General features: G+C 73.9%; 48 protein-coding genes and 1 pseudogene (1 of these 49 cut by a window edge). 24 read left to right on the top strand and 25 right to left on the bottom strand.

The genetic code is table 11. The features are described 5' to 3' along the window. Positions 1 to 1,079, bottom strand: the 5' portion of a protein-coding gene (locus ACFCY1_RS23395; RefSeq protein WP_375875927.1) for a cytochrome P450. The gene continues 2,242 nt to the left of window position 1, outside the view; only the first 1,079 of its 3,321 coding nucleotides appear in the window; the start codon lies at positions 1,077 to 1,079; its stop codon lies beyond the left edge, outside the window. 162 nt (positions 1,080 to 1,241) lie between these two features. Between ACFCY1_RS23395 and ACFCY1_RS23390 the strand changes: the two genes are divergently transcribed. Continuing rightward, entirely contained in the window at positions 1,242 to 1,913 is a 672-nt protein-coding gene (locus ACFCY1_RS23390; RefSeq protein ID WP_375875926.1) for a helix-turn-helix transcriptional regulator, read from the top strand. Positions 1,914 to 1,933: 20 nt separating this feature from the next. Here the strand turns inward: ACFCY1_RS23390 and ACFCY1_RS23385 are convergent, their stop codons facing one another. Beyond that, positions 1,934 to 2,746 carry an SAM-dependent methyltransferase gene (locus tag ACFCY1_RS23385; RefSeq protein WP_049651750.1) on the bottom strand — a complete coding sequence of 271 codons (813 nt, stop codon included), beginning with the start codon at positions 2,744 to 2,746 and terminating at the stop codon, positions 1,934 to 1,936. A gap of 82 nt (positions 2,747 to 2,828) precedes the next feature. Here ACFCY1_RS23385 and ACFCY1_RS23380 point away from each other — a divergent pair, with 82 nt between their 5' ends. Both ACFCY1_RS23380 and ACFCY1_RS23375 read left to right on the top strand, forming a co-directional pair. Then, the gene (locus tag ACFCY1_RS23380; RefSeq protein WP_375875925.1) at positions 2,829 to 3,242 is read left to right on the top strand and encodes a MarR family winged helix-turn-helix transcriptional regulator; all 414 of its coding nucleotides are present in this window, start codon (positions 2,829 to 2,831) and stop codon (positions 3,240 to 3,242) included. Positions 3,243 to 3,503: 261 nt separating this feature from the next. Next, complete coding sequence (locus ACFCY1_RS23375) at positions 3,504 to 4,247, top strand: hypothetical protein (protein ID WP_375875924.1); 744 nt, start codon at positions 3,504 to 3,506, stop codon at positions 4,245 to 4,247. 24 nt (positions 4,248 to 4,271) lie between these two features. On the opposite strand, the gene ACFCY1_RS23370 is transcribed toward ACFCY1_RS23375, so the two are convergent. The 4 genes from ACFCY1_RS23370 to ACFCY1_RS23355 all read right to left on the bottom strand — a co-directional run bounded on the left by ACFCY1_RS23370 (position 4,272) and on the right by ACFCY1_RS23355 (position 10,308). Next, positions 4,272 to 5,600, bottom strand: a complete 1,329-nt coding sequence (locus ACFCY1_RS23370) for an aldehyde dehydrogenase family protein (protein WP_375875923.1) — start codon at positions 5,598 to 5,600, stop codon at positions 4,272 to 4,274. 11 nt (positions 5,601 to 5,611) lie between these two features. Continuing rightward, positions 5,612 to 7,009 (bottom strand): carotenoid oxygenase family protein, encoded by a 1,398-nt coding sequence (locus tag ACFCY1_RS23365; protein WP_375875922.1) that lies wholly within the window; start codon positions 7,007 to 7,009, stop codon positions 5,612 to 5,614. Positions 7,010 to 7,156: 147 nt separating this feature from the next. Then, positions 7,157 to 8,197 (bottom strand): ferritin-like domain-containing protein, encoded by a 1,041-nt coding sequence (locus tag ACFCY1_RS23360; protein WP_375875921.1) that lies wholly within the window; start codon positions 8,195 to 8,197, stop codon positions 7,157 to 7,159. Continuing rightward, the gene (locus tag ACFCY1_RS23355) at positions 8,194 to 10,308 is read right to left on the bottom strand and encodes a hypothetical protein (RefSeq protein WP_375875920.1); all 2,115 of its coding nucleotides are present in this window, start codon (positions 10,306 to 10,308) and stop codon (positions 8,194 to 8,196) included. Before ACFCY1_RS23355 ends, ACFCY1_RS23360 begins: the two co-directional genes overlap by 4 nt. 334 nt (positions 10,309 to 10,642) lie before the next feature. Here ACFCY1_RS23355 and ACFCY1_RS23350 point away from each other — a divergent pair, with 334 nt between their 5' ends. From ACFCY1_RS23350 to ACFCY1_RS23320, 7 genes are read left to right on the top strand one after another with little or no spacing between them, the layout of a single operon-like run. After that, on the top strand, positions 10,643 to 11,839 hold the full coding sequence (locus ACFCY1_RS23350; RefSeq protein WP_375875919.1) for an inositol-3-phosphate synthase: 1,197 nt from the start codon (positions 10,643 to 10,645) through the stop codon (positions 11,837 to 11,839). Further along, positions 11,836 to 12,708: an SCO3242 family prenyltransferase gene (locus ACFCY1_RS23345; protein WP_375875917.1), complete on the top strand. Its 873-nt coding sequence runs from the start codon at positions 11,836 to 11,838 to the stop codon at positions 12,706 to 12,708. The genes ACFCY1_RS23350 and ACFCY1_RS23345 overlap by 4 nt, the downstream gene beginning before the upstream one ends. Then, complete coding sequence (locus ACFCY1_RS23340; RefSeq protein ID WP_375875915.1) at positions 12,705 to 13,649, top strand: sugar phosphate isomerase/epimerase family protein; 945 nt, start codon at positions 12,705 to 12,707, stop codon at positions 13,647 to 13,649. The genes ACFCY1_RS23345 and ACFCY1_RS23340 overlap by 4 nt, the downstream gene beginning before the upstream one ends. Next, positions 13,646 to 14,386 (top strand): EboA domain-containing protein, encoded by a 741-nt coding sequence (locus ACFCY1_RS23335; protein WP_375875913.1) that lies wholly within the window; start codon positions 13,646 to 13,648, stop codon positions 14,384 to 14,386. Before ACFCY1_RS23340 ends, ACFCY1_RS23335 begins: the two co-directional genes overlap by 4 nt. Next, positions 14,386 to 15,273, top strand: coding sequence for a TatD family hydrolase (locus tag ACFCY1_RS23330; RefSeq protein WP_375875912.1), 888 nt, complete (start codon positions 14,386 to 14,388; stop codon positions 15,271 to 15,273). Before ACFCY1_RS23335 ends, ACFCY1_RS23330 begins: the two co-directional genes overlap by 1 nt. Before the next feature lie 29 nt (positions 15,274 to 15,302). Further along, positions 15,303 to 16,481 carry a metabolite traffic protein EboE gene (gene eboE / locus ACFCY1_RS23325; RefSeq protein WP_375875911.1) on the top strand — a complete coding sequence of 393 codons (1,179 nt, stop codon included), beginning with the start codon at positions 15,303 to 15,305 and terminating at the stop codon, positions 16,479 to 16,481. After that, positions 16,478 to 17,944, top strand: coding sequence for an alkaline phosphatase family protein (locus tag ACFCY1_RS23320; protein ID WP_375875910.1), 1,467 nt, complete (start codon positions 16,478 to 16,480; stop codon positions 17,942 to 17,944). Before eboE ends, ACFCY1_RS23320 begins: the two co-directional genes overlap by 4 nt. A gap of 165 nt (positions 17,945 to 18,109) precedes the next feature. Here ACFCY1_RS23320 and ACFCY1_RS23315 read toward each other — a convergent pair whose 3' ends face one another. The 3 genes from ACFCY1_RS23315 to ACFCY1_RS23305 all read right to left on the bottom strand — a co-directional run bounded on the left by ACFCY1_RS23315 (position 18,110) and on the right by ACFCY1_RS23305 (position 22,473). After that, positions 18,110 to 18,232: a hypothetical protein gene (locus ACFCY1_RS23315; RefSeq protein WP_375875909.1), complete on the bottom strand. Its 123-nt coding sequence runs from the start codon at positions 18,230 to 18,232 to the stop codon at positions 18,110 to 18,112. A gap of 191 nt (positions 18,233 to 18,423) precedes the next feature. After that, complete coding sequence (locus ACFCY1_RS23310) at positions 18,424 to 20,595, bottom strand: NACHT domain-containing protein (RefSeq protein ID WP_375875908.1); 2,172 nt, start codon at positions 20,593 to 20,595, stop codon at positions 18,424 to 18,426. Between the two features lie 261 nt (positions 20,596 to 20,856). Beyond that, positions 20,857 to 22,473 carry an SMI1/KNR4 family protein gene (locus ACFCY1_RS23305; protein WP_375875907.1) on the bottom strand — a complete coding sequence of 539 codons (1,617 nt, stop codon included), beginning with the start codon at positions 22,471 to 22,473 and terminating at the stop codon, positions 20,857 to 20,859. Between the two features lie 238 nt (positions 22,474 to 22,711). On the opposite strand from ACFCY1_RS23305, the gene ACFCY1_RS23300 reads away from it, so the two are divergent. Next, the gene (locus tag ACFCY1_RS23300) at positions 22,712 to 25,369 is read left to right on the top strand and encodes an NACHT domain-containing protein (RefSeq protein WP_375875906.1); all 2,658 of its coding nucleotides are present in this window, start codon (positions 22,712 to 22,714) and stop codon (positions 25,367 to 25,369) included. Between the two features lie 33 nt (positions 25,370 to 25,402). Here ACFCY1_RS23300 and ACFCY1_RS23295 read toward each other — a convergent pair whose 3' ends face one another. Next, positions 25,403 to 26,317, bottom strand: coding sequence for a hypothetical protein (locus ACFCY1_RS23295; protein WP_375875905.1), 915 nt, complete (start codon positions 26,315 to 26,317; stop codon positions 25,403 to 25,405). 120 nt (positions 26,318 to 26,437) lie between these two features. Between ACFCY1_RS23295 and ACFCY1_RS23290 the strand changes: the two genes are divergently transcribed. Both ACFCY1_RS23290 and ACFCY1_RS23285 read left to right on the top strand, forming a co-directional pair. Further along, complete coding sequence (locus ACFCY1_RS23290) at positions 26,438 to 27,661, top strand: glycosyltransferase (protein ID WP_375875904.1); 1,224 nt, start codon at positions 26,438 to 26,440, stop codon at positions 27,659 to 27,661. Positions 27,662 to 27,756: 95 nt separating this feature from the next. Beyond that, a complete protein-coding gene (locus ACFCY1_RS23285) occupies positions 27,757 to 28,371 on the top strand; it encodes a TetR/AcrR family transcriptional regulator (protein WP_375875903.1) in 615 nt (204 codons plus the stop codon). Positions 28,372 to 28,429: 58 nt separating this feature from the next. On the opposite strand, the gene ACFCY1_RS23280 is transcribed toward ACFCY1_RS23285, so the two are convergent. Further along, on the bottom strand, positions 28,430 to 28,663 hold the full coding sequence (locus tag ACFCY1_RS23280; protein WP_259316337.1) for a ferredoxin: 234 nt from the start codon (positions 28,661 to 28,663) through the stop codon (positions 28,430 to 28,432). Next, positions 28,657 to 29,865, bottom strand: a complete 1,209-nt coding sequence (locus ACFCY1_RS23275) for a cytochrome P450 (protein ID WP_375875902.1) — start codon at positions 29,863 to 29,865, stop codon at positions 28,657 to 28,659. Before ACFCY1_RS23275 ends, ACFCY1_RS23280 begins: the two co-directional genes overlap by 7 nt. Positions 29,866 to 30,124: 259 nt before the next feature. On the opposite strand from ACFCY1_RS23275, the gene ACFCY1_RS23270 reads away from it, so the two are divergent. Together ACFCY1_RS23270 and ACFCY1_RS23265 are read left to right on the top strand one after the other, a co-directional pair. Continuing rightward, positions 30,125 to 30,751: a class I SAM-dependent methyltransferase gene (locus ACFCY1_RS23270; protein ID WP_375875901.1), complete on the top strand. Its 627-nt coding sequence runs from the start codon at positions 30,125 to 30,127 to the stop codon at positions 30,749 to 30,751. Positions 30,752 to 30,841: 90 nt separating this feature from the next. After that, the gene (locus ACFCY1_RS23265; RefSeq protein ID WP_375875900.1) at positions 30,842 to 31,483 is read left to right on the top strand and encodes a nucleotidyltransferase domain-containing protein; all 642 of its coding nucleotides are present in this window, start codon (positions 30,842 to 30,844) and stop codon (positions 31,481 to 31,483) included. 35 nt (positions 31,484 to 31,518) lie between these two features. Here ACFCY1_RS23265 and ACFCY1_RS23260 read toward each other — a convergent pair whose 3' ends face one another. From ACFCY1_RS23260 to ACFCY1_RS23235, 6 genes are all read right to left on the bottom strand, one after another. Next, positions 31,519 to 32,880, bottom strand: a complete 1,362-nt coding sequence (locus ACFCY1_RS23260) for a Fic family protein (RefSeq protein ID WP_375875898.1) — start codon at positions 32,878 to 32,880, stop codon at positions 31,519 to 31,521. Positions 32,881 to 33,060: 180 nt separating this feature from the next. Then, complete coding sequence (locus ACFCY1_RS23255) at positions 33,061 to 35,709, bottom strand: PKD domain-containing protein (protein WP_375875897.1); 2,649 nt, start codon at positions 35,707 to 35,709, stop codon at positions 33,061 to 33,063. Positions 35,710 to 35,971: 262 nt separating this feature from the next. Then, the gene (locus tag ACFCY1_RS23250; RefSeq protein WP_375875896.1) at positions 35,972 to 36,874 is read right to left on the bottom strand and encodes an NADP-dependent oxidoreductase; all 903 of its coding nucleotides are present in this window, start codon (positions 36,872 to 36,874) and stop codon (positions 35,972 to 35,974) included. Positions 36,875 to 36,943: 69 nt separating this feature from the next. Next, a complete protein-coding gene (locus ACFCY1_RS23245; protein ID WP_375875895.1) occupies positions 36,944 to 37,126 on the bottom strand; it encodes a hypothetical protein in 183 nt (60 codons plus the stop codon). After that, entirely contained in the window at positions 37,123 to 37,350 is a 228-nt protein-coding gene (locus ACFCY1_RS23240) for a hypothetical protein (protein WP_375875894.1), read from the bottom strand. The genes ACFCY1_RS23245 and ACFCY1_RS23240 overlap by 4 nt, the downstream gene beginning before the upstream one ends. A gap of 152 nt (positions 37,351 to 37,502) precedes the next feature. Continuing rightward, complete coding sequence (locus ACFCY1_RS23235; protein WP_375875893.1) at positions 37,503 to 38,267, bottom strand: CHAP domain-containing protein; 765 nt, start codon at positions 38,265 to 38,267, stop codon at positions 37,503 to 37,505. Positions 38,268 to 38,501: 234 nt separating this feature from the next. On the opposite strand from ACFCY1_RS23235, the gene ACFCY1_RS23230 reads away from it, so the two are divergent. Next, on the top strand, positions 38,502 to 39,398 hold the full coding sequence (locus ACFCY1_RS23230) for a DUF2690 domain-containing protein (RefSeq protein WP_375875892.1): 897 nt from the start codon (positions 38,502 to 38,504) through the stop codon (positions 39,396 to 39,398). A 162-nt stretch (positions 39,399 to 39,560) separates the two neighbouring features. Here the strand turns inward: ACFCY1_RS23230 and ACFCY1_RS23225 are convergent, their stop codons facing one another. The 3 genes from ACFCY1_RS23225 to ACFCY1_RS23215 form a co-directional block, all read right to left on the bottom strand. Beyond that, positions 39,561 to 40,052 (bottom strand): glycosyltransferase, encoded by a 492-nt coding sequence (locus ACFCY1_RS23225; RefSeq protein ID WP_375875891.1) that lies wholly within the window; start codon positions 40,050 to 40,052, stop codon positions 39,561 to 39,563. A 236-nt stretch (positions 40,053 to 40,288) separates the two neighbouring features. After that, a complete protein-coding gene (locus ACFCY1_RS23220) occupies positions 40,289 to 40,429 on the bottom strand; it encodes a hypothetical protein (protein WP_375875890.1) in 141 nt (46 codons plus the stop codon). A gap of 74 nt (positions 40,430 to 40,503) precedes the next feature. Next, entirely contained in the window at positions 40,504 to 41,235 is a 732-nt protein-coding gene (locus ACFCY1_RS23215) for a DUF4232 domain-containing protein (RefSeq protein ID WP_375875889.1), read from the bottom strand. A gap of 278 nt (positions 41,236 to 41,513) precedes the next feature. On the opposite strand from ACFCY1_RS23215, the gene ACFCY1_RS23210 reads away from it, so the two are divergent. Then, positions 41,514 to 42,065, top strand: coding sequence for a hypothetical protein (locus tag ACFCY1_RS23210; RefSeq protein ID WP_375875888.1), 552 nt, complete (start codon positions 41,514 to 41,516; stop codon positions 42,063 to 42,065). Positions 42,066 to 42,155: 90 nt separating this feature from the next. On the opposite strand, the gene ACFCY1_RS23205 is transcribed toward ACFCY1_RS23210, so the two are convergent. Continuing rightward, positions 42,156 to 43,100, bottom strand: coding sequence for a hypothetical protein (locus ACFCY1_RS23205; protein WP_375875887.1), 945 nt, complete (start codon positions 43,098 to 43,100; stop codon positions 42,156 to 42,158). Between the two features lie 307 nt (positions 43,101 to 43,407). Further along, positions 43,408 to 46,221, bottom strand: coding sequence for a hypothetical protein (locus tag ACFCY1_RS23200; RefSeq protein ID WP_375875886.1), 2,814 nt, complete (start codon positions 46,219 to 46,221; stop codon positions 43,408 to 43,410). Positions 46,222 to 46,857: 636 nt separating this feature from the next. On the opposite strand from ACFCY1_RS23200, the gene tgmA reads away from it, so the two are divergent. The 4 genes and pseudogenes from tgmA to ACFCY1_RS23180 all read left to right on the top strand — a co-directional run. Next, positions 46,858 to 47,133: a putative ATP-grasp-modified RiPP gene (gene tgmA / locus ACFCY1_RS23195; protein WP_049649147.1), complete on the top strand. Its 276-nt coding sequence runs from the start codon at positions 46,858 to 46,860 to the stop codon at positions 47,131 to 47,133. Then, complete coding sequence (gene tgmB / locus ACFCY1_RS23190) at positions 47,130 to 48,092, top strand: ATP-grasp ribosomal peptide maturase (RefSeq protein ID WP_375875885.1); 963 nt, start codon at positions 47,130 to 47,132, stop codon at positions 48,090 to 48,092. The genes tgmA and tgmB overlap by 4 nt, the downstream gene beginning before the upstream one ends. Further along, positions 48,089 to 49,231 (top strand): ATP-grasp peptide maturase system methyltransferase, encoded by a 1,143-nt coding sequence (gene tgmC / locus ACFCY1_RS23185; RefSeq protein ID WP_375875884.1) that lies wholly within the window; start codon positions 48,089 to 48,091, stop codon positions 49,229 to 49,231. Before tgmB ends, tgmC begins: the two co-directional genes overlap by 4 nt. Before the next feature lie 129 nt (positions 49,232 to 49,360). Further along, positions 49,361 to 50,131, top strand: a pseudogene (locus tag ACFCY1_RS23180) (LysR family transcriptional regulator); the annotation flags it as partial. A gap of 75 nt (positions 50,132 to 50,206) precedes the next feature. On the opposite strand, the gene ACFCY1_RS23175 reads toward ACFCY1_RS23180, so the two are convergent. Further along, complete coding sequence (locus ACFCY1_RS23175; RefSeq protein ID WP_375875883.1) at positions 50,207 to 51,181, bottom strand: DMT family transporter; 975 nt, start codon at positions 51,179 to 51,181, stop codon at positions 50,207 to 50,209. Between the two features lie 69 nt (positions 51,182 to 51,250). Between ACFCY1_RS23175 and ACFCY1_RS23170 the strand changes: the two genes are divergently transcribed. The 3 genes from ACFCY1_RS23170 to ACFCY1_RS23160 all read left to right on the top strand — a co-directional run bounded on the left by ACFCY1_RS23170 (position 51,251) and on the right by ACFCY1_RS23160 (position 55,437). Next, positions 51,251 to 52,216 carry a LysR family transcriptional regulator gene (locus ACFCY1_RS23170; protein ID WP_375875882.1) on the top strand — a complete coding sequence of 322 codons (966 nt, stop codon included), beginning with the start codon at positions 51,251 to 51,253 and terminating at the stop codon, positions 52,214 to 52,216. A 270-nt stretch (positions 52,217 to 52,486) separates the two neighbouring features. Beyond that, positions 52,487 to 53,677 carry an alpha/beta hydrolase family protein gene (locus ACFCY1_RS23165; RefSeq protein WP_375875881.1) on the top strand — a complete coding sequence of 397 codons (1,191 nt, stop codon included), beginning with the start codon at positions 52,487 to 52,489 and terminating at the stop codon, positions 53,675 to 53,677. Positions 53,678 to 53,922: 245 nt separating this feature from the next. Further along, complete coding sequence (locus ACFCY1_RS23160; RefSeq protein ID WP_375875880.1) at positions 53,923 to 55,437, top strand: hypothetical protein; 1,515 nt, start codon at positions 53,923 to 53,925, stop codon at positions 55,435 to 55,437. Positions 55,438 to 55,525: 88 nt separating this feature from the next. Here the strand turns inward: ACFCY1_RS23160 and ACFCY1_RS23155 are convergent. Further along, a partial coding sequence (locus tag ACFCY1_RS23155) for a WD40 repeat domain-containing protein (protein ID WP_375875879.1) occupies positions 55,526 to 57,077 on the bottom strand: 1,552 nt, incomplete at its 5' end.

The raw sequence follows: 57,077 nt of genomic DNA, 5'->3' as shown, positions 1-57,077 counted from the left end.
AGCGCCTCGTTGAGCACCTGGCGGGTGTGGCGCAGCCGTCCGACGTCCTCGTAGGAGGGCTCCGGGTCGGCCTGGTCGCCCCAGAGCCCGTCCACCTCCCGCTGCACCTGGCGCAGCACCGTCGGGTGCTTGACCAGGTAGTACATCGCGAAGGAGAGCGCGCCCGAGGTGGTCTCGTGGCCGGCGATCAGGAAGGTGATCACCTGGTTGCGGATGTTCTCGGCGTCCAGCCGGGTCCCGTCCGAGGGGCGGACCGCGCCGAGCATCAGGCCCAGCAGGTCCTCGGCCGGAGCCTGCTCGCCCTCCCCAACAGCTCCCTCCCCGGCGGTTCCCTCCGCGGAGCGGGCGGCGATCACCTCGTCCACCACAGCGGCCAGGTAGTCGGCGTCGGCCCGGAAGGCGGTGTCGCGCTCGCGGTGGTCGGCCTCCGGGTCGCGCGTGAGCCTGTTCATCGCCCAGCCCAGACAGCGCACCATCGCCTCGACGAAGGGGTGCGGCTCGTCCCGCTCGAAGGAGCCGAAGTCGAAGCCGAAGCCGGCCAGTCCGATGGTGTCCAGGGTCATCCGGGTCATGTCGCCGGGCACGTCCACCGGCAGTCCGGCGGCCTCCCGGCGGTCCCAGGAGTCGACCAGCCGGCGGGCCACCCGCAGCATCACCGGGTGGTAGGTGCGCATCGAGCCGAGCGCGAAGGCGGGCATCAGGATGTCGTGCGCCCGGGCCCAGTTGGGCTCGTCGTTGTAGGCGGTGAACAGGCCGTCGCCGGTGAACTGGCGGACGTTCTCCAGGCCCGGGCCGATCGACTTGGTGAACCGGGTCTCGTCGGCGAGCTCCTCGACCAGCTCCAGCCCGCTGACGATCAGGCTGTCCCGGCCGTGCAGCCGCTGGACGAAGGCCGGGCCGTGCTCTCTGGCCAGTTCCATGGTGCGCAGCATCGGGGCGGCGATCGGCGGCGCCGACGAGATGTCCACCAGGGGGACGGCCCGACCACTCCCGACCCCGTCCGCCCGCTCGCCGCCGTCCGTCCACCCGTCCTCGGCCGTCCACTGGCCCTCGGTCGTGCTCTCCACGGTCTCGGTCATCGCTGTGGCCCCTCCCACGGCAGGAAAACTTCGGTCTTCCACCACTGTGCGCCCACCGGGCGGAAGGTCAGACCCCGATCACTACATGATTGTGTAGTACCAGGGGCTCCGACGGGCTTGCCCACGAACCGTCAGCCCTGGCCCCGGAGAGGAGAACCACCGATGCGATCGACCGAGGACTGCGCCCCCCTGCCGGGCGGCCGCCTGGACCCGGCGGTGATCTGGCGCAACCGGGCGCTGCGGCTGATGGACCACGTGCCGATGCCCATCGCGGTGTGCGAGTTCGGCGGGCAGATCCTGATCGTCAACCGCGCGATGGCAGCCGAATTCGGCTGCTTGCCGGGCCAGTTGCGCCACCGTAGGATTCTGGAGTTCTTCACCCTGCGGGACACCGGCACCCTGGAGGCGCTCACCGAGGCCGTCCGGCTGCACCGCCGCTCGCAGTACCCGGCCCGGGTCTCCTGGACGCCCGCCGGCGGCACCGAGCGGCACGGCGAGATGACCGTCGACCTGGTCAGCGACACCCCGGAGCAGACCCCGAACCTCCTGCTGTCGCTGCAGGCGGCGGAGCCCCCGGCCGAGGCCCCGCCGTCCGGCCCCCGGGCCGAGGCCAGCCCGGTCGAGGCCCGCATCCTCGCCGCCGCGGCCCGGGGCGACACCACCGCGCAGATCGCCCGGGCCCTCGGCATCACTCCGGACGGCGTCAACTACCACCTGGCCCGGCTCTCCCGCCGCTGGCGCGTCCCCAACCGCACCGCCCTGGTCGCCCGCGCCTACACCACCGGCGTCCTGGCCCCGGACACCTGGCCGCCCCAGCCCGCCGACCGGGAGTGATGGTCCGTCAGGCCCCGGCTTCAGTCCGCGGTACGCCGCTCCGCCTCGATGAACGCCCTCGTGGTCGACGGGTCCGGGAGCGGGCGCCCGTACGTCTCCGCGAGCCGGGTCAGGGCGGTGGTCTCCACCGTCCAGCCGTGCCCGGCCAGCCAATCGCCGGTGCCCGGGCCGAGCCCGCCGCGCCACAGCCCGGTGAGGTGGGTGAGCGCCGGGTCCTGCGGCGTGCGGCTCACGTCCCCGCCCTGCTCCAGCAGGAGGCGGCTGCCCGGGGCCGCCAGCCCGGCCACCGCCGTGAGCAGCCCGGCCGCCTCGTCCGGGGCGAGGTAGACCAGCAGGCCCTCGGCGAGCCAGACCGAGCGCCGGGCCGGGTCGAAGCCGGCGGCGACCAGCCGCTCGGGCCACCGCGGGTCGACCAGGTCGACGGGCAGGGCGGTGCGCCGGGCCTTCGGCACGGCGCCGAGGCCGTCCAGGACCTGCTGCTTGAAGTCCAGCACCGGGCCGAGGTCGAGCTCGAACACCCGGGTACCGGACGGCCAGTCCAGCCGGTAGGCACGGGTGTCCAGGCCCGCCGCCAGCACCACCACCTGGTCGGCGCCGGCGGCCGGCAGCCGGTCGTCGTAGAAGCGGGTGCGCAGGATGCCGTGGGCGACGAGGGCCTTGGCGAGGCTGCTGACCGGTCCGGAGAGGGCGGGTTCGAGGCCGGCGGCGTCCACGAAGGCGAGGGCGTACGGGTCGACGAAGAGCGGGTCGGGTCGGGAGCTCTCGTAGGCCCGCACCCGGGCGACGGACAGGGCGGTGCGGGAGACCGGGCTGAGCGGTTCGGAGGTCGTCATGCCCGGCAATCTACATCGGCGCCGATGCATCAGTGAAGATGTATTGGTGGAGATATATCGGTGAAGATGTATTCTTGCGGGCATGGACGGCGTGCAACTCCTCAGACTCGGCAAGCGGCTGACGGAACTCGGCCGCGCGATGATCACCGACCCGGCCGCCGAGCACCTCAGCGCCGGGGAGATCGCCGTGGTCTCCGACGTGTACCGCCACCCCGCCACCTCCGTCCAGGAGATCCGGGTCCGCACCGGCTTCGCCCAGAGCCACGTCTCGGTCTCCGTCGCCCGGCTGCGCGAACGCGGCCTGCTCGACGCCGCCGCCGACCCGGCCGACGGGCGCCGCACCCTGCTGACCGTCTCCGAACCGGCCCGGCACGCCATCCGCGCCCACGTCGCCCGGCCCGCCGAGCCCGTCATCACCAAGGCCGTCCCGGACCCGGAGAAGGCCCGCAGGGTCACCGAACTGCTGGACGAACTCGCCGGCCTGCTGCTGCCCTGACCCACCGCCGGGCACGCCACCAGCCCCACGCCCCGGCCGAGTTCCACAAGTCGGTCACAAGCTCGCCAGGCCACTCCCCCGCCACCGCCGGCCCCTGCCATCATCCCGACTGAACCCGGGAGGCGCCCGGGCGAGGCCGAGGGAGTGCGATGGACGCGCGGATCAGGGTCGCCGGCGGCGACGGGCTGCGGGAGACGGCGGAGCTCCGGGACCGGCTGCACCGGGAGCGCGAGCTGGCGGGGCCGGCGCTGAGCGACGACGATGAGTGAGCCGCCGACCGACCGCGTCCCGACTCCGCCGACCGACCGGACAGCCTCCCCGCCAACCCTCCGCCCCCGACAGCACAGCCGGCGGTCCGCCGCCCCGGCCGCCCGCATCGTGGCCCAGGCCCTGCTGGTCGTCATCGGCCTGTCCACCGTCGCCCTCGGCTTCTCCTGGTTCGTCGACACCTACGACGAGGCGCTCGCCTACCGCGGCGCCCCGGTCTGCGGCGCCCCCGCCACCGCACCCGGCGCGGACTGCACCAAGCAGGAGACCGGCCGGGTGACGGCCAAGAAGACCGACTCGAACGGAGACTCCACCACCTACGGCCTGACCGTCTCCCGCGAGACGGTGCCCACCGCCACCTACAGCGTCACCGAGGGCCTCTACGACAGCCTGGAGAACGGCGTCAACGTGGACCTGACCCTCTGGCGGGGCCGCGTGGTCGAGCTCTCCCACCAGGGCCACCGCTCCACCGTCCAGAGCACCCCCTGGCTCACCGCCCTCAAGCTCGCCCTCCTGGTCGGCACGGGAACCGTCCTCGCCGTCTACGGCCTCCTCCTGCGCCGCCTCGTCAGCTGGGCGCTCCCGCTCGCCGTCCTCCCCTTCCTGGTCCTCTTCACCGTCCTCGGCAGCATCATCCTCATCACCGCCCAGTGGCCCTTCGCCCTCACCATCGCCCTCCCCCTCATCGGCTGGCTGGTCCTGACCGCCATCACCGCCACGATGTCCTGGGACTACTAGCCGGGGAGATCCGGACCCGGCCGGTCACACCAGGGGCGCGTCCAGGCAGGCCCGGCGGTGGCTGAAGGTGTCGAGGGACCAGCGGCCGTGGTAGCGGCCGGAGCCGCTCTCCCCCACGCCGCCGAAGGGGAGTTCCGGGATGCCCAGGTGGGCCACCGGGAGGCCGAAGTTGAGGGCGCCGGAGGCGGTCTCCTCGGCCAGGCGGCGGCGTGCGTGCCCGTCCTCGGTGAAGGCGTAGAGGGCGAGGGGGTGGTCCCGGTCGTTGATGAAGGCGATGGCCTCGTCGAGGCCGGCGACCTCGACGACGGGCAGGACGGGGCCGAAGACCTCCTCCCGCATGACCGGGGCGTCCGGCTCCACCTCGGCCAGCAGGGTGGGCGCGATGTAGCGGTCCGCGCGGTCGTGCTGCCCGCCGAAGACCGTACGGCCCGAGTCGAGGAGGGCGACGACCCGGTCGAAGTGCCGCTCGTCGACGATGCGCCCGTACGCCGGTGACCGCGCCGGGTCGGGCCCGTACAGCTCGGTGACGGCGCGCGCCAGGGCGCCTTCCAGCGCGCGGGCCGTGGCCGGGTCGGTCAGCAGGTAGTCGGGGGCCACGCAGGTCTGCCCCGCGTTGGCGAACTTGGCACGGGCCAGCCGGGCGGCGACCGCCCCGGGGTCGACGCCGCGGTCCACGAACACCGGTGACTTGCCGCCCAGTTCGAGGGTGACCGGGGTCAAGTGCTCGGCGGCGGCCCGCAGCACCGTCCGGCCGAAGCGGGCGTTGCCGGTGTAGAGGATGTGGTCGAAGCGCTCGGCCAGCAGGGCGGTGGTCGTCTCCCCGCCGCCCTCCACCACGGCGATCGCCGCCGGGTCGACGTACCGGGGCAGCAGCCGCGCCAGCAGGGCCGAGCAGGCCGGGGCCAGTTCGCTCGGCTTGGCGAGCACCGTGTTGCCGGCGGCGATCGCGCCCACCACCGGCACCAGCAGCAGCTGCACCGGGTAGTTCCAGGGCGCGATCACCAGGACGGTCCCGAGCGGGGCGTGGCCGGTGTGGGCGCTCGTCCCCGGCGGCAGCCGGGTGAGCGTGGCGGCGGGCACCGGCTCGGGGCGCAGCCACTGCTCCAGGTTCTGCAGGGTGTGGTCGATCTCCCGTACGGTGAAGTCGACTTCGGCGACATCGGTCTCGGCGCGCGGCTTGCGCAGGTCGGCGTGGAGGGCCTCGGCGATCTCCTCGCGGTGGCCGGTCAGCAGGGCGCGCAGCCCGGCCAGCTGCTCGGTGCGCCAGGCGAGCGGCCGGGTGCGGCCGGTGCGGAAGGCCGCGCGCAGCCGGGCGACGATCTCGGCCGGCGCGGACACGGAGGGCTCGGTCACAGCCGGAGTGTTCACTGGGAGTCCTCTCGGACGGGGTCGGGGATCCAGCTGCCGTGGAAGCCGGCCGGCACCCGCACCGGCAGGTGGACGGTGGCGAGCGGGGCGCCGGCGAAGTCCTCGGCGGAGAGGACGACCAGGTCGCTCGCGCCCCGCTCGGGGTCGTGGACGTAGGTCAGCAGGTAGCCGTCGTCCTCGCCGCGGGCGCCCTCCCTCGGCACGAAGGAGACCTCACCGGTGTACCGTCCCGCGCCGAACTGCCGTACGGTGCTGGACTGCTGTCGCAGGTCGTGCTTGATCAGCGCGTCCCCGGCGGCCTCCGGGGGCAGCGCGTCCAGGTCGTCGGCCGTCGCGGCGAGGTGGCGCAGCAGCTGGGTGGCCACGGTGGAGTAGCCGTAGCGGTGGGCGCCGCCGAGCACCGCCGGGTTGACCGCCGGGAACTCCTGCGGCCGGTCGTCCAGCCGGGTCTCGGTGACCGTGCCGGAGACGGTGTCGACCGTCCAGCGGTCCAGGGTGGGGCTGCTCTGCCCGTCCACCGCGCCGCCGGCGAACATCCTCGGGTAGCGGACCACGTCGACGACGACCCGGTCGCCGTCCTCGTGGGCGTTGAGGGTGTGGAAGACGAAGCAGGGCTCGACCTCGAACCAGCGGACCTCGGTGCCGTCGCGGGGCAGCAGCCCGACCCGCGCGCCGCGGGTCTCGTCCCAGACCGCCGGATACGTCTTGCGTGCCAGGTTGTCGGGCATGCTGACGCGCCCCGCGAGGTCGAGGACGACGGCGAAGTTCCGGGTCAGCGCCATGTCGTGCACCACCGGCCGGTGCGGGACCGGGATGTCCACGGCGCGTACGACGACGCCCTCCGGGGAGACCACCAGGTGGCGCAGCCGCTCGCTGTCGTCCCGCTGCCAGGTGATCGCGTGCAGCTCGCCGGTGACCGGATCGAGCTTGGGGTGGGCGGCGAACCCGTCGGGCAGCGTGCCGCAGAAGTCGCCGGCCCCCACCGTCTCGATCTCGTAGGAGAGTTCGTACGGGCGGAAGCCGCCCTCGACCAGCGCGAGGGTGCGGTCGGCGTGCCCGATCACGTGGGTGTTGGGCGCGACGTCGGCGATCCGCGGCACGGCGCCGGGGCGCGGCCGCTCCCCCAGCGCCTCGGCCACGGCGGCGCTGCGGACCAGCCGGTTGCGGTACCACCGGGCCCGCCCGTCGAGCAGCCGCACCCCGTGCACCATGGCGTACCCGGCGAACAGGTGCCGCGGCCGCGGGTCCTCCGGCCGCATCCCGTTGGGCCCGTTGCGCAGGTACCGGCCGTTGAGCTCGGCCGGGATCGTCCCCGTGACCGGCAGGTCGAAGGCCGTGACTTCCTCCTCCACCGGGGCGTAGCCACCGGTGAACGGGTTGGTGACGGTGGACACCGCAGACTCCCTCAGGCCGCTTCCGACTACCACTGCGCACGCGGGGCGGCGCACCCGGCTCAACGAGCCACCCACCGGCGGGTGACGGCCCGCCGGGCAACGGCGGGAGGGAGCCTGGAGGAGCCGGGGGTCCGCCGCACCGCCGGCTCACTGGTCGGGCAGCTCGAAGGTCGGGGCCGCGTAGTAGTCCATGCCCTTCAGCTTGCAGACCAGCACCTCGTCGGCGCGGGCCAGGAGCTGGCGCATCCGTCCGATCGCCACGTCGATCAGGGCCGGGCGTCCTCGGAACCCGGCATCCAGGTCTGTGATCATCTTCTGGTAGAGCTCCGTGAAGCCGAGGGCGGCCTTGAGGGCGTCCGGGCTCTCCTCGTAATTCGCCAGCTTGGGGTTCACGAGTGTGTTCACGACCTCGTCCCCTTTCGGGACGTGGAAGCCGTCGCCGGTGGGGTCGAGCGGTTTGTCGTCCTGCCGGTAGAACCTTCCGACGCTCAGCTCGTGGAACGTGAAGTAGTGCGACAGGTCGCGGTTGGAGTCCAGGATTCCTCCGCCGTCCCCTTCACCCTCCCAAATGATGTCCTGCATGAGCGTCAGCGCGTCGTCCAGGCCTTCCACGGTGATGCAGTCCTGCCCGAAGTAGGCGTACTGGCGGTCGAGGCGCCCGGCCGGGAACACGGCCTTCTCCCCGTACAGGTGGACGCAGTCCTTCAGGTGCTGCATGAGGTCCCGGTAGAACTGCCCGATCGTCTCACCCGGGTCGGGGAGGATCGGGGTGTGCAACCGCGGGTCGAACTCGGCGGTGACCGGCAGTGCGGCCCTGAGCCCCTCCGGCAGGGTCCCTTCGTCGACGGGCCCCGGGGACTCGATGCACATGCCCATGGCCAGGAAGGAGTCCCCGAAGGGCTGGAGTTGGATCTCCATGGGGCCGGGGGCACTGAAGAAGCGCGGATAGGGGAGGGAGGCGACGGCCTTGATGTCGGGGTCCGCGCCAGTGGCGATCAGGACGTTCGCGGCGATCGACAGGTGCCGCATCTCGACGGTCACCAGCTCCCGGATGAGTTTGGCCGCGGTGCTCCGGCGGTCCTTGATCGACCACCAGCCCGTCAGGTAGGCGGGGATGGTGGAGAACTCGACCAGGCAGGCGCTCTGCAGCATCTCCCGCAGTTTCTTGATGTCGTCCTCGAAGCTCATGAGGTGACCTCCTTCGGCTTTCCGGTCCTGAGCAGGGTGCGGTACATCTCCAGCACCTTGCGCTTGCCGCTGGACAGGTCCCTGGTGACGGGCATGTAGAGCGAGGAGTTCGCCATGGAGACCGAGGACAGTTCCAGGATCTGGTCGATGTTCCGTTCGACGGCCGTCCGGTCCCCCAGGTCGAGCGCGGCGTAGTACTTCATGACCGGGAAGATCATGTCGTACACGTAGAGAACCCGCTTGTAGACGTAGTCCCAGGCGGCGGCCGGGTCGTTGTGGTGCTCCTCGCAGTACTTCCGGAAGTCCGCGGGGAGCAGGTCGTCGAAGGGCAGCATCCGCACACAGCAGTAGAACGCCGAGACGAAGGACCAGGGCGCTCCCGTGTACCCCACCTTTTCCGGCGGAACGGCCGGACTCCCGTCGAGGTAGTAGGGAAAGAAGGCGATGACCGGGAGGTTGGGGGCTTCGAGACCGCCCACCACGGTGAACCCGATCTCCGCGCGGCCGTTCACCACCGGCCCGACCTTGGTGATGGTGAGGACTTCCTCCTCCTTCTTCTCCGGTTTCTTCCAGGAGGAGCCGTTCTGCATGGGTGGCGGCGGGTCCGGCAGGTACTGCTGGACGACCAGCCCGACCTCGCGGGTGGGGATCGCACCCCGGTCCCGGACCTCGACCACCACCACCCGGTCCTTGTCGCTCTGGTCGACGTAGATCGATCGCAATTCGGTCTGGGCCGTGAGCACCTTCTCCGTCAGCATCGTGACCTGCTCGGCATTCGGCTTGCACCGGATGCCCAGGACCCCGTCGGCCAGGTCCGCGTCGGTCACCTTGCCGTCGACCGGCACGTCGATGATGCCGGAGGTCAGCTCGTAGCCGCTCCTGTCGTAGAGATCGGGCTTGATCTCCGCCACGGTCTCGATGGTGGCGGCGCCGGCGACGACGAGCTCCAGAGTTCCGAAGGACGTCTCCTTGTCACCGCTGGCGTCCTTCTCCGGGATCGTGGCCCCCAGGTCGAGGCTGACGTAGCGGGTGCCCCCGGCATTCCGGTGGATCTCCGCCACCGCCGGCCCGAACCAGGCGTCCACCGGATTCTTCTCCGAATCGAGGACCTTCACCGAGTTCGCCGGCGCCAGGAACCGCCCGCCGGGTACCGAAGCCGGCTCGCTCTCGTGCCACAGGCCGATCGTGCCGACCACCCGGGAAAGGCAGGTGTTCCGACGTGGCGGATTCCCCGCTTTTCGGTCCTGCTCCCACAGGTCCAGTAGTTTCTCGAACCGCTCCTTCTGGGTCTTGCAGCCGGCGAACTCGGGTGCGTTGAAGTAGTGGGTCAGATAGACGGAGTACCGCATCATGATTCCGCGGGCCTTCTGGGAATCCATCTCCTTCTTGAGCGCGTTCAGCAGTGGCGATTTGTCGGAGGTGAAGTGGAGATTGTCCCGGCCCACGCACGCCTGGACGACGGTGGCGCCGACCCCGTCGCGGTAGACGTCCCCCTTCAGATTCAGGTTGCGGCTGAAATTCTGCCAGCGCGCCGGCAGCTGGAGGCCGTCCTCGATGTCGCCGTAGAAGAATTCCTCCGGGCTGGTTCTGCTGCCGATCTGGATGCGCCTGGCGAAGAAGCAGGGGCTCCAGACCGAATCCGGGTTGTTGTCCGCCATGCTCGCGCTGGTGTGGAACGCGGCCCTGGGGAAGTGGCCGTCGCCGGTCTGCTCCTCCGGGGTGAGGTCGGCGATCGGGAACGAGTCCCCGGCCAGGTTGACGACGGCGCCGAGCAGCGGGTCGCCCGGGATCGACGGATCCGCTCCGTACGCGGTCTGCCCCCCGGTCACGGTCGTGAGGACGCCCTTGCCGTCCGGCGCGTCGCGGGGCTGCACGTGGAGCCACCAGTCGTTGCCGCCGTAGGCGCTCCACCCCGAAGGGGGCTCCTCCGTCTCCTTCCCGTCCGGGCCTTGGCCCGTCTGCATACTGAACGCCCATTTCGGAAAGGCCTCCCGGAAATTGTCCGGGGTGATTTTCTTGTCCTTGAGATAATTCCAGTTCAGCTCCGCCGTCCGGAAGTCGTACGTCGGGAACAGGCCGTTGTTGTTCATGGTCGCCGGATTGAAGGTCATCTGACCGCGGAAGAAAACCCGGGGAACGGAAAGGACGCTCACAGCACCTCCTAGGGGGTTGGCGGGAAGCCGCCAGCGATGTACCACCGCACCTTGATCCCTAGCCCGCCTCGACCCGGACAGCCGAGGGTGTTCACTCGGCGTCAGTCACCCCGCGATCGCATGATTCCGGCCCAGGCCGATTCGGGTGATTCCTGCCGCACCGATGTGAGTGGAACGTCCGCCGTCGGCATAGATGGATCGTTGACGACGTGACAACGGATAGGGTCCTGCGGCATTTCCGCCGAATCGACGGAGAGTGACCGCGGACCGGCGAGCGGAAGGAGCCTGGCACATGTCGGAACCGGGAGCGGGGCCCCGGACGGGGGTCTGGCTGGTGGGGGCGCGCGGCTCGGTGGCCACCACCACCGTGGTGGGCGCGGCGGCGGTCGGTGCGGGGCTGGCCGAGCCGACGGGGTGCGTCACCGCGAGCGAGGACTTCCCCGGGGCCCGGCTGCCGCCACTCGGCGCCCTGGTCTTCGGCGGGCACGACACCGGCTCCGTCCCCCTGCCCGTCCGGGCCGCCGAGCTGGCCGAGTCCGGGGTGGTGCCGCAGCGGCTGCTCGAACCGCTGGAGAAGGCCGTCGTCGCCGCCGACCAGGAGATCCGCCCGGGCTACGCCACCGGTCGGAGCGGACTGCCCCAGGCGGTGGCGGCCCGGGCGCTCGCCGTCGACATCGAGGGCTTCCGGCGGCGTCTGGGCCTGGACCGCGTCGTGGTCGTCAACGTGGCCTCCACCGAGGCGCCGGTGCCGGACCGCCCCGAACACCACGACCTCGACCTGCTGGAGGCGGCCCTGCGCGGCCCGGCCGACGTCCTGCCGGCCAGCTCGCTCTACGCCTACGCGGCCTTCACCGCCGACTGCCCCTACGTGGACTTCACCCCCTCCACCGGTGCCCGGCTGCCCGCGCTGGACGCCCTGGCCCGCGCGCGCGGCCTGCCGTACGCGGGCAGCGACGCCAAGACCGGCGAGACGCTGGTGCAGTCGGTCCTGGCACCGATGTTCGCCGTCCGCGCGTTGAAGGTGCGGGCCTGGTCCGGCACGAACCTGCTGGGCGGCGGGGACGGCGCCACCCTGGCCGATCCGGGCGCCGCCGCCAGCAAGACGGCGTCCAAGCGGCGGGGCCTGGGCCGCATGCTGGGGCACCCGGTGGAGGGCTCAGTGCACATCGACTGCGTACCGGCGCTCGGCGAATGGAAGACCGCCTGGGACCACGTGGCCTTCGAAGGGTTCCTCGGGGCGCGGATGAGCCTCCAGTTCACCTGGCAGGGCTGCGACTCGGCACTGGCCGCACCGCTCGTGCTGGATCTCGTCCGGCTCACCGCCACCGCGCACGCGGCGGGCGTCTCGGGCCCGCTCGGGGCCCTGGGCTTCTTCTTCAAGGACCCGGTCGGCTCGGGTGGTTACGCCCTGACCGACCAGTACCAGGCCTTGCGGGCGTTCGCGGCGGAGACCGCGGCGGCGACCGCGGGCGGCGGGCCGCGCACATGAGGATCCCGGCCCTCGGCACCGTCGCCGAACTCGTCCGGGCACCGGCCGCGATCACCGTGCCCGGCGACCCCCTGGTCGGGGCGACGCTGGCCGGCCGCCCGCTCGGACCGGCCACCGGACTGCTGGCCCTGTCCTCGGTCTGTCTCTACTGGGCGGGCATGGCCCTCAACGACTACGCCGACCGGCACACCGACGCGGTCGAGCGTCCGCACCGTCCGATCCCCTCCGGCCGGGTGGAGCCTTCGGTCGCCCTGTCGCTGGCCGCCGGCCTCACCGGGACGGGGCTCGCCTTCGCCGCGGCGGGCGGTGGGCGTGGGGCCCTGTCCGTCGCGGTGCCGTTGGCGGCCGTGGTCTGGAGCTACGACCTGGGCCTCAAGGGCCGTCCCGTCGCCGGGCCCGTCACCATGGCCGCCGCCCGCGGCCTCGACGTCCTCCTGGGCGCCGGGGGCCGCGGGCTGCGCGCGGCCGCGCCCGCCGCCGCGGTGGTCGGCGCGCACACCCTGGTGGTCTGCGCGCTCAGCCGCCACGAAGTCCGGGGCGCGGACGGCCTGCTCCTCCCCGCCACCGCGGCCGCCACCTGCGCCGTCGCCGCCGTGGCCGCCGCCCCGGGTGCAGGCGGCGCCCCGGGTCGCCGGGCGGTCCGCCTCGCCGCCCTCGCCGTGTACGTCGCCGGCTTCGGCGGCGCCCAGGCCGCGGCGGGCCGGCTCGACCCGCGACGCCTCCAACAGGCCGTCACCGCCGGCATCGCCGCCGTCCTCCCCCTCCAGGCCGCGTGCGCCTGCCGCGCCGACGCCCTGCCCGTGGCCCTGTCCCTGCTCGCCGCGGCGCCGGTGGCCCGCCGCCTGTTCCGAAAGCTGTCCCCCACATGACCGGCACGGTCACCGACCAGGGCCACGCGCAGCCCGGCCCCGTACGAACGGACGCCGTACGGACGGACGCCGTACGCGCGGACACGGGGCTGCGGTTCGGCTACGGCACCAACGGGTTCGCCGGGCACCGCCTGACCGAGGCCATCGCCGTGCTGGCGGACCTCGGCTACGACGGGATCGCCCTCACCCTGGACCACTGCCACCTCGACCCGTTCGCCCCCGGGCTGTCCCGGCGGGTCGCGCGGGTCGCCCGGCGACTCGCCGAGACGGGCCTGGAGACCGTGGTGGAGACCGGCGCCCGCTACCTGCTCGACCCGTGGACCAAGCACGCCCCCACGCTCGTCGACGAGGATCCGAGCCGTCGGCTGGAGTACCTGGGACTGGCGATGCGGGTGGCCGCCGATCTGAACGCGGGGGCCGTGTCGCTGTGGAGCGGCGTGCCCGCCCCGGGCGTGCCGTCCCGGGTGGCGTGGGAACGACTGGTCCACGGCTGCGGGTGGGCGGTGGCGGAGGCGGACCGCCACGGCGTCGTCCTGGGCTTCGAGCCGGAACCGGGCATGCTCGTCGACACCCTGGACGCCTACGAGCTGCTGCGCCGCCGCCTCGGCGATCCGCCCGCTCTCGGGCTGACCCTCGACATCGGCCACTGCCGCTGCCTGGAGTCCGCCCCGGTGCCCGACTGCGTCGTACGGGCCGGGCCGCACCTGGTCAACGTCCAGATCGAGGACATGCGCAGGGGCGTGCACGAGCACCTGGAGTTCGGGCAGGGCGAGATCGACTTCCCGCCCGTGCTGGACGCGCTGCGCCGCACCGGCTTCCCGGGACTGGTCAGCGTCGAACTGCCGCGGCACAGCCACGCCGCGCCGCAGCTCGCCGCGCGCTCGCTGGCCTTCCTGCGAGCCGCCGCCGACGCGGCGCACGGCACCCGGACACCGCGATGAGCTTCGGCAACGCCGCCCGGGTGACCGTCCGCGACCTGCGCGCCGCCCTCGACCGGCAGCTCACACCGGACGCCGCCCGCTGGCTGGCCACGGCCCTGACCGAGGTGGCCGCCGAACCCGACCAGGCCCTGCCCCGGCGCTTCGCCGAGGCGGGCCGCCGGGGCGGCCGGGCACTGCTGGCGGCGGCCCCCGCACCGCATCAGGACCCGGCGCCCGCGGTCCCCGCGGAAGCCCTGGCCTGGACCGTGGACGACGCCGTACGGGCCCTGCTGCTGGCCGCTGCCCCGGCCCCCGCCGACGGCCCCGCCGTCCGGGCGTCCGCCGTCTACCGCCACGGGGACGCCGCGGAACGGCGCGGCGTGCTCCGCGCCCTCGGCCCGCTCGACCTGCTGGCCCCGTACGGCCTGCGGGACGACGCCGTCCCTCTGGTGGCCGACGCGCTGCGCACCAACGACCCCCGGCTGCTGGCCGCCGCACTGGGCCCCTACGGGGCGCGGCACCTGCCGGCGCCCGCCTACCGGGAGGCCGTCCTGAAGTGCCTGCACTGCTCCGTCCCCCTGCGGGCCGTGGCCGGGCTGCCCCACCGGACCGACGCCGAACTGGCCCGGATGGCCGCGACGCACGCCCGTGAACTCACCGGCGCCGGACGCCCCGTACCGGGCGACGTGCGCGCGCTGGCCGGCCCCCGACCGGCCGCGACCGACCCCCTTCCGCCCCCTCACCCTGCCGGGACCTGATGCGCATCTTCGACCCCCACATCCACATGACCTCGCGGACGACCGACGACTACCAGACGATGCGGGACGCCGGCATCCGGGCCGTCGTGGAACCGGCGTTCTGGCTGGGCCAGCCCCGCACGGACGTCGCCAGCTTCGTCGACTACTTCGACTCCCTGATCGGCTGGGAACCCTTCCGGGCGGCCCAGTTCGGTATCCGCCACCACTGCGCCCTGGCCCTCAACCCGAAGGAGGCCAACGACCCCCGCTGCACCGCCGTCCTCGACGTGCTGCCCCGCTACCTGGACAAGGACGCGGTGGTGGCGGTGGGCGAGGTCGGCTACGACTCCGTCACCCCGGAGGAGGACCACGCGCTCGCCACCCAGGTCCGGCTCGCCATGGACCACGAACTGCCCGTCCTGGTGCACACCCCGCACCGGGACAAGGCCGTCGGGACCAGGCGCACGCTCGCCGTGCTCCGCGAGTGCGGGATCGCTCCCGACCTGGTCCTGGTCGACCACCTGACCGAGCTGACCGTGACGGAGGTCGCCGACACCGGCTGCTGGACGGGGTTCTCCGTCTACCCGCACACCAAGATGGACCCCCACCGCCTGGTGCAGCTCCTCAAGCGCCACGGAACCCACCGGGTGCTGGTCAACTCCGCGGCCGACTGGGGCCGCAGCGACCCGCTGGCGACCCGGCGCACGGCGGAGGCGATGCTCGAAGCCGGCTTCACCGCCGACCAGGTCGACGAGGTGATGTGGCGCAACCCGGTCGCCTTCTACGGCCAGAGCGGACGCCTGACCCTGCCGGTGGACGGTCCCGACACGCCGGACCACCGCGAGGAGCCCCACGAGCGGGCCGGCGACGCCGTGTACCTGGGGAACTCCATCGCCCGCGGCGAGTAGCCCTTCCCGGAGCAAGGAGACCGCCCCCGATGCGCCTGCGCCACCCCGACGGCAGCACCGTCCACCTCGCCTACTGCACCAACGTCCACCCCGCGGAGGACCTCGACGGCGTCCTGGCTCAACTCGCGGTCCACGCCGAGCCCGTCCGCGAACGGCTCGCGGCGCCGTCCCTGGGCCTGGGCCTGTGGCTCGCCCACGACGTGGCGCGCACCCTGGCGACGGACGCGACGGCCCTGGACCGGCTGCGCCGTGAACTGTCCACCCGGGGGCTCGAAGTCGTCACCCTCAACGGCTTCCCCTACCGCGGCTTCCACGAGCCGGTCGTCAAACGGGCCGTCTACCGGCCGGACTGGAGCGACCCGGCCCGCCTGGCGTACACCCTCGACCTGGCCCGGGTGCTGTCCGCACTGCTGCCCGAGGACGCGGCCCGCGGGAGCATCTCCACGCTCCCCCTGGGCTGGCGGGTCGGCTGGACGACCGGACACCAGGACCGCGCCCGCCGCGGCCTGGAGGAACTGGCCGAAGGGCTCGCCAAGTCGGAGTTCGACTCCGGCCGCCGCGTCCGGGTCGGCCTGGAACCCGAACCGGGCTGCGTGGTCTCCACCGTGAGCGACGCCTGCGCACGGCTCACCGGGCTCGACACCGAGCGCATCGGCGTCTGCCTGGACGTCTGCCACCTCGCCGTCGACTTCGAGGACCCGCCGTCCGCCCTCCGCGGCCTGGCCGACGCCGGCCTGCCCGTCGTCAAGGCCCAGCTCTCCAGCGCCCTCCAGGCCGACGATCCCTCCGACCCCGCCGTACGGCGGGCGCTCGCGCGCTTCGCCGAGCCGCGGTTCCTGCACCAGACCCGCGCCGAGCCCGCCGGCCCCCGCCCGGAGCGGTGGGACGACCTCGACCTCGCCCTCCGCTCCCCGGCCGACGGCACCGATCCGCGCCCGTGGCGGGTGCACTTCCACGTCCCCGTGCACGCCGACCCGGAGCCGCCGCTCACCGCGACCGGACCGGTGCTGACCGACGCCATCCGCGCCCTCGTCCACGGCCCGCACCCCGTCACCGACCACCTGGAGGTCGAGACGTACACCTGGTCGGTGCTCCCGGGCCGGGACCGGCCGTCCGACGACGAGGCACTGGTCGCGGGCATCGCCGCCGAACTCGCCTGGACCCGCCAGCAGTTGCTCGCCGCCGGACTGCGGGAGCACACCTCGTGACCACCGGCCGCCCCACGCCCCTGCTGGTGCTGAACGTCGCCGCGCTCACCCCCCGCCTCCTGCGCCACATGCCGCACCTGCGGGCCGTCGCCGAACCCAACGGCGACACCCAGGGGCACGGCGCCCGGCTGGAACCGGTCTTCCCCGCGGTCACCTGCTCCGTCCAGGCCAGCCTGCTGACCGGGCTCCCCCCGAGCCGACACGGGATCGTCGGGAACGGCTGGTACTTCCGCGACCTCGGCGAGGTGCTCCTGTGGCGCCAGCACAACCTGCTGGTGGAGGGCGAGAAGGTGTGGGACACCGCCAGGCGGCGCCACCCGGGCTACCGCGTCGCCAACATCTGCTGGTGGTACGCCATGGGCGCCGGCACCGACATCACCGTCACCCCGCGCCCCGTCTACCACGCGGACGGCCACAAGTCCCCCGACTGCTACACCGTCCCACCGGGCCTGCGCGACGAACTGACCGACGCCCTCGGACCGTTCCCGCTCTTCGACTACTGGGGGCCCCGCGCCTCCATCGCCTCCAGCAGGTGGATCGCGCGGGCCACCGAGCACGTCATCCGCACCGCCGCACCCGACCTGACCCTCGCCTACCTGCCGCACCTCGACTACGACCTCCAGCGCTTCGGCCCCGCCGCACCCCAGGCCGCCGCCGCGGCCAGGGCCCTCGACACCGTCCTCGCGCCCCTGCTCCACCTGGCCCGGGAGCACGGGACCACCGTCGTGGCGCTGTCCGAGTACGGCATCACCGCGGTCGACCACCCCGTCCACATCAACCGCGCGCTGCGCGCGGCCGGCCTCCTCACGGTGTACACCCAGGCCGGGATGGAGTACCTCGACCCGTACACGTCCCGGGCGTTCGCCGTCGCCGACCACCAAGTGGCCCACCTCTACGTGCCCGACCCCGCCGACCTGCCGCGCGTCGCGGAGCTCGTCCGAGCGCTACCCGGAGTGGAACGCGTCCTCGACAGCGCGGGCAAGGCCGCGTACGGAATCGACCACGCCCGCGCGGGCGAACTCGTCGCCGTCGCCACCACCAACGCCTGGTTCACGTACTACTACTGGCTGGACGACACCCGCGCCCCGGACTTCGCCCGCTGTGTCGAGATCCACCGCAAACCCGGCTACGACCCCGCCGAACTCCTCCTCGACCCCGCCGACCGCCTCGTCCGACTCCGGGCCGCTGCCGCCCTCGCCCGCCGCCGGCTCGGCCTTCGCTCCACCCTGTCCGTCGTCCCGCTCGACGCCACCCACATCCGCGGCAGCCACGGCCGCCTCCCCGACGACCCGGACGACGGCCCCGTCCTCCTCCTCTCCGACACCACCCGCCTCCCCCGCGTCCACCCGCGCTACGCCGCCACCGACCTGCCCGACCTCCTCCTCCGACTCGCGGGCGGCACGGGCCGGGAGGGGCACATCGCACCCCGCGTCCGCTCCGGCGCCCGACTCACGGACGAGTAGTCCGCGTTCCCGGACGCCGAGCCGATCGACGTCTCCGACTTCCTCCAGTACACCGCCACCCCGGACGTCCTGACCGACGTGCGCGAGGGCACCCCCAACCTCCTGCTGTTCACCGACGACCTGTAGCACCACCAGGCCGGACCGGCGGGGTCGAGGCGCCGCCGGTCAGACCTTCGCGTCGCGTGCCTGGTAGAAGCGTTCCAGGACGAGCTCGACCAGCTCCGGCGCGTCGACCAGCGGTTGGGAGACGCCAACCACGCCGGCCGCGGTCGAGGCCTCGACTGTCACACGGAACAGCAGGCCGGCGGCGAAGCAGTAGGACGCGACCGCGATCCGCCGGGCCCCGGTCAGGACGGAGTATGCAGCTGTTCCTGGTGACGTCGTAGGTGGTGAGGGCGGTCCCGTGGACCGCGACGACCGTGCCGTACCCGTCCGTCCGCCAGACGCCCTCCAGCCGGTTGACACCCGGGCGCTTCGGCCTACCGGTGGCGGCGGCCAGGTGTCCGGGCGAAGTGCTCCAGGAGCCGGACGTGGCGGAACTCGTAGACCGCGCCGACCTTGCGCAGCACGCCCCGCTGATGGGCGTCCTCCAGGAAGGTCATCGCCGCCTGGGGCAGTTGTCCGGTCAGCGGCAGCCAGATCCGCGCGAGGAGGGTCCACTGACCCCACGCGGTCAGGCTGAGCATGGTTCCGAGCCCGGCTCCGAACGTCGTGAGGAGTCCGAACCTGAGCGCGATCTCGGCGTTCCAGGCCAGCGTGAGACCCCAGAGCCGGTGGTCGAAGAGGGCGATGACGGGTTTGCTCCCGATCGCGACCAGGCATCCGAACACCGGCGCGAACATGAACCACTGCAGGAGTACGGTCCTGCGGTTCATGACCAGCAGGTCGCGGGGGTCGGGGGCGGACGCGATGGCGACGCGGGCTTCGAACCAGGCCATCAGCGCCCCGGTGAGCCCGGCCGAGAGGCCGAACACGACCCCGTAGACCACCCCGGACACCAGTCCGTACGTGTACCAGTCCGGGTCCCCCGAGCGCAGGGTGCTGCCGACCCCCTGCAGGAGGCCGATCCCGGCCCCGCCCACCAACCCTGCCGCGAGCCCGACCCCGGCGCGCGCGAGGATCTCGGAACCGGATCTGGCACCCCCTCCGGCCCTTCCGCCGAGGCGTATCCGCACCTGCGACGGTTCCAGGGCCGCGCCCCGGAACACGAAGCCGATCCCGTGCACGAGCGCGAAGGCCAGGAAGGCCGGGAGGCCGTTGATCAGTCCGTCCAGCACCGCCATGGTGAACCCGTGGTGGAGCCTCGCCGTGAGGCCGCGCGGGGGCCCGGCGTCGTCGAAGACGGCGAAGGCCCCGTCCATGGCGCCGATGACGAGGGCGACACAGGCCCCGGTTACGAACCCGGTGAGGAGCATGCGCGGCACCAGCCGCATGGCGGTGCCCAGTTTCCACCAGGCGAGGTCAGGGTGCTCCTGCCGTTCGAGGTGCCGGGCGAGGAAGCCCAGCCAGCGGGACACCCGCTCCGGATCCCGGTTCCGCTCCTCCCGCGACCACCGGCCCGACGCCTTCCGGCCGGGTTGGGCCGACGGCAGCGGACCGGCGGGATAGACCGACGGGACCAGGGAGTCCAGCAGGTGCCTCTCGATCGCCTCCGGGGTGGGAAAGCAGCGCCGCTTGGCGAGGTCTCCGGGACCCCCGCCCGAGGTCGGGCGCTGGTAGGCGGTCCGGCACAGCCACAGCATCAGCGGAACCGTCAGGACCTCGGCCGCCGGGCAGGACGGATCCTCCGTCAGCGCGTCCGTGAGCGGGCGCCAGCGGTCCTGGTGCTGGGGTGTGGCACTCCTGAGCAGGTACCGCGAGGCCTCCTCGGCGGTCAGCGGTTCGGCCTCGACGACGGCGGCCGAGCGGAGCACCTGGGCGGCGTCGATCGCCTCGACGTAGTCCTCGGTCCGGCAGGTCAGGACCAGGGGGGTTCCGTCCTCGAGGGCGTTGAGCTTCTCCAGGGCCACCGGCCGTTCGTCGGCGGGCAGTTCGTCCAGACCGTCGAGCACCGGCATGATGCGCCGGTCGCGGCGCAGCAGCCGGACCGTCTCGAGGCCCAGGTAGGGGTACTCGCGCAGCAGTTGCCGGTCCAGCCACTCGGTCAGGTGGTCCACGCGCGGCCGCCAGGAGGCGATCGACAGCAGGACGGGGACCGGCTCTTCCTCGCGCATCCGCCGCAGCAGTTCGATCACCAGCAGCACGGCCAGGGTCGTCTTTCCGCTGCCGGGCCCGCCCAGCACGACCAGCCGGCGCTGCGGCAGGCGCAGGAACGCGCCGGCGAAGGAGGCCAGGTCCGCGGCGCTCCCCTCGACGGGGTCCGCCGTCAGGTCGGGGTGGTCGCCGAACGCGCCACCGGATCGAGCGCACCACCGGACCGGGATCGGCTCCGGCCCGTGGAGGCCGCGCAGCGCGGCCTCCTGCCGCCACTGCGCGAGCACCACGTTGCCCAGCTGCTGCGCCGCCGTCTCCACCGGGTCGGGGAAGCGCAGGGTGAAGTAGTTGTTCTGGACGCCGTTGGGGCCCGACAGGATCGCGGTCGGGCCGTAGAAGACGATGGTCGGCTCGCCGCCCGGCTCCGCACCGGTCGTGCCCGGCTCCGTAGCGGTCATGAGGCCCCGAAGCGGTTCTCCTGGTGGCCGTGGTCACCGACCACGATCGCCGTGGACCCGTGGAAGGTGTTCCCGGTCATCGTGTTTCCGCCGCGGCCCGGATCGAGTCCCGCTCAGGTTCCTCCGGCCGGCGCACCCTTTCCCGCCCCGCGCGCGGACCGTTGCCAGGCGAACGGTACCTCCTCGTACGGGACGGTAAACCGTGGGACGGCGCGGGACGTCGACGGAGCAGCCTGCGGCGGCCGTCGGTCGCGGCCGTTCTCACCCGCCGTCAGGAGCGAGGGTCCCGGCGACGGTGAACGGCTCCCCGACGAACCGGCCGAGTCGTTCGGCCCAGGCCAGCGCCACGTCATCGGGCACCTCCGCTCCGGCCAGGCGGGCGGCGGCCAGGGTGGCCGGGAGTGCGCCCTGGTCCAGCAGGACGGCCCACTGGCCGGCGGTGAGGGCCAGGTAGCGCAGGTCGGGGCACTCGGCGAGCGCGGTGAGGTTCCGGACCTCCGCCCGGGAGAGGTCCAGGCCGCGGAGGTTCGGGACGGTGCGCAGTGGGGCGATGTCGACGGGCCCGGATGTGGCGAGGTCGAGGGCGGTCAGGTGCCGGTGGCCCGCGAGCGGCGCGAGGTCGCCGCCGTGCAGGGTGACGCCCAGGAACTCGACGGGCAGCTCCCGAAGCGGGGACAGGTCGTCGACAGGGCGGCGGTGGAGTTCGAGGCTCCGCAGGTGGGGAGCGGCGGTGAGCGGGGTGAGGTCCATGAGCCCACTGGGGGCGTTGCAGTGGATCAGGACGGTCTGAACGCCGGGTGGGACGTCCTGAGGAATTCCGTCCGCCACCAGCTCGGGGCTGGAGCCGAATTCACGTGGGCCTTCCACGAACTCGATGTAGTCGACTTCGTCCTCCTCCACTTCGTAGGCGTCCCGCTCCAGCAGGTCCAGGTAGCGGGCGAGAAGTGAGGTGACGGAGTCGCAGACGTAGAGCGGCCCGTCGTAGTAGTCGCGGCCGATCTGGATCACCTGGCCGGGACGTCCGGCCCGGGCCGGGGACATGTCGACCGCCAGGTAGTTGCCGTCGTCGGCGGTCGCGAACGGCAGCCAGCCCGGGTGCTCGTGGCAGCGCCGGACGGTGTCGAGCGGCTCGGCGTCGAGGACGACCGAGTCCCAGGAGGTCTCCCAACCGGACCACACCGGCTCCCACAGGTTCGCGTTGACGGCGACCAGGCGTGCCAGGGGCATCCAGGCGAGGCTGCCGAAGAGGCCGAGCGCCTCGTCCCCGCTGCCGTCGGCGATCAGGTAGAGCGCTCGCAGGTCGGCGGGCAGCGGCCGGCCGAGCCGGCGCTCGGCGTCGTCGAGTGCCGTGGTGGTCACCGGCGGTGGCAGCTTCTCGGCGTGTCCCAGGATGTCGGCACGCCGCTCCAGGTAGGCCCGCAGTCGGGTGACCGCGAGATCCGGATCGCCCGCCGGGGCGGCGCCGCTCTCCTCCTGGGCGAAACCCGGCTGGGACAGCCGACAGTCGTGGTCCAGGACGGCCAGGAACCCGGGACGGGCGTCGTGCAGGCGGGAGACGACCTGCCGGGACGCCGTCAGGGCGAACTCGCCGGACGGCCGGCACCGTATCTCCAGATTCGTGCGCTCCCAACCGCGGGCCGCTCCCACCGCCGCCGTCACGTCGTCCAGGCCCTGGAAGATCGCGACCCCGTGGATCGGCCGCGGCTTCTCACCGGCGATGGTGTACCGACCGGAGACGCCCAGGCCGAACAGGCCTTGACGGCTGGCCAGCACCGCCTCCGTCCAACCCTCGGGTGCGTTCGCCGCGATGCTCTCGGCCACCCGCGCGACGCCCTGCTCCACCTGCTCGGCCATGCTCTGCTCCGGTTCTGTCGACACTGCCGGTGATCATCGCAGGGGGCTCTGACAGACCCGTGGGCCGGAGTGCCGGGCGCACGGGCTCGGTGAAACCAGTCGGCCTGGTGCTCTTCCGGCCGAGTACCGGTTCGGGCCGGGCCCGTCCGCCCGGCCTGAACCGGAACCGCCAGAGAACCGACGGTCCGTCGAACAGGTCGGGCGGGCGCTGGTAGAAAGGGAGTTCGCGCGGCAGCGGTCGACACAGGGGCGGAGCCGGGGAGTGGTGGAATTCGAAGACGGCCACGGGCCCACGAACATCCGGAACGTCGTCACCGACAGTACGGTCCACTACCTGGTGCAGATCGGTGTGCTCAACGGGGAGCTGCACCTCACCGTGCCGCCCCGGGCCGTGGCGGCGGAGACACCGCTCGGCCTCGCCGAGGAGCGGCTCGCCCGCAGCCTGCTGTACCAGTGGCGGGCCGAGGCCGACGCCTGGGACATGGCCGACCCCGAACCGTTGGCCGTCCGCTGGGTGCACAGCCGCACCGCGCTCGCGCCGGGGGCCGAACTCGGCGGGCGCGGCGACCGGGTCGGCACGATGGCGGAGGCTCTGCTGGGACTCGACCACCGCCGCCTGCTGATCCTCGGCGGGGCCGGCGCGGGCAAGACGACCCTCGCCGTGCTGCTCACCCTGGAGCTGCTCGCCCGCCGGCTCACCCGCGGCGAGGACGTCCCGGTGCCCGTCATGCTCTCGCTGGAGTCCTGGGACGCCGAGCGGGTCAACTTCCACGACTGGCTGGCCGGCCGGATCACCGAGGAGCACCCCGGTCTGCCCCGGGTGGACGGGCTCCACCCCGCCCGCCGACTGGTGAGCGAGCGCCGCCTGCTGCCCGTCCTGGACAGCCTCGACGAGCTGCCCGAGCACCGGAGGACCGCCGTGCTCGGCGCCCTCGGGCGCCAACTGGGCCAGGAGGGCGGGGTGGTGCTGATCTGCCGGACCGAGCCCTACCGCGAACTGGTGGCCACCCAGCGGGACGTGCTCCGGGTGGACTCGGCGATCGAGGCGCTGCCGCTGGCCCCCGGCGACGTCGCCTCCTACCTGCACCGGGCCCGGCAGCCCTCGCGCGCCGCGCAGTGGGCGCCGCTGCTCGCCGAACTCCGCACGGCGCCCGGCAGCCCGGTGAGCCGGGCGCTGTCGACGCCGCTGATGGTCTGGCTGCTGCGGCGCGGGTACGAGCGGGCCCCGGCGGACCCGGGCGAGCTGCTGGACCGCGGGCGCTTCGCGACCGCCTGGCAGGTGGAGCAGCACCTGCTCGACCGGATCGTGCCCGCCTCGTTCCCGCCGCTGCCGCCGGCGCCCGACCGCCTGCACCCGCCCCGGCGGTGGGAACCGGACCGGGCCCGGGCCTGGCTGTCCTTCCTGGCCCGGCTGATGAACCGCCAGGAGACCGCCGAGCTGGCCTGGTGGCGGCTGTTCGGCGCACCACTGCCGCGGGCGTTGGCGGCGCCCGCGCTGATCGTGGTGGGGATCGCCCTGTCGGTGCTGATCGACCTGGGGCTCGGGGCCGTCGGGGGCTCCGGCCACCCCTTCGGCTTCGGCACCGCCGTGGGCCTCGGTGTCGCCCTCGCGGGCTTGGTCCGCACGGCCGGACAGGGCTGGTTCGGGGACGAGACCTCGACGCCCCGACGGCGGGTCAACCCGCTGCGCTTCGCCGGGGCCCTGCGCTCGGCCGGCCGCAACGGGAGGCTGGGCCGGGCCTGGCGGCTCACGGTGGTGATCGGCGGGCCGCCGGTGATCCTCGCCCTGGTCGTGCTCCAGCTCCTGGCACCGGCGGCGGAGGGTCTCGCACTGGTGGCGGCGGTGCTGCTGTCCGCCTATCTGATGGTCGCGTTGGCGGCCCCCTCGGACACCGTGGACGCCGCGACCCCCGACGCGCTGCTGCGCTCGGAGCGGACCTCGGTCCTGGTGACGCTGCTCGTCCTCGCACCACTGCTCGCCGCCGGGATCGGGCTGATGGACTGGTCGCGGGCCCATCTCTACCGGTACAGCCAGGTGGACTGGTCCTACCCGCTGGCGACCTGGTGCGGGGCCGGCGCGACGTTCCTGCTGCTCAGCCCGTGGAGCCGGTGGCTGCTGGCCCGGTGCTCGCTGGCCCTCGTCGGCCGGCTGCCCTGGCCGCTGATGACCTTCCTGCGGGACGCCCACCGGGCCGGCCTGCTCCAGCGCACCGCCGGGACGTACCGCTTCCGCAACCTGCGGCTCCAGCAGCACCTGGCCGCCAAGGCCGGGCCCCGCTCGGGAGGCCAGGGAGGCTCGGGGACTGCGGGGGTCCCCGCGCCCCGGGCGACGCCGGACGGAGCGACGACGGTCGCGACCGGTCCCCTCGCCGACCTGACCCTGCCCCCGGCCTCGACCTGGCGCGGCCTCACCGTACGGCGCGACCCGGACTCGTACCTGCTCACCGGCCGCGTCCGCGCCGTCATGCTCGCGCACTGGGGCCCGCTCGGCGCCCTGCTGGGCCTGCACCTGGTCCGGATCACGGTGAGCGGCACCTGGGACCGACTCGACTCCTGGAAGCCGATCGTCGGCGTGCCCGCCCTCGGCCTGCTGGTGATGCTGATCAGCCTCCTGCGCCGACGGCACATCGAACTGCACATCACCGACACCTTCATCGCCGCCCGGACGGGCCGGCACCGCTGCCGCTACGAGTGGCGCGACGTGGACGAGGTCGCCGTCCGCCGGGTGCACCTCCGCGGCCGTGACACCCCCGTCCACGGCATCCACGTCCGGCCGCGGACGGGAGCGCCCCTGCCCCCGGCCCGCTGGCGGGGGCGGGACGGGTGGTACCTGGTGCAGCCGATGAACGTCGTCCGAACCCTGCCTCCCGACCTCACCGAGGCGCTCGCCGAGCTCTCCGGCGGGCGCTGGCGGCCGTGACGCGGACCAAGGGCCGGAGCGGGCACTGCCCGGCTACCGATGGCAGGGGCTCTGGCCGAGCACGTAGCAGCGCAGGTCGACGTCCTCGGGCAGGACGGGCACGGCGCCGGGAAGGGCGACGGCGCCGACCGTGACGATGAACGTCCTGGTCACGGCGTCGCTTCCCTTCTTGTTCTGTGGGGCCTGGAAGAGCAGGTAGCGGGCTGACAGGTAGTCCTCGACGGTGAGGTGGGGGCGGGCGAGGAGGTCGAGGGCAGCGGAGTGCAGGACGGCGCTGTCCCGTGGCGTGGGGGTGGCCGAGTAGACCGGCCTGCCGCCGGTCTCGATCCGGGAGGCGTCCAGGCCCCGGGCCGCGTAACGGGCGACGAGTTCGGCGTCGGCGCGGTGCGCGGCCTCACCCCGCAGGAGGCGGTTGCCGGCGATCCGCCGCCCGTCCGGCAGGAGCACCCAGTTCTGGAGGGTGTCGCCCTCGACGCCCTCGGCGGCGAAGCGCCGCTCGGCGAGACGGCCGTAGCGAAGCATCGCTTCCGAGGCCGGGGTCGCCAGGCCCCCGGTGTAGGCGCGCGTGGCCTGGTCCCACTCCGCGCCCTCGCGAAGACGGCCGACCTCGCCGAGCCGGTCGAAGTTGGTGTCGCCCTCCCGGATCGGGGTACGGAAGCGCTCCGGATTGAAGAAGGCACCGGCAGGACCGGGAGGCGGGCCCATCGCGACGGCGAGACGGTAGCGCCAGTCGACCAGCCGCTCGTGAACGGCGGCCAGCGCGGCCGCCCGGGCCGGCCGACCCGGGGCGGTGTCCCACAACTGGGCCAGCAGGTCCGCCGCTTCGGTGGCGGCGGCCGCCTGCTCGGAGGCAAAGGCGCGGGCCTTGGCCTGCCGGGCCGGGTCGGCGAAGCGCAGCGCGAGCGGGCTGGTGGGGAAGTCGCCGGGGGTGATCGGTGCGGTGGGCATGGCTCTCTCCTGATACGCCCTCTTGGGCCGGGCTCGGACGAACCGGCCCCACGTGGACGGAGGCTCCCCCTCCGGGGCCAAGCCTGGATCAACACCGGCCCCGGCGTGGAGAATTGCCCCATGCGTATTCTGATCGTCACCACCGGCTCCCGCGGGGACGTCGCACCGTTCACGGGCCTGGGCCGGCGTCTGGTGGACGCCGGGCACCGGGTGGCCGTGGTCGCCCATCCGACCTTCGCGGCGCTGCTCGAGTCCTGCGGCCTGGAGCACCGGCCGCTGCCGGGGGATCCGGAGGAGCTCATCCGGGCCAGGGCCCGCGCGACCTCCCCGGAGGAGACCCGCGCGCTGATGACCGCGTTCGTGGACGGGCTCGCCAACGGCGTGGCGGACGCCGTCGCGGGCGGGGCCGACCTGCTGCTCACCGCCTTCGCCCCGTCGCCGCTCAGCCTGACGGCGGGGGACGCGTACGGTGTGCCCGTCCTCGGCACGTACCTCACGCCCGCCTTCGCCACCACGGAGTTCCCGCTGCCCGGCCCCGCCGGCGGCGCGGACCTGGGACCGGAGGGCAATCTCGCCGCCGGCCAGGAGCGGCTCCGGGGCGCGGACCGAATGTTCTCGAGTGCCGTGGACCGGATGCGCGAGCGCCTCGGCCTTCCCGGCACGACGTCGCCGGAACCGCTCGGGCACACCCGTCCGGTCGTCCACGGTTACAGCCCCGTGCTGCTGCCGCGCCCGGCGGACTGGCCGGCCCCGGTCGACGTGGCGGGCTTCTGGTGGCCCGCGCGGCCGCTGGGCTGGCAGCCTCCGGGCGACCTGGTCGACTTCCTCCAGGCCGGTCCGGCCCCGGTGTTCATCGGCTTCGGCAGCATGGCCCCCGGGGAGGGCGAGCGGCTCGGCGAGCTGGTGACGGCCGCGGTACGGCAGGCGGGGGTGCGCGCGGTGGTCCAGGCGGGCTGGGCCGGGCTGGAGGCGGCGGGTGACGGCGTGTTCTGCGTCGGCGACGTGCCCCATGATTGGCTGTTCCCCCGCACGGCCGCCGTCGTCCACCACGCCGGGGCGGGCACCACGGGCGCCGCGCTGCGCGCCGGAGTCCCCGCCGTACCGGTGCCCGTGATGGCCGACCAGCCGTTCTGGGCGGCACGGCTGCACCGGCTGGGAGTGGCCCCGCAGCCCGTGCCGTTCGCCGACCTCACCGCCGAGCGCCTCGCCGCCGCGATCACGGCCGCTCTGGCCGAGCCGGTCCGCCGCCGTGCGGCCGCCGTCGCCGGGCTCATGGCGGGCGAGGACGGCACCGGTGCCGTCCTGGCCCACGTCGCCCGGATCGCCGAGGCCCCCGGACGGTGACCCCGGCCGCTGAGCCTGGACGGTCCGACACCCGGCCAGGGCACGCGCCCCGGACGGCCGGCGGCGGTCCACCCACTCTTGGATAGGCTGCCGGGATGATCCCCGACGCCCCCCGGCTGCTGCGCGCCGACGCCGCCCGCAACGCGGAAAAGATCATCCGGGCCGCCCGGGAGGTCTTCACCGAACAGGGCCCCGACGCCCACCTCGACGACGTGGCGCGCCGGGCCGGCGTCGGGGCCGCCACGCTGTTCCGCCGCTTCCCCGACAAGGCCGCGCTCCTGCGGGCCGTACTGGACCAGGGCTTCGGCGAGCGCGTCCGGCCCGTCATCCAGGCCGCCGCCGACGACCCCGACCCCGCGTCCGGGCTGGCCCGCGTGCTGGCGGCGGCCCTGGAGTCGGTGGCCGGCGACTACAACGTCCTGGCCGCCGCCCGCGCCGCCGGCGTCCTGACCCCGGCGACCGGCGAGGAGTTCTTCGCCGCCCTGGACGCCCTCCTGGCGCGCGGTCAGAGCGCGGGCGTGATCCGCGCCGACCTCGTGCCCGACGACCTGCACCGCATCGTCGTCATGCTGGTCTCGGTGCTGTGGACGATGGACCCCCGCGAGGACGGCTGGCGCCGGTACTTGGCCCTGGTCCTCGACGGCCTCTCCCCCGCCGGGGCCCGCCCACTGCCCTGCCCCGCCCCCGCACTGCACTCCCGCACGCCTTGACGCCCTGACGCCCAGCCTGGTGTCGGCGACCCCGCCGGGCCGCCGACACCACCGGCCGTCAGCGCGCCGGATCCAGCCGGAGCGCCGAGGCCGGGCACCTGGCGGCCGCCTCCCGGGCCTCTTCCGCCGCCCGTCCGACGGGCTCGGCGGCGAGCACGACGACCTGCCCGGCCTCGTCCTGGTCGAACACCGACGGCGCGGTCACCGCGCACTGCCCCGACGACACGCACCGCGAGGTGTCCGCCACCACCCGCGCGGCGGGCCGCTCGCGCTGCCGCTCCCCGTTCACCACAGGACCGGGACCTCGCCGAGGCCGCCCGCCAGCCGTTCGGAGTGGTCGCGCAGGCTGTGCGCGTCCACCGCCAGCCGCAGGCCGGGGAAGCGCCGGAACAGCGCGGTCAGCGCGATCTGCATCTCGGTGCGGGCCAGCGCGTTGCCGATGCAGTAGTGGCCGCCGTGCCCGAAGGCGAGGTGCGCGTTGGGGGAACGCGACGGGTCGAAGGCGTCCGGCTCCTCGAACGCCCGCCCGTCCCGGTTCGCGGCGTTGATCGCCACCAGCACCGCCTCGCCCGTCGCGATCGCCGTCCCCGCGAGGGTGACGTCCTCGCGGGCGTAGCGGGTCAGGCCCAGGGCGCCGGGCGCGGCCATCCGCAGGACCTCCTCCACGGTGGCGCGGGCCGACCCCTCGGGGTCGCCGGCGAAGCGGTCCCGCCGACCGGTGTCGCTCAGCAGGAACAGGACCCCCAGGTCGATCCGGGCCGAGGTCGTCTCGTGGCCCGCGAACAGCAGCCCCACCGCCAGGCGGGCCATCTCCTCCTCGGTGAACGAGGGGTCCTGCGCCTGTACGGCCAGGATGTCGCTGATCACGTCCTGGCCCGGCCGCTTGCGCTTCTCCTCGGCGATGGCGGACACGTACGCCTCGAACTCGGCCATGGCGGCGGCCCCGTCGGCCCCGCCGTACAGCGCGGCGATCCGCTCGGACCAGCCGCGCAGCAGGCCACGGTCCTCGACCGGCACGCCCAGCAGCTCGCAGATCACCATCACCGGCAGCGGGAACGACAGGTGGTCGTGCAGGTTGACGGCGCGTCGCGGATCTCCCGAACGCTCCTCGTCCATCGCGTCCAGGCAGGACGCGGCGAGTTCCCCGATCCGCTCGCCCAGCCGGCGCATCCGCGGCGCGCTGAACGCGGGCGCCAGCATCCGGCGCATCCGCGTGTGCTCCCGGTCCTCCTCCTCGGGCGAGGGGGCGGGGCGCGTGTGCAGCGCCGAGGACGAGATCCTCGGGGCGCCCTCGGTGTCGGGGCGCAGCCGGGAGAACCGGGTGTCGCTCAGGATCTCCCGGGCTTCCTCGTAGCGGGTCACCAGCCAGGCCGGGTCGCCGGCGGGTGTCGTCACCCGGGCGATCGGGCCTTCCTCGCGCAGGCGCGCGAGCAGCGGCGCCAGGTCCAGGGCGTTGGGGCGCTCGAAGGGTAACTGCGGTGCTGGGGCGGTCATGGTCTCTCCTCGCCGGCCGAAGGGCCACAAGAGCAGTGAACGCTTGACGGAGCCGTGCTCTCCTTGCCCGTCCGGACCAGGGCGGACGAGTGCCCTTCCGGTCAACAAGTGAGAGTCGACTCTCTCTTACTGGGAGCGTAACACCGCCGGCACGCACAGTCAGCCTCCAGAACGCTGCCGGGAGGAGGGCACCCGTCGAGGCCGGCGGCAGCCGAAATGCTGTCGCTCCGCCGGTCAGGGACGGCTACGGTGCGCCGTTGTGGATGACGAAGACCCGAAGGACCTGGTCCGGCGTGGATACGACCTGCTGTCCGCGCATTACGAACGCGCGTTCAACAGCGAGACGAAGTACGGATCGTGGATCGAGGAGTTACTCGGGCGGCTCCCGGAGGCGGGCACGGTCCTGGACGTGGGGTGCGGGACCGGAGTCCCCGTGGCCCGCTCCCTCGCCGCAACAGGGCGCCGTGTCACGGGCGTCGACATCAGCGACGTCCAGATCCGGCGGGCACGGGAGCTGGTGCCGGAGGCCGAGTTCATCCGGGCGGACGCCACGACCCTGGCGTTCCCGCCGGGGACCTTCGACGCCGTGGTCTGCCTGTACGCGCTGATCCACATTCCGGTCGGGGAGCAGCCGGCCCTGCTGGGGCGGATCGCCTCGTGGCTGCGGCCGGGAGGCTGGCTCCTCGTCACCACCGGGCACCAGGCCTGGACCGGCACCGACGAGAACTGGCTCGGCGGCGGGGCCGCGATGTGGTGGAGTCACGCGGACGCGGCGACCAACCGGTCCTGGCTGCTGTGCGCCGGCCTGGAGGTGGCGCACGAGGAGTTCGTCCCCGAGGGCGACAGCGGCCACGTCCTGTTCTGGGCGCGGCGGCCCGTGAGCTGACGGGCCGTGCGGGGCCGTGGCCGAGCGGAGCGGTCGCGGGACGTACGCCGCCCACGGCCACGGCGGGCCCTCCGCTGATAGGTTCCAGCGATGAGCGAGCAACTGCCCGACGGCGGCGTCGAACTGTCCCCCGACGAGATCGAGGCCCTCCCCGCCAGGTGGTCGTCCTGCTGGACTCCGGGTGAGGTCGCGCAGCGGTTGGCCGGGATCGGCACGCCCTGGTACGTGGCCGCGGGGTGGGCGCTGGACCTGTTCCGCGGCAGGCGGACGCGCGCCCACGGGGACATCGAGATCGGGATTCCGGCCGCGGGCTTCCCCGAGGTCCGCGACCGCTTCCCCGGGTACGCCTTCGACGCGGCGGGCAGCGGCCGGATCTGGGCGGACGCCGCGCCGGAGGCACTGGCCGCCGTCCACCAGACCTGGCTCCGCGATCAGGCCACCGGCGACTACCTGCTCGACGTGTTCCGCGAACCGCACGACGGCGACACCTGGATCTGCCGACGCGACGAGACGATCCGGCTCCCCTACCGCGAGATCATCCACCACACCCGGGACGGCATCCCGTATCTGGCCCCCGAACTGGTCCTGCTGTTCAAGGCCAAGCACGTCCGCGAAAAGGACCAGTCGGACTTCGACGCGACCGTCCCGCACCTGACCCCGGCTCAGCGCGAGACCCTGACCGGCCTGCTCACCCGCGTACACCCGGGGCACCCCTGGCTCGCGGACCTGTAGCCGCCCCCACTGCGCCCCGTGTCAACTGCCGCCGGTCACTGAGCGGCGGCGCGGCTCTGCCTGAGGTGGATCTCGACGGAGCGGCACAGGCTCAGCGCGTCGTGCGGGTCGTCGGCCCGGTAGCCGAACCGGCGGATGAGCAGCACCGAGTCGAGGGTGACGCCTGCGCGGGCCAGCACGAACAGCAGGGTGAGCAAGGCGGCGCGGGCGTTGCCGTCGTCGAACGGGTGGAAGAAGCAGACATCCAGGTAGACCCGGGCCGCCCTCGCGGCCAGCGGGATCCGGCCGTCGGCGGCCTGCGCCAGGCACGCGTCGAGGCGGGCGCGGGTGTCCGGGCCGATCCCGTAGCGCTCTTCGCCGCCTTTGGCGAAGGCGGGGCGGGTGCGCAGCGGCGGCGGCTCGGGGGTGCCCAGCACGTGCTGCTGCCAGCCGCGCAGCAGCTCGAAGTCGAGCACGGCACCACGCGCCGCGTCGGCCCGCACCAGCTCCAGTGCGGTGAGCAGGCCGGCGGCGCGGGCGGGGTCCACGGCGGCGTCGAAGAAGCGGAAGTCCTCCGCCGCTCCGTCGCGGGCGGGGGTCACCGGCCCGCTGTCCGTGCCGTCCTCGCCGTCGGCGCCGTCCGACCACGGCACGCTCGCGCGCACGGCGAGCCAGCGTTCCAGGTGGTCCGGGAGCTCGCCCGGGTCCGGCGACCAGTAAACGTCCTGCGGACGCAGTGGGCCGACGAGTCGCTCCGCGACCTCATCGGCCAGGACGGTGTCGGGTGCGGTCCAGCTCTTGAACCGGCCGCCGACCGCCTGTCGAACCAGTCGCTCGGCCGGCTCGGGGGCGACGCCCCAGTAGCCGAGGAACCACTCCAGGACCTGCCGGCAGTGCCCGTACCAGCCGCTCTCGGCGCCCGTCCGGTCGGCCACCTGCAGGATCAGGTTGCGGGCGGCGCGCTCCCAGAGGATCCGGTCCGCGTCCAGGGTCTCCGGGTCCAGGGGGTAGGCCTCGAACCACTCCGCGAGCCGCTCCAGCCAGTCACGCCACTCGCACAGAGCCGCCACGACCCGGTCGAGGGTCTGCTCCGGGGTGGTGATCGAGTGCGATCCGCAGCACCAGTTCCCGACCGGCCCGCCGTCGACGTCCCCCTCGCCGAGCGACCAGCGCCACCCGGCCGCCCAGCGGCCGTAGCGCTCCATCAGCACGTGCGTCATGGCGTCGGACCAGGGTTTGGCCACCTCCCAGGCCCAGTTGACCCTGGTCAGATCGATGGCCGGGTCAAGCCGGGAGGGCACCCGCCGCGCCGGCCCGAGGGAGCGGATCACCCCCGCCACCGAGGCGGGGTCGAAGGGGTGGTTGGTGGGGTCGACGTCGTCCCAGGTCAGGTCTGTGGGGTGGAGCGTGTTGAGCACCGGGTCAGGGTGCCACGGGGCCCGGGGGCGCGAGCAACACCTTTTCCGGCAGTCCACAGGGCAGGGCACCACGCTCGTCGCCGCTGCTCGCCCTGACCGTCACCCGTCTGACGGCGGAACGCCGGTGGGTCCGCACCCGGGCTCGGGTGCGGACCCACCAGCGGTCAGGGGGCTACGGCGTCAGGACTGCGGCCAGGCGTCCGTGAAGTAGCCGAACAGGTCGGCGATGATGTCGGTGCTGCCGACGTGGTTGTAGATGTCGACCTTGCCGTCCGCGCCGACCGGCGTGGTGACGTGGTTGGGCACGGTCTGGCCGGCCAGCAGGTTGAGGTTGCTGGTGCCGGGGCGCGGGGCGCCGTGGGCGTGCACGGTGAGGTAGCTGTCCTCGGTGGTGTTGGTGGACGTCACGTTGAGGACGGCCGCCCGGGCGCCGGCCGGGATGCCGCCGACGACGGTGGTGCTGTCCGGGCCCGGCTTGGCGAACGGGCCGGTACGGGTGTCGGTCAGGCGGACGGGCACGGTCGGCGTGTACGTGGCCTTGCCGTTCGGGGAGTAGTACCCGAAGACGTCGAGGATCACGTGGGTGGAACCGTTGTGGTTGTACACGTTGACGGTGCCGTCCGGGCCGACCGGGACGATGACCTGGTTGGCCTTGTCCTTGCCGGGCTCCGGGTTCAGGTTGGAGCTGACCGGCTTGGTCCCGCCGCCCGCGTACACCTTGAGGTGGGTGTCGGTGGCGGTGTCGGTGCTGGTCAGGTTGAGCACCACGGACGTGGCGTCCGCCGGGACGCCGCCGACGCCCGCGACCTTCACCGCACGCGTCTCGCCGGACCCGAGCTTGCTGCTCTCCCGGGTGTCCACCAGCCGGCTCGGCGCCAGCGGGGTGAACAGGTCGCCGCCGTTGGGGCGGTAGAAGCCGACGATGTCGACGATCACCTCGGCGCGGCCGGAGTTGAGCAGGGTGCTGATCCGCTTGGCGTCGCCGATCGGCACGGTGACCAGGTTGGACGAGGTGCGGCCGGCCGCCACGTTGACGTTCGAGGTGATCGGACGGGCCTGGCCGGTCGGCCAGACGGTGAGGTGGGTGTCCTCGGTGGCGTCGGTGACGGTCACGTTCAGGACGACCGTGGTGACGTTCCCCGGCACGCCGTTCGCCCCGGGCGCGCTGCCGGTCGGGACCGTGAAGGGCACCTCGGCGCCGCCCCGGAGGTCCAGGTTCGGGTCCTGGCGGGTGTCGACGAGCCGGTACGCCTCCGTGCGCAGGAACCCGGTCGGGGCGTACGCGGCCCGGAAGGGGTACGCGGCGGTGCTGGTGCGGCCGGCGGTGTCGGTGACCGTCACCGTGACCGTGTAGTCGCCCGGCGAGGCGTACCCGTGGACGACCGCGTCCAGGGTGTTCCGGGTGACGGCGGGGGTCCCGTCGCCGTAGTCCACCACGACCTTGGAGACCTGCCACGGCGAGACGGTTCCGGACGGGTCGACCCGCACGCCCAGCGGCGGGGCGTCGGCCGTGTCGAACCGGTCCGGGACGACCTGCTGGACGGTGGCGCCGGCGGTCAGCGGCCCGGGGGCCGTGACCTGTACCTGCACGCCGTACCCGCCGGTGAACGGCTGGCCGCCGCCGGTGTCCACGGTGACGTTCGCGGAGAAGGTGCCCGGCTTGGTGTAAGTGTGCTTGACCACCGGGGAGTTCGAGGTGACCGCCGGGGTGCCGTCGCCGAAGTCGTAGCGGTAGGTCATCACGGAGGTCGGCCAGTGGGCCTTCTCCGGGCCCGTGGTCGCCGTCAGCGTGATCTCGGTGCCGTACGGGGCCCGCTGCTGGTCGGCCGTCAACTGGGCCGAGGTTATGGGCTCCTGGCGCTCGGTCGCGCCGCGGTCGTGGTAGCCCAGGCCGGTGCCGAGGTTCGGCCGCGACGGGTCGTCGGCCGGGTGCGCGGCCGGCACGAAGCCCGGCGCGGTCTCGTCGGCGGAGTCGACGACCTCGCTGTTCAGCGCGCTGCCGGACTGCCAGCGCGGCACCACGTAGTCGTGCTTGCCGGCCCGGCCGTCGGTCGCGGCGGCGAGCGACTCGGGCGTCTGGTGCCGGGTGCCGGCCCAGACGTACGGCGTGCCGTTGCCGGAGTTCGTCCAGTACGGCGCGACGGTGTTCGAGCCGGCCCGGGTGTCCTTCGCCGAGGCGGCGGAGACCACGATCTCCGCACCCTCGGGGTTCGGGCAGGAGTACGGCGCGGAGGGCGAGAAGTGGTTGCGCACCACGTTGTTGAAGAGGTTCGACCCGGAGGAGTCGCCGGCCAGCTCGATGCCGGCCGTGCAGCCGTCGGCCACCGTGTTGTTGGTGAGGGTCGTCCCGGGGCTGTCGACGGCCTTGATCCCGGAGGCCTCGGTGCGGACCACCGTGACCCGGCTGGAACCGGTGACCAGGACCTCCCGGGCGTGCATCGACTCCACCACGACGTCGTGCACACCGGACAGCCGCACGTCGCCGCCCACCGCGGTGCCGCCGGCCGCGCCCCGGATGGTGATGGGCCGGCCGGGCTCACCCGACTTCGTGACCGCGGTGCCGGAGCCGAACGTGCCCCGGGCCACCTCGACGGTCTGCCCCGGCAGCGCCGCCGCGGCGGCCGCGTTGACGGAGCAGAACGGCTTCGCCGCCGTCCCCGTCCCGGAGTCCGAGCACGCCGGGTCCCAGGCGTCGACCCGCAGCACCCCGGGCGCGTCGTCGGCGGAGCCGGTGGTGGCGGCGGAAGCCGTGGTGGCGGCGGTGGGAATGCCACCGAGCACGGTGACGAGGCCTGCGGCGAGCAGGCCCTTGGTTCGGTTGGGGCGCACGGTGCGGTCCTCCGAGAAGGGACAGGAGTCTGACCTGGTGGGCACGGGCCCGGTCGGGTGGGTCAGGCCGCGTGGATCGCAGGCAGAGCAATTATGACGAGGGCTCCGACGGACTTGATCACCGCCCCCACCTGCGGTGTCGTATCCCATGAGGCGGGACCGGACGTCCCGGACAGTTCGGATGATTCGGACTGCCGAGGGCGCGGGCCGGGGCCCCGCGGGATCAGGTCGTCCTCTGCGGGGACCCGGCGTGCGACCCCTGTCAGGCGTTGACCAGGACGATCTTGCCGGTCGCCCCGCCGCTCTCGCCGAAGTGGTGCGCCCGTGCGACCTGGTCGAGCGGGAAGGTGTGCACCCGGGGGAGCGCGAGGCGTCCGGTGGCGATGAGCTCGCCGAGGTCGGCGAGGACGTAGAGGGCCCGGCCGTCGTCGCCGCGGCTGAACGCCACCCGGTGCTCACGGGCGCCGGCGACATCGGAGAGGGTGACGACGCGCTCGGGGCCGCCGGTGAGGTCGATGAGGTCGGGCAGTGCTCCGCTGCCGGCGACGTCGAGTGCGCGGTCGACGCCGCCGGGCGCCAGCGCGCGGACCGCCGGCACGAGGGTCGGGCCGTAGGCGACGGGTTCGGCTCCCAACGCCCGGACGTACGCGTGCCCGGCCGGGCCGGCGGTGCCGATCACCCGCGCGCCGCGGGCCACGGCGAGTTGGACCGCGGCGCTGCCGACGTTGCCCGAGGCGCCGTTGACGAGGAGCACGGTGCCGTCGACCACGCCCAGCCGGTCGAGTCCGCGCGCCGCGGTCTCGAGGGCGGCGGGCAGGGCGGCGGCGTCGGCGAAGCGGACGGACGCGGGCAGCGGCGCCCAGTGCGACAGCACGGCCGACTCGGCCTGGGCGCCCCCGCGTTCGGACAGGCCGACAACACGGTCGCCGACGGACACGTCGGTGACGCCCTCGCCGACCTCGTCCACGACACCGGCCGCCTCGTGTCCCAGCGTCTGCGGCAGTTCCTCGTCCATCAGGCCCGCGCGCTTCTTCCAGTCGCTGGCGTTGACGCCGGCGGCGCGTACCGCGACGCGGATCCGGCCGGGGCCCGGGTGCGGGTCGGGAAGGTCCACGACCTCCAGGACCTCGGGGCCGCCGAAACGGCTGAACCGTACTGACTTCATCGTGGACTCCGTTCCGAACGGCAGCGGTGGGACACCGGGTTGAACACGGCGGCAGGCCGGCCCCCGCTGTCAGGCGAGGCGCTCGCCGTCGTAGAAGACGCCGCCGGTGGGCCCGTCGGCGGGCAGGGTCGCGGCCCAGGCGACCCACACGGCGCTCTCCGAGGCGGGCCGGTCCTCCTCGTCGATGACGACCCGGCCGCACCCACCGACCGACCGGCCGGCGACTGACCGGAGCGGGGCCGCTCTCGTCACTCCGGCAGCGAAATGCCCAGTTCCCGCAGGCGGGGCAGACAGGCTTCGAGGCACTGCTCCACCGAGGCGGCATCGGTGCGCACGAGGATGTCGTCACGCAGCGGGGCGCCGCTGGCCACGAACGTCCACGGCTTGCGCTGCTCCGCCATCCGTTCGGCGTCGGCCTTGAGCAGCACGGTGATGCCCTGTTCGGCCAGTGCTTCCATGATCGCCAGTGCGTCCACCGGTGGTCTCCCCCTCGTGAAGTGCGTCGAAGGTGCTCGAACGCGCCACGGTGAACCTACCGGTCGAGGCCGGGCAGCGACGGCCAGGCGGCGACGGCCGGGCCCCGGACGGATGATCCGCCCGGGCCCCGGCGCTGGTGGAGGCGGGCCGGTCAGGCGCCGGGCACGCTGACGTAGCCGGAGATGTGGAACTTCTGCCCACCGCCGCGGGCGTCCGCGGGCTTGACGTGGCGGTGCGTCACCTTGTCCCCGACGTTGCCCTCGACGGTGTCGATGGTGCCGTCGTGGTTGACGGCGACGACGACCCCGACGTGGCCACCCTTGGCGTAGGCGGGCGGACCGTAGACGACGAGGTCGCCGGGGACGGGGGTGTAGAGGCGCTCGCCGCGCGCGGGCTGCCGGTTGTGGAAGAGGTGGTGCTCCTGGCCCCACTTGCCGACGCCGCGTCCGGACAGGGTGGTCGGCGCGGGCTTCACGCCGGCCTGGTGCCAGGTCCAGTCGGCGAACGCGGCGCACCAGGCGGTCTTGGCGCACTTGCTCTGCTTCTCCGTCCCGTCGGCGTAGGCGAAGTACTTGTCGCACGTGCCGGACTTCTCGGGGTCCTGGCCGGCCGGGGTGATCTGGCCGCGGGCGATGGAGACGATCCGCTCGCGCAGCGCGGAACGGGCGGTGGCGCCGTCGGACACGGTGGCGGTGTCGGTCGCGGAGTCGGTGTCGGTCGCGGAGTCGGTGTCGGTCGCGGAGTCGGTGTCGGTGGCGGTCCGGACGGCGTGCGCACCGGCCGGGAGGGCGCCGGTGGTGGCCGCGGCGGCGGTGCCGAGGCCGCCGAGCGTCCCGGCGGCCACCAGGGCGACGGCGGCGGTCCTTCCGGCGCGGCCCACGAGGGCGGCGAGCAGACGCGAGTGTGTCATGTTCATGATCTCTCCTTGGATGCGCCCTCCACCGCCCCGGGCAGGCCGCAGCCTGCCCGGGACACGGGAGGAGGTGGGGTTTCCGCCGGGGATGCGCCCTCCGGCCGACCACCACGATTGCACGCCCGACCGCCGGACTCCTACGCTGTGTGAACGCCTGGTTACCCATGCATATGCGGAGCGCCTCCGTACGGCCCTGACCTGGGCCTATGCACAGCCGAGGGAAGAGGAACAGAGCCGATGACGCACAACCGGCCGCCGCAGGCAGCCGATGAACCGGACCAGCCGACGGCCGCAGCCGCCCGCGCCGAACTGGCCCGGACGCTGCGGAGGTGGCGTCAGGAGGCCGGGAACCCCACCCAGGTGACCGTGTCCCGGCGCACCGCGATCGCCCAGACGACCCTCTCCCGCTACGAGAACCCCGACGGCAGGTACCCGGCACCGGAAGCGGCGCTCCACTCCCTGGCCGCGTACTACGCGGTCGCCGACGGCGAGCTCGTCCGCGCGCTCGGGCTCAGGGCGGCGATCGACGGCAGCACGGGCGACGCGCCGCCACCGGAGCCGGTACCGGAGCCTGCGGCGGCGACCGCACCGGAGGCACCGGCGCCCAGTGCCGAGCCGACCTCCGGTCAGGAGCCCGGCGGCAGGCGACGGCGCCGGGCGGCGTGGGCCGCCGGGGGCGCGGCCGTGGCGGCGGCCGCCGCCGGCGCACTCCTCTACGCCCTGGCGGGCCCGGACACCGGCGCCACCGTCGCGCCCGCCCCGCAGGCGATGCCCGCACCGACGGCGGCCGCCTCCTGCGACGGGGCGTCCTGCGTGCACGTCGACCCGGTCGGCACCGTCTGCGACCGCGACGCCGCCACCGCCGCGGCCGACCGCGACTTCGGCGTCCTGATCGAACTACGCTACAGCGCCTCCTGCCACGCCGCCTGGGCCAAGATGAGCGGCGGCTCCCCCGGCGACCGCGTCCAGGTCTTCGGCACCCCGCCCGAGCAGGAGGAGTACCGCCAGCAGTCCGGCCACGACGCCCACAGCAAGATGGTCCGCGCCGCCCGCCCCGCCGACGCCCGCGCCTGCGCCGTCGTCGACAACCGGGGCACCGCCTGCGCCGCACCCCGGGAAGCCCCCACGGGATGACGCGGGAGAGCGGGCGCAGCCGGGTCGGCGAGCCGCTCGGGCGGAAGCCGACGGTGACCGCCCGTCAAGGACGAACGGATCCGGCGCACTCCCCCCTCGCGATCCGGGGATACGAGGTCCAGGCGTCGTCCCCGCAGCGCGCGGCGTGCTGAGGCCCACGGGTCACACACCCGCCCGCAGTTCCGTGAGGTCCAGCGGTGGCAGCCGTGACAGCTCGGCGTCGGCGGCGGCCGTGGCGGCGGCGTAGCGGGAGTCGGCGAGGAGGGCCTTGACGGTGTCGGCGATCTCGTCGCGCGTCGCTGTGAGTTCCAGCGCGCGGCCGAGGCCGTGCCCGGCGAACGTGGTGGTGTTGCCGGGCTGGTCGGCGAGGACGCCCAGGCCCAGGACGGGCGTCGCCGCCTGCACCGCGTCGAGCAGGGAGGCCTGCCCGCCGTGCGTCACGAACAGGTCCACCTGACGCAGGAGCGCGGGCTGCGGGACGTGCTCGACGACCGTGATGCGGGGGTCCGCGCTCGGCAGGTCCCGCGCGAGGTGTCCGGCGGACACGATCGCCTCGCAGCCGGTCGCGGAGAGGGCGGCCACGACCTCCCGGTACACGCTCCTCACGACGCCGCGCAGACCGGACATCGCGGTGGTCAGGGTGCCGAGGCTCACGTAGACGAGCGGGCGGGAGGAGGCGGGACGGTCCGGCCGCTCGGAGACGGTGGTCCGGAACGCCGCGACGGTGCGCCGGACCGCGCGGGCCGATGACGAAGTCGAGTGCGGACACGTGCGACGGTATCGGCTCGGCGGTGACGGCTATCCGTAGGACCATGGGGACTCCAAGCAGCGTTCTGCGGGCGCGCGGAATCCGTGCCCGCTTGCCGAGGTCGGCGGGTTGCGACGGGGCGTCAGGAACCGGCACCGGGTGACGGCGGCTTCCTCGACGGGGCCGGGCCCGGACCGTCCTGACGGCCCACGACGAGGACCTGGAAGGCCGCGCCGCCGTAGGCGACCAGGAGCCGGGCGATCCTGCGGGGCGTGCTGCGCATGCTGGTGTGCCTGCTCTCGTAGGGTGCTGTCGGTCTTTCGGAGGGTGCTGTCGGCTTGTCGGAGGGTGCCCGGGTCACCAGGAGACGGCGTCGTCCAGCGACTGCTGCCAGTAGCCGACCTTGAGGGAGTCGTCCACGTAGGCGCCCTCCGCGGGCAGCGACGGGTGGGCCCCGGTGCCGACGCTCTCGTTGCCGGAGGGGCCGTGGAAGTAGACGGTCAGGGAGTTCACGGTGTGGCCGTTCGAGCCGTCGGTGCCGTCGGTGGAGGACAGGTTCACGGAGGCGTAGCCGGACTCGCCGGGCTGGAGGGTGAGCACGGCCTGCGGCTTCGAGTCGGTGATGACGGGGGGTACGGACTGGGCCTCGCCGAAGCGGACGGCCGGGTAGCCGTAGAGGTAGCAGGTGCCGGAGCCGGTGTTGGTGACCGTGAGCAGCAGGTGGTTCACGGGGCGGTTCAGCGGGGCGGCCGTGGTCGCGGTGTTGGAGCCTTCGCAGGTGGCCGGCTCGGCGGCCGCGGGGGCGGCGGGGGTCTTCGGCGTCGGGGTGCCGGTGGCGGGCTTCGGGGCGGTGGGCCGGGGTGCGGCGACCGGCTCCTGACTGGCGGAACCGGTGGTGTCACCGGCGTCGGCGGACGGGGCCGTGGAGGTCGAGGAATCCGCCGCAGCGGCGGGTGCCGCAGCCCTGAGCGAGGGCCCGGTCGCCGTATCGATGACCCCGCTGTCGTTGCACGCGGTGAGCGAGCAGGCGGCGACCACGAGGCTCGCGGCGCCGCTGACCAGACGGGTGCGGGAGGTACGGACGGACATGTGGTCGCGCCCCTTTCGGCATGGGCTCGGGTGCTGCGTCGGTCGGACGGCCGAAGCCTGCGCGACGGTCCGTCCCAGCCGCCACGTCTGGCGCCGCACCAGGGAGGGTGGGACGGTGAAGGGGGCTCTGACCAGCGGGAATGAGGCCCGCCTGGAACGCCGGAATGGGACGCGGAGGGGACGGACGAGAGGACGGACGGGGCGGCTGCCGGAGGGCACCGGGCCGAGGCGCCCCGCGTGTCGTCGGGCCTCGCGAGTGCGTCTAGGGTGTGGGAGCTATGCGACTGGTCGAGATGGAGACAGCCCGGCAGGACTGGAAGGGCATGCTGTGCGGCTGCGGCGGTTCGGCGGAGCACCTGGCCCGGGATCTGCTGCGGCTCGCGGGCGGCGGATCCGGGGCGGAGCCGGGCCAGGTCGACCTCGAATGGCATGTCTGGTCCCCGGTCGTCCTGTGGGAGCCGGCTCCCGCGGTGGCGTCCGTTGCGCTGGCGGCACTGGCCGATGACATCGCACCGGCGGCCCGCGCGCGGTTCCTCGAGCTCCTTCAGTGCCTGGTGGCGGGCGAGGGCACGGACGCGGAGTCCGCCCGACGAGGACTCGATCTTCCGGAGCTGTGCAGAAACGTTGCCGCGCAAGGTCTCTGGCTGCTCTACGGGGAGGTGATGGCGAATCGGTCCCTCGTCGGGGCGGGCACCGCCTTCGAGATCCTCACGGTGGTGGAGCCCGACAGGGCTCGCCTGCACCGTGTCCGGGAGCTCGCGGCCGACTGGCCGCCCGTGTGCTGCCGGACCGGCCTGTGCGATGACGACCTGTGGGCCCTCGACCGCTGACCTCGCCGGAGCCGTGGCCGCGCTGCCGTGGACGAGCCGCGCTGCCCGCTGCCGGGCGTCCGCGGCTCGTCCCCCTCCCGGAGGACGGGGTCAGGGGGCCGGTGACCGCTTGCCCGACACCCCGGCGGCGCGGTGGCACAGCTCGACGAGGGAGCCGAGGAACTGGCCACCGTACGCGCCGGCGGCGGCGCAGGGGTCCACGTCGGCGGCCTGGCCGCCGGACGGCCGCCCGGCGTCGGGCGCGGGCCGCGGTCGGGAGCCGGCGGCCGGGAAGCCCGGTCGCCGCCCCGGGCTCGGCACCGGTGTGCGCCCTGGCCCGCCGTCGCCCTGGTCGGCGGCCTGGTCCTCCTGGTCGCCGGCGGGCCCGGCGTCCGGCGCGGGGACGGGCTCCGCGGTCGCGAGCTCCGACGGGGACGGCACCGGGACCGGCACCGGTGAGGCCGAGGGCGCGGAGCGCTCCAGGACCCCCACGACGGCGGGGGCGGCCGGCTGGTCGTCGGGGACCGGTCGCGGGCCCATCCCGAGGTAGGCCCGCGGGCCGGCGTCCGCCGCTCCCGAGAGCAGCACCGTCGCGAGGACGACCGCGACGACGGTGCCGCGCCCGAACGCCCGGACCGGGGACGGACAGCCGGGCGGCCGCCGGGCGCCGGGGACCGCCAGAGGGACCGCCGAGGGGGCGGCCGCCGCCGACTCCGCCCGGCGCCGGCAGACCTCCGCGTTGCGCGACGCCGCCCACTGCTCCGACGCGCCCAGCCCGGCCCACGCGGTGGCGGCCACGGCGAACAGGTCGGCCGCCCGCAGGGGGTCGCCGCCGACCGCCGCGACGTACGCCCGCACCTCCTGCGCCCGCAGCGTCTCGGGGTGCAGGGTGCCGCGCTCCAGGGCGACGTACCGGTGGAGCTCCTCGGCCAGGCGGGTCGCGAGGGCCGTGTTCCCGGCCTCCATCGCGCCCCGGATCAGGGCCACCCGGGGCGCGTAGGCGGCCGGCAGCCTCTCGGCGGCCGTCCTTGACGACGTGTCGGCCGTATCGGTCATGGGCCCCTCGCAGGTGGTTCTCCGAACGATGGATGACGTCACGTATACCGGTCGGAGCCACCCCGGGCCGGTGCCCTGTCAGCCCATCGGGTGAATCGTCACCGACCGGTCCACGGAACTCCTCCGGCGTTCGGGCCGCTCCGGTAAGGCGCCGCCCGGCCCGGCCGCCGGTCCGCGCCCCCGGGGCGTCACCGCGCCGAAATCGCCTCTTCGAGTGATCCGGGTGACGGGCCGAGTGACCCGGCTGACGGGCCGACCGATCCTGGTGACGGGCCGACGACGGGGCTTCCCGGCGCCGGCCCCGCCGTCAGGCCTGCTCCCCCGCCCGAAGCTCGGTGGCGATCTGGCGCCGGCCGGCGACCAGCGTCTCCAGCACCACCCCGAGACCGACCAGCAGGGCCAGACCCGCGGTGGGCAGCAGCACCGGCAGCAGCACGGGCGTGATGACGTCCCCGACCTTGGCGCCGACCAGCGTCGAGATGTCGAAGGCGCCGCCGAGCAGGGCGACCGCCGCCAGCGCGACCAGGCCGCCGCCGACGGCTGCCGCCAGGGTCTGCGGCAGCGCCTCGGTCATGATCAGCGCCAGCCCGTCCCGGGGCCGCAGGCCCATGGTGCGCAGCCGGGCGAGCACGGCCGTGCGGTCGGGGGCGGCCCGGAAGAGCGTCAGCAGGACGGCGAGCAGGGCGAATCCGGCTCCGGCGGCGGCCGCGTACCAGAACAGCCGCTCGGCGGCGTGCTGCAGCGGGTCGGCGCCGAGCGCGGCGGCGGTCTCCCGGCTGCTGTGCACCGTGTACCCGGCGGGCAGGCCGTGGGTGTCCTTGCCGGTGGCCGTGGAGCCGTCCGCGATGAGCTTGGCCAGACCGACGGGCCTGGCTCCGCCGTTGTCCCGCAGGGCCGTCCTGACCTGGTCGGGGTCGATGTCGCCGACGGCGAACCACTGGTTCACCCGCTTGGCGTCCGGCAGTCGTTCCCAGGTGGGGCCGGCGGGGACGACGACGAACGGCTTGCCCGGGTCCGGCAGCGCGGGGGTGGCGCCGACGGTGTCGGCGACGGTGAGGCGCAGGTCGTTGCCGTTGAGGGTGCGCACCCTGGACGGCCCTGCGGCCAGGTGCTGGGCCAGGTCGCGGCTGACCAGGGCGGGCACCGGGGTGTCGCGGCCGCCTGGCGTCCCGGCCAGCTTCGCCGGGTCGAACTCGCCGACCCCGAGGGCCCGGGCGATCTCGGCGTACGCCGTCGGATCGGTCACCACCACCAGGTTGGCCTCGGTGTAGTCCTGGTCGCCGCCGAAGACGCGGGCCTTGGTCTCCATCCAGACCCCGGTCGAGGTCCGGACGCCCGGCAGGGCGGCCGCGGCCTTGGTGAACGGCTCGGTCAGGGTGGCGTAGTCCGGGAGGGAGACGCCGATGTCCCCGCCCGTGGTGATGCGCGCGGCGCGGGTCCGCACGTCGTCGACGGTGTCGAGCACGGTGGCGCCGAAGCCGGTCGTGGTGACGGCGATCAGCAGGGCGAGCAGCGGCAGCACGGAGGGCCTGCGGCGGCCCGAGGCGTCGCGGGCGGCCCGGGAGAGGCCGAGGAAGCCGATCAGGCCGCGGCCCCGGCCGACGAGGGCGGCCAGCCGGCCGACCACCACCGGCTCGATCCTGGCCAGCAGCAGTCCGCCGGTGACGGCGAGCAGCAGCGGCGCGGCGACCAGCAGCGGGTCCACTCCGGCCCCGGGGTGGCCGACGCCCCGGCGCCGGACCTCCGCGACGGCCGCGGCGGTGACCGCCAGGACGGCGAGTTCGCCGACCAGTCGGCGTCGTCCGCTGACCGGCCGCCGGCGCACCCAGAGCAGGGCCGCGCGGACCGGGAAGCCCAGCAGGGCGATCAGGGTCGCGACCAGGGCCGCCAGCACCGCGCGGTCCCACCGGGGGGTGGGCAGCAGCACCAGGGCGAGCGTCGTGGCGAGCACGGCGGCGGGCAGGACGGTGACCGCCCCCTCGCCGATCAACCGCCGCAGCACCCCGGCGACGGATCCGCCGCGGGCCCGGAGCAGCCGGATCTCGGCGGCGCGCCGGTCGGTGGTGAGCGCGGCGGCCAGGAACAGCACCACGGTGGCGACGCCCGCGACGCCGACCGGTCCGATCACGCTGAGCGGCAGCGAGGCCCGGTAGCGCTCGTCCGCCCTGGTGAGGACGTCGCGCAGGCCGGAGACGGTGTGCAGGTCGGGGCGCCCGATCGCGTCGTGGAGAACGGTGGCGTCGTGCCCGGTCAGGAAGGAGGTGATGACGCCGCGGGTACGGTCGAGCTGGTCGGCGTGCAGCGAGGCGGGGTCGACGGGCAGCCGCCAGAAGTTCTCGGCGTTCGAACCCCAGTGGACCAACGCGGACAGGCTGCCGCCGTCGACGAACCCGCTGGTCGTCCAGTGCTCGTGCTCGGCGTCGGTGTTCAGGCAGGCGCGGGCCGGGCAGCCGAGGTCGTCCCAGAAGGGGTCCTGGGGGTCGTTGGCCTCGTAGAGGCCGACCACCACGGTGGTCCGCCGGACACCCGCGCCCTCGTCGCCGTTGTCGATGACGTCACCGAGCTTGATGCGGATGGTCTCGGCGGCCTTCTTGCTGACCACGATCGGCAGCGGATCGCCGACGGCGCCGGGGGTCGGCCAGGTGCCCTCGGTGAGGGTGGCCCGGGCGGCCAGGTCGTGCAGGTAGAGCAGGCTGAGGACCGGGTACGGCTCCTTGTCCGAGAGGTGGGCGTACCCCGGGTTGGTCATGTAGCGGTCGGCCAGGGCGCGGGCGCCGTAGGCCTGACCCGACGGGGACAGCGTCAGCCGCCCGTCGACCTGCTCGACGAGCTGCCGCTGCACCCGGTCGAGTTCGGCGATGCTGTCGTCCTCCCGCGTCTTGGAGGTGGTCCGCAGGCTGGTCGGGTTGACGCCCTTCTCGCTGACGAAGGACTGGAGCGCCGTGTCCGCGCCCCGGTCCATGACGAGGGGGAAGGCCGCCGCCAGGAAGACGGTGACGAACGCGAGGGCCGCCATGAGCAGCGCGGCCAGCGGGTTCGCCCGCAGCCTGGTACGGACCCAGCGCGCGGGGCGCCGGGCGGTGTCGGGGGTGGGCACGCGGGTGCCGGCCTGGGTGGTCACATCTCCTCCACGTGGCGCGGGCGGGCGGCCACGTCTCGACGGCGGCGTCCGATGAGGAAGGCCGACAGCAGCAGGGGCGACCGCGATCGCGGTCGCGTGCGGCGCACTGATCACCGGCAATCGGTCGCCGGATAGCGGACGATGCTGTCAGATTCGATCGAGGAACGGAAGGGATTCGCACGAATCAACTAAGCACTGAGCGAATTCCTTGCATTGGCGGGATCCGGGCCGGCGGCAAGTCGTCGAAATGCCATGCGCACTTCACAACTCCGGCTTCACCGCACGCCCTTGACCAGGCAACTTCTCTTTCCGGAATTCCCTACTCGAAACGGTGAACCTGCGAAGCCGCCCCAACCGTTGCCCCGGACGGAACCGCACAGCCACCGCCCGCCGGGGGCGCCGCCCCGACGGCCACCCGCCCGACGGCGGCCGTGACCGGTCCCCGGTGCAGCCCTCGCCGACGGGCCACGGGCCGGCGACGCCGACGGGCCCACGCCCCGTGGCCGTCGGGGCGGGGCGCGGGAGATCGCCGCCGCAACCTGGCATATTCCGTCCGCCGGAACGGGCTTGAAAGCACCTTCGTGCACCAGCAAAGTGGTCGCCAGTGAACCGGCACCATCGATACGAGGAGGATGCATGACGCAGACGCCCGTACCGTGGGGCATCGGCAGGATGACGCCGTACGCGGCCACCACTGCCACGCTCCCGGCGCTCACGCCCGTGATCGACCCCGAGACGCAGATCGCGGTCGTCGTGGACGAGGACGGCCGCACGGTGGAACTGGGTTCCCACGGCACCAGCACCAGTGGACTCACCCCGACCAGCACCCGTCCCGGCGACGGGGCCGCGCCGGGCGGTGCGACCGACGCCGACAGCACCGAGTCCTACGACCAGGACCAGAGCGGCAGTTGACGCCGAGACACCGTCAGCCGGTGCTGGTGCTGACCAACCCCTACGACGTCACCGCGGACGTGGTCCTGCGCGTCCTCGCGCACCGCCGCTCCCCCGTGGTCCGTCTCGACCCCGGCACCGACCTGCACACGGGCGCCTCGCTGACCGCCTCGTTCCGTACGGACGGCCGGCGGGGCACCCTGCGCACCCCGAGCCGGGAGCTCGACCTCACCGAGGTGGGGGCCGTGTGGGTGCGCCGGGCCTCGCCCTACGAGGGGCCGGCCGACCTCGACGGCCCGGAACGCCGCTTCGCGGCCTCGCAGTCCGTGTGGGGCGCGGGCGGCATCCTCGCCTCCCTTCCAGGGGCGCACTACGTCAACCACCCGTGGGCGAACCGCGCCGCCGAACACAAACCCGCACAACTCGCCGCCGCGCAGCGCTCCGGATTCGCCGTCCCGGACACCCTCATCACCAACGACCCGCAGGAGGCACGGGACTTCGTGGCCCTCCAGCGGGCCGGAGCGGTCTACAAGCCCGTGTGGAACACCCCGTACTCCGTCGACGGCGAACCGCGGGCCGTGTGGGTGCGGGACGTCCGGGCGCAGGAGATCACGGACGCGGTCCGGGCCTGCCCGCACCTGTTCCAGGCCCGGGTCCCCAAGGCGTACGACGCCCGGGTGACCGCCGTCGGCGACCGGCTGTTCGGCGTGCGGATCGACAGCCCGGACCTCGACTGGCGCCACCGGCAGGACCTGATGACCTGCACGCCGATCGCCGTACCCGAACCGGTCGCGCGGTCCGTGGCCGACTACCTCAGCCACTTCCGGCTGGTGTTCGGCGCGTTCGACTTCGCCGTCACGCCGGACGGCAGCTGGTCGTTCCTCGAATGCAACCCCAACGGCCAGTGGGCCTGGCAACCGCCCGAGACCACCGACCGCATCGCACTCGCTGACGAGCTGCAGAGAGGCCCCGACGCATGAGCACGTCCGAAGAGCTGCGCGCCGCCCTGACGGCCGACCTCGCCGAGAACGGCGCGCTGTCCGACCCGGCATGGATCAAGGCGGCCGAAGCGGTCCCCCGCGAGGCCTTCGCCGGGGCGTACTTCCTCCCGGTCGAGGGCAGCGACCCGACCGCCTACCGGCCGGTCCGGCAGGGCGACCCCGGCTGGCTGGAGGGGATCTACACCGATCGGACGCTCATCACCCAACTCGACGGCCACACCGGCGCGGACGAGGCGGACGGACAACCCGTGGTCGGGGCCCCGTCCTCCTCCTCCACCCTGCCGTCCCTCGTCCTCGGGATGTGGCAGCGGCTCGGCACGGACACCGGACACCGCGTCCTCGAGATCGGCACCGGCACCGGCTACTCGACCGCCCTCGGCGCCCACCGGCTCGGGGACGGGAACCTCACCAGCATCGAGTACGACCCGCGGGTCGCCGAACGCGCCGCCGCCGCACTCCGGGCCGCCGACTACCGGCCCCGCCTCCTCGTCGGCGACGGACTGCGCGGAGACCCCGGCGGCGGCGCCTACGACCGGCTGATCGCCACCTGCTCGGTCCGCTACCTGCCGATGCCCTGGCTGCACCAGGTGAAGCCGGGCGGCCGCATCCTGGTCACCCTGTCCGGCTGGAGCTACGCCTCCGGCCTGGCCGAGCTCACCGTGACCGGCCCCGGCGAAGCCACCGGCCGGTTCCTGCCCGGCTACACCAGCTTCATGATCGCCCGCCCGCACGACCGCCCGCCCCGCTCGACCCTCGCCATGCTGCCCGGCGACGAACGGCCCAGCCTGATCGACCCGGCCGTCGTCGACAGCTGGACCGGCAGCTGGGTCGCCCAGCTCGCCGCCCCCTCCGCCGAACGCATGGGCAACGGCGCGACCCAGATCCTCTCCGACGTCGCCACCGGCTCCCAGGCCCGCACCGCACCCCGCCCCGACGGAGGATGGACCGTCACCCAACGGGGCCCGCTGCGGCTGTGGGACCGCGTCGAAGAGGCCGTACGGCTCTGGCGGCGGGCCGGCGAGCCGCACCAGGAAGGCTTCGGGATCACCGTCTCGGCGGCCGGACAACGGGTGTGGATCGGTACGGAGGACGGCCCGGGCTGGAACCTGCCGATCTGAGCCGGGGGCGGGTCCGTACCACCGGTCGAGGGCAGTGCCCTACCAGAGCCCGGCGGCCAGCCAGACGGTCACGGCCGCGGTGCTGACGAGCCCGAGGTTGAGCGCGATCCGGCGGTCGCCGCCGGTCAGACCCAGCCGCCACTCAGCCGGGCGATCAAGCAGTTGGAGGCCGAGGTGGGGGCCCGGCTGTTCGACCGCTCGCCCGCCGGCGTCTCGCTCACCCCGGTGGGCACGGTGCTGCTCGACGAGGCGCGGGCCCTGCTCGACCACGCCGACCGCGTCCGTGCCCGCGTGAGCTCGGCAGCCGGCGCCGCGACCATCACCGTCGGCATCCTCGGCAACCTCACCGACCCCGGCGTGACCAGGCTGGCGGCCGCCTACCGCCGACGCCACCCCGGCATCGACATCCGCATCCGCGACACCGATCTGACCGACCCCACCTGCGGGCTGCGCGCCGCACTCGTCGACGTCGCCCTCACCCGGGCACCGTTCGACGAGACCGCCCTGACGGTGCGCACACTGCGAAGCGACCCGGTCGGCGTGGTCCTGCGCGCCGACGATCCGCTGGCCGGCCGCGGTCGACTCCGGCTCCCCGAGCTGGACGACCGCCGCTGGTTCCAGTTCCCCCAGGGCACCGACCCCGTCTGGCAGTCGTACTGGAACGGCGGCAGGCCGCGCGAGGGCGCCGTGGTGCGCACCGTCCAGGAGTGCCAGCAGGCCGTCCTGTGGAACGGCAGCGTCGGCCTGGCCCCGCTCGGACACGACCTGCCCGCGGAGCTGGCCGTGGTACCGCTGACCGACATGGCGCCGAACCGCGTGGTGGCGGCGTGGAACGAGGGCGACACCAACCCGTTGATCCGGTCCTTCGTCGAGCTCGCGACGGCCGCGTACCGCCGCTGAGCACCGGCAACCGGTCCGGCCGGTACGACCGGTGCTCGCGAACGAGCCGCCGCACGAGGGCATTTGTGGCCGGCTTCAGCCGTCCGCCGGAACCGGGGCGGGAGAGGTCTCCACCCGCGGCCGTTCCCGGCGGCGTCGGCCGCGTTCGACGATCGCGACCGAGGCGAGCACCACCACGGCGCCCGAAACCCGTCCGACGGTGAGACGGTCGCCGTAGCAGAGGGCGCCGGCGGCGACGGTCACCAGGACCTCGGTACAGGACAGGATCGCGGCGGTCGGGGCTCCTACCGCCTGTGTCCCGGCGAACAGGCACAGCACCGGGACGACGGTGGAGCACAGGGCCAGCAACGCGATCCACGTCCACGCCGGTTCGGACGGCAGCCGCAGTCCACCGGTCGCCGTGCCGAAGACAGCCAGGCCGGCGCAGGCCCCGGTGCACACCAGTGCGGACAGCAGCGGCGGATCGAGGCTCTTCACCAGACGGTCGGCGGCCGTCAGGTACAGGGCGTAGGTGACGGCGGCCCCCAGCGCCAGCAGCACACCCGCGGTGTCGGCGCCCGGCCCCGCGCCGCCCGGACCGAGCACGCAGAGCACCCCGAGCGCGGAGCAGGCCAGTGCGGCCAGCCGGTAGCGGTCGGGAGACTCCCGGCGCAGGACGAGGGCGAGCAGCGTCACCGCGGCGGGGTAGGCGTAGAGCAGCAGCGCGGCCAGCGAGGCGTCGATCCTGGCGACCGCGCCGAAGTACGCCGCCGACTGGACGGCGTACCCCATGGCCCCCAGGGCCAGGCCCGCCGAGAGCATCCGTCCGTGTGGGCGGCGCGGGTGCGGCGGGCGGCGCGGGCGGCGCGGGCGGCGCGGGCGGCGGCAGACCACCACAGCCCAGAAGACGGCGGCGGCCAGCGCGAAGCGGGCGGTGAGCACGGTGGTGACGCCGGTACCGGTGGCGAAGGCCTGCTTGGCGAACACCGGGGCGAGGCCGAATCCGCTCGCCGACACCAGGCAGAGAACGGCCCCGCGGGCCGCGACACGGGACGGGGGTCGAGTAGTCACACCCAGACGCTAAATCCGCCGGATCCATCGAGGTAGCCTTGCTTTCCTGTCGTATCCACAGGAGATTCCTTGATCACGCTCCAGCAGCTGCGCTGCTTCCAGGCCACGCTGGAGCACGGCTCGTTCACGGCCGCCGCGGCCGCGCTGGGCTACGCACAGCCGTCGATCTCCGAACAGGTGCGCCTGCTGGAGAAGCACCTCGACACCAGACTGTTCCGCCGGGTGGGCCGGGGCCTGGTCCCCACCGAGGCCGCCCGAGCACTCCAGCCCCACGCCACCGCCGCACTGGCCGCGGTCGACGCGGCCGGCCGGGCGGTCGCCTCGGTCCGCCAGGTGCTGACCGGAACCGTCCGCCTCGGCGTGTTCCGCACCGCGCGCCACTACCTCGGCAGTCATCTGGTGGCCGACGTCCTGACACGGCACCCCGGACTACGGGTCGAACTCGTCGGGCCCCACTCCGTCCCGGTGCTGGACCAGCTCCGCCGCGGCGCGCTGGAAGTCGCCGTGGTCGCCCTGCCCTTCGGCGGTGCGGACGTGACGGCCCGCCGGGTGATGCGGGACGAACTGGTCTACGTCAGCGCCGATGCGGCGCGGGCCTCCGCCCCCGTCACACCGGCGCAACTCACCGCGGCGCAGCTGGTCCTGCCCGATGTGAGCTGGCGCCAGGAGGACTCCACCCGCCGGCACCTGCTGGCCGGCGTGCAGGCGGTGGGCGGCTCGCTGCACCCGAGGATCGAAGTGGAGGAGACGGAGACGGCGTTGGAGATCGCGGCGACCGGCCTGGCCGACACGGTCACCTGGCGCGGCGTGCTGCACGGGCTTGCCGAGCGCGTGCCGCCGGGGCTGCACTGGGCCCCGCTGTCGCCCCCGCTCCACGAGACGTTCGCCGTGGTGCACCCGCCGAACGCCGAACTGTCGCCCGCCGCAGAAGCGGTGGCGGCACTCGCCACCGCCAGGATGAGACGACTGGACACCGCCGTCCGCTACGCCCCGCCCATCGGTTCCTCCGGAGGAGAACCGCTCAGCGCGCCCTGACGGACGACAAGCGGCGCCGCCGTCCGGTCCTACCAGCGCCGCACCCGTCACCGGGCGGCGTCAGGCTCGGGGCACTCGCTCTGCGTCCTTCCCGCGGCTGCCGGGGATACGGCATGCGCAGTGCGCCCGCGGCTCGGTTGTCCGCCGTGCGGCCGGGAATCGCGGGCTCCCGTCATCCGTCGAGGCGATGCGTTGCTACGTCTCGGAGATGACGGTGTCTCAACCTTCTCGGCGAGGTCGGATCGGAGTTCGCGACCTACCGTTTCTCACATGACCAGACTCCGTCGCACCGCCGTGGCCGCCGTGCTCGCCCTCGTCCTGCCATTGCCGATCGCCGGGGCGAGTTCGGCGCTCGCGGCACCCGGGCCCGGCGCCGCTCCCGCCGCCACCTCGGCGGAGGCGTCCACCGGACAGCTCGACCTGCCCCGGCCGACGGGGTCGCAGGCCGTCGGCCGCAGCACGCTGCACCTCGTCGACCGGGACCGCCCGGACCCGTGGGTGCCGGCCGCGGGGGCGCGGCAGTTGATGGTGTCGATGTACTACCCGGCCCGTCCCGGGACGGGCGGTCCGGCGACCCCGTACCTGACCGCCGAGGAGGCCCGGCTGCTGGTGGACTTCCAGGTGCCGGGCGGCACCGTACCGCCCGAGGCGGCCACCGGCCTCCACCCGTGGGCCCGCACCGACGCGCGCCCGGCGCCGGGCAGGTACCCGCTCGTCGTCCTCTCCCCCGGGTTCACGCTCCCCCGCGGCACCCTCACCGGCCTCGCCGAGGACCTGGCCAGCCGCGGGTACGTCGTCGCCGCCGTCGACCACACCTACGAGACCTCCGGCACCACCTTCCCGGACGGGCGCACCCTGACCTGCGCCGTCTGCCAGGACCTGAACGACGACAAGATCGCGGCCGTCCCCCCGAGCCGGGCCAAGGACATCTCCTTCGTCCTCGACCAGCTGACCGGCCCCCGCCCCGCCTGGCCGCACGCCCCCATGATCGACCGGGACCGGATCGGCATGGCCGGGCACTCCATCGGCGGCAACTCCGCGGCCAGCACGATGGCCGCCGACCAGCGGATCCGCGCCGGCGTCAACATGGACGGCAAGTTCTTCGACCCGTTCCCCGCCGGCGGGCTGGACGGACGGCCCTTCCTGCTTCTCGGCACCCAGTCCGTCCACAACCCCTCGGGCTGGGACACCACCTGGAACGAGGCCTGGGCCCGCACGGACGGCTGGAAGCGCTGGCTGTCCGTGACCGGCTCCGACCACGGCAGCTTCACCGACGCACCACTCATCGGCGCCCGCGCGGGCCTGCCCGACCCCGAGGCCACGCTCGCCCCACTGCGCGCCGAGAAGATCACCCGGTCCTACGTCGGCGCCTTCTTCGACCTGCAGCTGAAGGGCATCCCCCAGCGGCTGCTCGACCGCCCGTCGACGGCGTACCCGGAGGTCCTCTTCCAGCAGCCCTGACGGGGCGCCCCGCAGGGCGCCAGGCCCGTCCGCCGGACAACCGCGCCCGGGCGATGGCCCGGCCGGCCCCCTACGCTCCCGGAGCGTCCCCGGCTCTGTCAGGACCAGCGGACGTGGCCGGCCACGCCCTGGCCGGTGCGGACGGCGCGGCACAGGATACGCAGCGGGCCGTATCCGAGCCTCGGATGTCGACGTCGACTGACGGGAGCCATCGTTCGGGACGTACGTAGTCGACGACGCGCTTGATGTCCCGGATCGGCGCGACGGCGGGCGCGCTGCTGCCGAGCAACGTCTCGGCACGCACTCCGGGTATCGGATCCGGCAGGAACACCGCGCGCATGATCAACAAGAAAGCGGTCCGTCACGGCTTCGACGACGCGTGCCTGCCGTCCACGGCTCAGGCCGAGCTCGCTGGCGTCTCCTGGAGCAAGCTGCCGCACTCCTGTACCGGCCTGTACGGCCTGCCCGACACCCCCGACGTCCTCCGTGGGCTACTCGCCACCGACCCAACCCGCCGAGTTCAGGCGGTCTGGGACCTGTACCGGCTGCTCCTCGACCAAGAGCGCCTGTTTCCGGCGACCGCCCCAGCGGCTCTGGTCGTCGCCGCCCTTCTCGACGATCCGCGCACCCTCACTGAAGACCGGTGGGAACGGAGGGCAGGCACGCGGCCGCTGCGCGCGGAACTGCTGAACTGGCTGGCCTCTTTCGCCGACGTCGCCCGCCACGACGTCCAGGACGGTGTCGGCACACCGCAGGACCTGGCCGCTGCCCGCACGGTGCGGCCGAGGCTCCACGCCCGGGTCACGCCCTACTACGAGGACAGGGATCCGCGGGTACGGGAGGCCGCCGTCGCCGCCACCGCCGTGCTGCTCGCGGACCCCGCCCTCGCCGCAGCCATCCCGCAGCACGCGCCTGCGGTGCGCGATGTCCTGACATCGAGTGCGGACTCGTACTACCGGTGGATCGCCCGGGATCGGCTGAAGGCCTGGGGCAATGACACCGCGGGCCTCTCGGCCCGGGAGGAGGAGCACCACGCAGCCGTGGGTCAAGCGAGTGCGCTGGCCGAGGGCCCGTTCGAGGAGGGCCAAGGGCAGGCGATCAGGTGGCTGGCCGAGCAGCCGGAGGACACCACCGCCCTGGAACCGCCCCGTCGTTGGCACCCGGGCTGGACGCGACCGGAGCAAGCAACCCCGCACTGGCCGGCCCCCGAACCGCCCACGGCCGTCCAGGGCAGTGCACCGGGGTATCGGGGCGCCTGGCAGATCTCCGGAGCCGAGGAGCGCGACGAATGGACGTTCACGCCGTACGTCGGGGTCGGACCGCTGCACTTCGGAATGACCCTGGAAGAGATCACCACCAGCCTCGGTGAATACGGGTCCGTCGCGCCCTCCTACGCCCGTGAAAGCGGCGAACACCGGCTCAACTACGCCGACTTCCACACCACTGGCATCAGGGCCCTCTTCCAGAAGAACCGTCTGGAGTGCGTGGCCGTGAACGCGCTCGCCCGCCCCCAGGTACGGCTGGACGGGGTTCCGCTGACCGGCTGCGTGCCGTCCCGGCTGGAGGACTGGCTCGTCCACCGCACGACCTACGGTCGCCTGATGTACAGCCCTGCCGCCGACCCGGTCTTCCCCGACCTCGGCCTGGCAATTCGTACCCAGCGCGCGGGCGACGTCAACCTGACCCGGCCGCTCTTCCTGCTGCACGACTGGCTCGCCCTCTGGGACTACCTGCCCAGCGAGGAGTGGAACCTCCGATAGAGCCGGCTCACCCTCGCCGCACCCGGACGCCGGTGGCCCGGGTGCTCCGGTCCGTCTGCCATGCGGAGCGATGCCGTGCATGCGGCTGTCAGGTACGGGCCGTGTCGAAGTGGGGTTGGCGGCGATAGAGGGCGATGTCGTTGTGGAAGCCGACGATCAGGTCGCCGGTGAAAGTGATCGAGACGGTGGAGGGGCTTTCGACGGGGATGGTCGCGACGGCCGTCTGAGCCCGGAGGTCCCAGACCCGTATCGTGTCGTCCCTGCCTGCGGTGATGGCGACGGGCAGTCCATCGAGCATCGCGCATGCCACCCCGGTTACGCTGCCGGTGTGGCCGGCGAGTGGTTCGCCGACAGGTCGCCGGGTGGCCAGGTCCCACACCCGCACCGTCCAACCCCAGCTTCCCGTGACCACGACGGGTCGGCCGTCGAGCACCGTGCATGTCACCCCGATCGCGCTGATGGCATGGCCGGCGAGTGGTTCGCCGACAGGTCGCCGGGTGGCCAGGTCCCACACCCGCACCGTCCCGCTGTTGCTTTCGGCGACGGCGACGGGCCGTCCGCCGAGCACCGCGCATGCCACCCCGGTCACGCTGCCGGTGTGGCCGGCAAGTGGTTCGCCGACAGATCGCCGGGTGGCCAGGTCCCACACCCGCACCGTGTGGTCGCTGCCTCCCGTGACGGCCACGGGCCGACCATCGAGCACCGTGGACGCCACCGCGGTCACTGCGCCGATATGACTGGCAAGGGGCTCACCAACAAGCCGACCGGTGACCAGGTCCCACACCCGCACCAAGCCCCGACTTCCCGTGACGGCGACGGGTCGGCCGTCGATCCCAGCGCATGTCACCGCGGTGACGCTGCCGGCGTGGCCGGCGAGTGGCTTGCCGACCGGTCGCCGCGTATCCAGGTCCCACACCCGCACCGTCCCGTCGTGGCTTCCCGTGACGGCGACGGGTCGGCCGTCGCGCACCGTGGACGCCACTGCGGTCACGCTGTCGGTGTGACCGGCGAGGGGCTTGCCAACGGGCCGACGCGTGCCCAGGTCCCAGACCCGTACCGTGTCGTCGCTGCCTCCCGTGACGGCCACGGGCCGTCCGTCGAGCACCGTGCATGCCACTGCGGTGACGCTGCCGGAGTGGCCGGTGAGGGGTTCGCCGACGAGCTGGCCCGTTCCCAGGTACCGCACCCATACCGTCCCGTCCCGGCATGCGGTGACGGCGACCGGTCGGCCGTTGAACACCGTACACGCCACCGCGGTGACGCTACCGGAGTGGCCGGTGAGGAGTTCGCCGACGGGGCGCCCGGTACCCAACTCCCAGACTCGTACCGTTTGGTCGCTGCCTGCGGTGACGGCTACGGGTCGGCCGTCGAGTGCTGCGCATGCCACCTGGGTCGGCCTGCCGATGTGGGGACCGGAGGGCCCGCCGACGGGTTGCCGGGTGGCGAGGTCCCACACCCGCGCCGTCCCGTCGTCGCTCGTGGTGACGGCGACGGGCCGACCGTCGACTGCCGAGCACACCACCTGGGTCGGTCTGCCGATGTGGCGACCGGAGGGCCCGCCGACGGGTTGCCGGGTGGCGAGGTCCCACACCCGCGCCGTCCCGTCGTCGCTCGTGGTGACGGCGACGGGCCGACCGTCG

The organism is Kitasatospora sp. NPDC056273 (assembly GCF_042268845.1).
In the GTDB taxonomy this organism is placed as follows: domain Bacteria; phylum Actinomycetota; class Actinomycetes; order Streptomycetales; family Streptomycetaceae; genus Kitasatospora.
The sequence above is the reverse complement of the archived record's forward strand: the minus strand, read 5'-3'. Positions and strand labels throughout refer to the sequence as shown.

Coding starts and splice junctions, on each gene's coding strand:
- ACFCY1_RS23160 (WP_375875880.1), top strand. CDS start 53,923: ATGTCCCGGATCGGCGCGACGGCGGGCGCGCTGCTGCCGAGCAACGTC.
- ACFCY1_RS23205 (WP_375875887.1), bottom strand. CDS start 43,100: ATGACCGATACGGCCGACACGTCGTCAAGGACGGCCGCCGAGAGGCTG.
- tgmA (WP_049649147.1), top strand. CDS start 46,858: ATGACGCAGACGCCCGTACCGTGGGGCATCGGCAGGATGACGCCGTAC.
- ACFCY1_RS23210 (WP_375875888.1), top strand. CDS start 41,514: ATGCGACTGGTCGAGATGGAGACAGCCCGGCAGGACTGGAAGGGCATG.
- ACFCY1_RS23220 (WP_375875890.1), bottom strand. CDS start 40,429: ATGCGCAGCACGCCCCGCAGGATCGCCCGGCTCCTGGTCGCCTACGGC.
- eboE (WP_375875911.1), top strand. CDS start 15,303: ATGCGCCTGCGCCACCCCGACGGCAGCACCGTCCACCTCGCCTACTGC.
- ACFCY1_RS23350 (WP_375875919.1), top strand. CDS start 10,643: ATGTCGGAACCGGGAGCGGGGCCCCGGACGGGGGTCTGGCTGGTGGGG.
- ACFCY1_RS23230 (WP_375875892.1), top strand. CDS start 38,502: ATGACGCACAACCGGCCGCCGCAGGCAGCCGATGAACCGGACCAGCCG.
- ACFCY1_RS23165 (WP_375875881.1), top strand. CDS start 52,487: ATGACCAGACTCCGTCGCACCGCCGTGGCCGCCGTGCTCGCCCTCGTC.
- ACFCY1_RS23355 (WP_375875920.1), bottom strand. CDS start 10,308: ATGACCTTCAATCCGGCGACCATGAACAACAACGGCCTGTTCCCGACG.
- ACFCY1_RS23390 (WP_375875926.1), top strand. CDS start 1,242: ATGCGATCGACCGAGGACTGCGCCCCCCTGCCGGGCGGCCGCCTGGAC.
- ACFCY1_RS23295 (WP_375875905.1), bottom strand. CDS start 26,317: ATGCCCACCGCACCGATCACCCCCGGCGACTTCCCCACCAGCCCGCTC.
- ACFCY1_RS23345 (WP_375875917.1), top strand. CDS start 11,836: ATGAGGATCCCGGCCCTCGGCACCGTCGCCGAACTCGTCCGGGCACCG.
- tgmC (WP_375875884.1), top strand. CDS start 48,089: ATGAGCACGTCCGAAGAGCTGCGCGCCGCCCTGACGGCCGACCTCGCC.
- ACFCY1_RS23250 (WP_375875896.1), bottom strand. CDS start 36,874: ATGAAGTCAGTACGGTTCAGCCGTTTCGGCGGCCCCGAGGTCCTGGAG.
- ACFCY1_RS23310 (WP_375875908.1), bottom strand. CDS start 20,595: ATGACCGCTACGGAGCCGGGCACGACCGGTGCGGAGCCGGGCGGCGAG.
- ACFCY1_RS23375 (WP_375875924.1), top strand. CDS start 3,504: ATGAGTGAGCCGCCGACCGACCGCGTCCCGACTCCGCCGACCGACCGG.
- ACFCY1_RS23335 (WP_375875913.1), top strand. CDS start 13,646: ATGAGCTTCGGCAACGCCGCCCGGGTGACCGTCCGCGACCTGCGCGCC.
- ACFCY1_RS23330 (WP_375875912.1), top strand. CDS start 14,386: ATGCGCATCTTCGACCCCCACATCCACATGACCTCGCGGACGACCGAC.
- ACFCY1_RS23235 (WP_375875893.1), bottom strand. CDS start 38,267: ATGAACATGACACACTCGCGTCTGCTCGCCGCCCTCGTGGGCCGCGCC.
- ACFCY1_RS23215 (WP_375875889.1), bottom strand. CDS start 41,235: ATGTCCGTCCGTACCTCCCGCACCCGTCTGGTCAGCGGCGCCGCGAGC.
- ACFCY1_RS23275 (WP_375875902.1), bottom strand. CDS start 29,865: ATGACCGCCCCAGCACCGCAGTTACCCTTCGAGCGCCCCAACGCCCTG.
- ACFCY1_RS23340 (WP_375875915.1), top strand. CDS start 12,705: ATGACCGGCACGGTCACCGACCAGGGCCACGCGCAGCCCGGCCCCGTA.
- ACFCY1_RS23385 (WP_049651750.1), bottom strand. CDS start 2,746: ATGACGACCTCCGAACCGCTCAGCCCGGTCTCCCGCACCGCCCTGTCC.
- ACFCY1_RS23285 (WP_375875903.1), top strand. CDS start 27,757: ATGATCCCCGACGCCCCCCGGCTGCTGCGCGCCGACGCCGCCCGCAAC.
- ACFCY1_RS23380 (WP_375875925.1), top strand. CDS start 2,829: ATGGACGGCGTGCAACTCCTCAGACTCGGCAAGCGGCTGACGGAACTC.
- ACFCY1_RS23265 (WP_375875900.1), top strand. CDS start 30,842: ATGAGCGAGCAACTGCCCGACGGCGGCGTCGAACTGTCCCCCGACGAG.
- ACFCY1_RS23360 (WP_375875921.1), bottom strand. CDS start 8,197: ATGAGCTTCGAGGACGACATCAAGAAACTGCGGGAGATGCTGCAGAGC.
- ACFCY1_RS23290 (WP_375875904.1), top strand. CDS start 26,438: ATGCGTATTCTGATCGTCACCACCGGCTCCCGCGGGGACGTCGCACCG.